The following is a 57671-nucleotide window of genomic DNA, read 5'->3' on the forward strand; positions in this document are numbered from 1 at the left end:
GATCTGCTCCCTCGCTGCCTACATCACCTGGCACCTGAGGAAACGGCTCGCCCCCCTCACCTTCACGGACGAGGAGCCGCCAGGCCGCACCGACCCGGTCGCGCCCGCTCTCCGTTCCGAGGCCGCCAACCGGAAATCCACACGCAAGGAACAGCCCGACGGAACGCCTCTTTACAGCTTCCAGGGCCTCCTCGCGCACCTGGCCACCCTGACCCGCGACGAGATCCGCATCAGCGGCGGCGGCAGCCTTCAGCTACTCACGAACGCCACCGAAACCCAGAGAAAGGTCTTCCAGCTAATCGGCGCGCCTATCTCCAAGACCGTTGGTAGTCAGTAAGACGATCAATGGCTGCCGCGAACCCGCAAGTCACGAGCCCGCAGTGCGTCCTAGATCAAGTAAGTTCGGCCTAGACTTGACGGTGTGGCCGCAGAGGTCTATCGGCAGTCGATGACATCAACGAGCACGGCGCCCGTCCATGCGGCGCCGGCTTCCAGCGCGCTGGCCTCCGATGCACCGGCCGAGGTCTCGGCCGCCGCCGAGGGGCGGGACGGCTGGCAGTCACGGCTGCGCGGTCGTGGGTACCGGCTGACACCGCAGCGCCAGCTCGTGCTGGAGGCGGTCGCGAGGCTCGGCCACGCGACGCCGGAGGCGATCGTCACCGAGGTGCGCCGCACCGCCACCGCCGTCAACATCTCGACCGTCTATCGCACGCTGGACCTGCTCGAGGAGCTCGGGCTGGTCTCCCACGCCCACCTCACCCACGGTGCGCCGACCTACCACGTCGCCGGGCGGGACCGGCACATCCACCTGGTGTGCGGCGGCTGCGGGACGATCAGCGAGCTGTCCCCCGACCGGCTCACCGGGCTGGTCGACGCGCTGCGCGAGGAGCTCGGGTTCACCGTGAACGTCGACCACGTCGCGCTGGCCGGCCGGTGTGCGGACTGTTCCGCGCGCGCCCACGGTTGACTACGGACATGAGCAGCTCCCAGGTCGATGCCACCGCCGACTCCGCCGCGGCGACAGCCGCCGGCTACCGCTCCCCGCTGCTGGGCCTGCCCGGGGCGGTCGCCGCGGACGGCCCGGACGCCGGAGTGGCGGCGCACTACGGTGACCCGCTGCGCGAGCAGCGCCGGGCGGCGGCCGGCGCCGCCCTGGTGGACCGCTCGCACCGGGGCGTGCTGCGCGTCGACGGTGCCGACCGGCTGACCTGGCTGCACAGCCTGACGTCGCAGCACCTGAGCGCGTTGCGCCCGATGCGCGGCACCGAGGCGCTGCTGCTCTCGCCACACGGCCACGTCGAGCACCATCTGGTTCTCGCGGATGACGGCGCCACCACCTGGATCGACGTGGAGCCCGGCTCCGGCGCCGCCGGCGTCTCCAGCGAGGCTGGCGCACTGCTGGCATTCCTGGAGTCGATGCGTTTCCTGCTGCGGGTGGAGCCCGCGGACGCGACGGCGACGACGGCCGTGCTCTCGGTCCTCGGCCCGCGCGCCGCGGCGGCGGTCGCGGGCGCGCTGGGTGCCGACGCACCGGGCGACAAGGCCGGCGACGGCGACGTACCGACGGACTGGGCCGCAGCGCCGGCCGGGGGCGCGGCCGGCCTCCCGACGGAGGCGGGTCCCTACCCGCTGGCCCGGTTCGGACCCGGCGTGCTGGCCCGGCGGATGCCGTACGGCGTGGACCTGCTGGTCGAAAGGACCCAGCTCGGGGACGTCGCGGCCCGGCTGCGCGCCGCCGGCGTGGAGCCGGCCGGCGTCGAGGCCTTCGAGGCCGAGCGCGTCGCCGCCCACCGGCCGCGGCTCGGCGTCGACACCGACCACCGCACGATCCCGAACGAGGTCGGCTGGCTCACCAGCGCGGTGCACCTGGACAAGGGCTGCTACCGCGGCCAGGAGACGGTCGCCCGCGTCCAGAACCTTGGCCGCCCGCCGCGCAGGCTGGTGCTGCTGCACCTCGACGGGGCGCTGGCCGCGCCCGGCTCTCCCGTGACGGCCGCCGGCCGCCAGGTCGGGTTCGCCGGCTCGTCCCGGATGCACGCCGAGCTCGGCCCCATCGCGCTGGCGATGCTCAAGCGCACGGTGCCGGACGACGCCGCCCTCGTCGTCGCCGACCCGGATGGCCACGAGGTCGCCGCCCAGATCGACCCGGGCTCCGGTCCCGTGCGCCCAGACCGTCCCGCCGGTCACGTTCTGCGCTAACGGCACAGACGGAACCGGCGACGGAACACCGCTGACTGGCGCGGCCCGGCTGGCCGCCGTCCGTGCCACGGGTCATTCCTTCCGCGGGCCTTCCGCGGGCCTTCCGCGGGCCTTCCGCGGGCCTTCCGCGGAACCCCTGCTTTGATCACGGATCGTGACACTGGTCCCGGCGGACATATCTGGCGACTGCCGGTGACCGCCCACCGAAACCGGAGGATCGCCTCGGCCGATCTCCAGCTAGTGACAAGTGGCCCGCGAGTGCCGCCGCGCCCGAGACCGCAGTCAAGCGGTCCTTCGGCCCCGTGCAGTGACCACTTGGGACTACACGGTCTCGCCACGCCACCGAGCACCCCTCGGCGAGGCCGATCGTGACACCGTCTGGCCCGGTCAGCGGCCTGGAGGCCGGCGCCGGCCTACTGGGCGCTCAGCACCCCTTGGCCGGGGGTGTGCAATACAGACCCCCGAGTGGGCTCCTTGCAACACCAATGCACGCATCGCACCACGCTCAGCGCTATCGATGACAGATGTCGCGACATAGCGTTGCCATGCGCCTACGAAACGTCCATCGGGCGACAGACAGCGACCGTCACGGAGCGCATGCGTTCCTGGCTTCGGACGGTCGCGGGAGCGGACAGGCCGACGGCGTCCTGCCTGCCCTTCAGCACAGCTGTCGCCAACGGATAACCGTGCACGCATATCCGAGGAGATCGTCGATGCTGACGGAGAACGCTCAGGCCTGCGCACACCCACTGGCCTTCGTCCGCGCCCAGCGAGGCTGGTCGTACCAGAAGCTCGCTCGCGTCGTCGCCAAGAGGGCTCGTGACCTGGGCGTGGCGAACATGGCCGCTGAGCGGCAGAAGGTATGGCGCTGGGAGCACCGCGGTGTCGTCCCCGACAGGGTGTCCCAGCTGGCGCTCGCCACCGAGCTCGGCGTGCCCACCGAGCGGCTGGAGTCCCACCCCTGGCCGTCCTGGCTTCCGACCGGTGACAACGTGCGCACCGACTACCCCTGGACACAGGCCGGCAGCCTGTCCGCGCTGACCGACGTCGTCCAGGACGCGCTGACCGACCGCCGCGGATTCCTCACCATCAGCGGATCCGGGGTCGCGAGCCTCGCCACCGAGTGGCTCGGCCTGGAGCCGGCCCGCCTCGTGGGCGCGCTGGACGGCGGTCTGGTCGACGAGCAGATCGTGCACCGGATCGCCCACAACATCCCCGGGCTCCGAGTGATGGACGATCGGCTCGGCGGCGAGAGCGTGCGCCGCCTGGTGGACGCGGAGCTGGGCGTCGTCGCCGAGCTCCTCGCCCGCGGCCGCTACCCGGAGAAGATCGGCCGCGAGCTGCACACCGTCGCCGCCGAGCTCGCCCGCTTCGCCGGCTGGGTGTCGTTCGACGCCGGCTACCAGACCGCCGCCCAGCGCTACTGGGTCACCGCCCTGCACGCGGCCCACGTCGGCGGCGACCGTCTGCTGGGTGCCAACGTGCTCAAGAACATGTCGCTGCAGTGCGTCGACTTCTCCCGGCCCGCTGAGGCCATCGAACTCGCCGAGGCCGCGGTCCGCACCGCCGGCGCCACCACCGGCCGGGTCGGCGCGATGCTGCACATGCGCAAGGCCCGGGCGCACGCCGCGCTCGGCGACCAGGTCGCCTGCACGCGCGAGCTCGCCGTCGCCGAGGCCGCGTTCAGCCGCGCCCGGCCGCAGGAACCGTCGTGGGCGGTCTACTTCGACGAGGCCGAGTTCCAGGCCCAGGTCGGCTGCTGCTACATCGACCTCGGCCATCTGCCCTCGGCCGACCGGTGGCTCGGCAACGCCCTGGCCAGCCACCCGGCCGAGAAGGTCCGCGACCACGCGACCTACCTGCTGCGCCGTGCGGGCGTCCAGATCGACCTGGGCAACCTCGACGCCGGCTGCGCGCTGGCCACCGAGGCCGTCCCGCTGCTGACCGTCACCCGGTCCCGGCGCAACGCCCGCCGCGCCGACGAGGTCCGCCGCCGCCTGCGCCGCCACGCCGCGGTCCCCGCCGCCCGCGACCTCGACGCGCAGCTCGCCGAAATGGTCTAGGGCAACCCCAAATAGCCGGGGTCGGCCTAAAAGGTTGTTGCTGGTTCCCTCCGTCCGGGCTGTGTCTCTGGTTCGCTCCGTGCGGGCGGCGCGCTCCGGCCCCGTACTCGCTTCGCTCCCAAGGGACCTCCGCGCGCCGTCCTCCTGCGCTCACGGGCGCTGCGGCGACCTCGCTGCGGCCCCCCTACGTCGCTTCGCTCGTAGGAGGGCCTCCGCGAGGCGCGCCTCCGCACCCAGCCCGGTTGCTTGCCGCTGTGACGTCGCGAGTCCGAAACTGCCGTCTCGGTGGGGCCACTTCGCTTCGCTCGTAGGCGCCTTCGCGCCTGATCGGTGGGAACTATTCCAGATCAGGTCCCACCTTGGATTGGCGCCGTTCAAGCGCATCGCAACCGAGCTGGCGCGAAGGCGCACCTCCGTGGAGGTCTCCCTACAAGCGAAGCGAGGTAGGGGGCTCCACAGGCTGGTCCCAGCTTGGTGACGTTCAAACGACACGCCACCGGGCTGGCGCGGAGGCGCACCTCCGCGGAGGCCCGGCCACGAGCGAAGCGACGTGGTTGGGCCGCAGCGGAGGTCGCCGCAGCGCACGTTCGCGGAGGAGGACACGGCGCGGAGGTCCCGTGGGAGCGAAGCGAGTACGGGGCCGGAGCGCCGTGCCCGCACGGAGCGAACCAGAGACACAGCCCGCACGGAGCGAACCAGAAACAACCTTCCACCCCGACCCGCTAAACCATTCGGCCACGGGAGCGAACCGGGTTAAGAAACGGCTACCTCGGTCAGGGCGTTGGCGGTGGCTTGGGGTTCGGTGATCATCAGGTCGTGGCCGGTGTCGATGTCCCAGAGGCGGCCGTCGGCGCGGGCCTTCGCCATCAACTCCGGATCCCTGGTGGCCAGCGTGGACGTGCAGACGATGTGGTACTGCGGGATCGCCCACACCGCGGCCTCGTTGGTGAGCGTCAGCGGCTGCTCGAAGCACCGCCAGGGGTGCGGGGTCAGCCGGTCGGCCATCCAGGCGATGTCGTCGGGGTTGGTCACCCCGTAGAAGGCGCCCGCCTCGGGGAACGGGATGAGCACGAGCTCGACGCCGTCGACCACCTTTCCCGTCGGGCGGGTCGCCTGGATGATCGGCCCGGCGACGTCGACCAGCGACTGGCCATTGACCGGGTTCGCCGCGTCCAGGTAGACGAGGCGCCCGACCCGGTCGGCGGCCCGGTCCGCGATACCGGTGATGACCATCCCGCCGTAGCTGTGCCCGACGAGGATCACCTCGCGCAGGTTCTCGTAGTGCAGCAGGGCGACGACGTCCTGGATGTGCAGGTCGAGGTCGACGTGCGGGCCGACCAGGTGCGCCCGTTCCCCTAACCCGGTCAGCGTGGGGGCGTACACCTCGTGTCCGGCCGCCCGAAGCAGCCGGGCGACGGGCTGGTAACACCAGCCACCGTGGCCACCCCCGTGTACCAGGACGTAAGTCGCCATGATCCAGTCTCCTCCGCGGCGAGGGAGCCGATCGGCGGCACCGGACGGATTCGCCGGAACCAGGACCAGGCACCCGAGTAACGTGGTTACCGAGGTAACCACGTTACTCTAAGTACGTCAAGCAGGGCCTTGCCGTCCTTTGCCGTTAGAGGGTTCAAGCGTGACGTCACCGAGCTGGCGCGGAGGCGCGCCTCCGCGGAGGCCTGCCTACGAGCGAAGCGATGTAGGCGGGCCGCAGCGGAGGTCGCCGCAGCGCACGTGAGCGCAGGAGGACACGGCGCGGAGGTCCCTTGGGAGCGAAGCGAGTAAGGGGCCGTAGCGCCGTGTCCGCACGGAGCGAACCAGTAACACGGAGGGAGGCTCGCCCGGTGGCGGAGTTACGGCAGACCGACGTCATCGTCGACGTCGTCCTCGCGCTCCTGGAATCCGAGGGCTACGACGCCGTTCAGCTGCGCGCGGTGGCCCGCCAGGCCCACGTCTCACTTGCCACGATCTACAAGCTGTTCCCCACCCGGGACGAGCTCATGGTCACCGCGGTCGAACGGTGGATGGCCAAAAACGGCTGCGCGCCGGTACCACCGCCACCACCCGACGAGACCCTCTACGACGGCCTCATGCGGGTGTTCCGGCACGTCTTCGAACCGTGGGAGCGCAGCCCGCGCATGCTCGAGGCCTATCACCGCGCCCGCATGACGCCGGGCGGGGAACGTCTCGAACGACAGACGGCGGCCATCATCGAGCCCGCGGGACAGGCCGTGCTGGCGGCGGGTGAGCCCGGCTATGTGGAGGACGTCGCCCTCATCCTGACCAACGTCGCCTACGCCGTCGTCGCCCGGTCCGCCGCCGGTGAACTCGACAACACCGCCATCCTCCCGGCGCTCGAGCGCGCCGCGTACCGGCTCACCGCGAACAACGAGCCCGCCGCGCGTGCGGCCGGTGAGCGCTCCACCACGGCCCGGCGGGCGGCGCGGGAGGCACAGCACGAGACCGAGAGCACCTGACTGAGGCACCTGACCGACTGGTCCAGCCGCCGGTCGACGGCCGTGGCCGCGCCGCCGGGTCGCATGGCGGCCGCTGCCGCATGGCGCGGTCTGCCCCCTGGCGGCTAGTCGACGCCTATCAGCGCTCCGTCGCCGGTGAAGAAGGCCAGAGCGGTGGCCGGGGCTGCCAGCGTGACCGGGGCCCCGGAACGCGTCGCGTCCGGGGTTCCTCCGGCGTCGGTCTGACGAGCGGGGACGCGGACGGCCACGGCACCGGCCGCGGTCTGCACGTAGACCACCCGTTCGGCGCCCAGGCGTTCGGAGACGACGACGTTGCCCGCGATCCGCAGCGAGCTGTCCGGCTGGGTGGCCGCTGGCGCGTCGGGCGCGGCCGTCGTGCCACCCGGGGAACCGGCCGTCGCGGGGGCGAGCTCGAGGCCCTCGGGGCGCACGCCCACAGCGGTGGAGCCCGCGGGGGCGGTGACGGCGAAACCAGGACCGCGCAGGACGCCCTCGGTGAGGGCACCGTCGAGGACGGTCATCGGTGGGCTGCCGACGAAGGTGGCGACGAAGCGGGTCGCGGGACGGTCGTAGATCTCGTCAGGGGTGCCCAGCTGTTCCAGGCAGCCGGCGTTGAGGACGGCGACCCGGTCGCCGACGGCCATCGCCTCCGACTGGTCGTGGGTCACGAACAGCGCGGTCGAGCCGAGCCGGCGCAGCAGCGCGACGATCTCGACGCGCAGCTCGACGCGCAGCTTCGCGTCCAGGCCGGACATCGGCTCGTCGAGCAGCACCACCCGGGCGCGCCGGGCCAGCGCCCGGCCGATCGCGACCCGCTGGCGCTGGCCGCCGGACATCTGCGCCGGCCTGCGGTCGGCGAGCGCTCCGATGCCCAGCATCTCCAGGGTCTCGTGGGCGCGCGCCACGGCCGCGGACTTGGACATCCTGCGGCCGTAGCGCAGCGCCAGCGTCAGATTGTCCAGCGCCGACAGGTGCGGGTAGAGCGCGTAGTGCTGGAACACCAGGGCGACGTCCCGCTGGTGCGGGGCGAGGCCGGCCTGGTCGGCGCCCGCGAACAGCAGCCGGCCGGAGGTGGGGGCCTCCAGGCCGGCGCAGATGCGCAGCAGGGTCGACTTGCCGGAGCCGGACGGGCCGAGCAGCGCGACGATCTCCCCCGGGCGCACCGACATGGTCATGTCGGCGAGCGCCCTGACCGGGCCGAAGTCCCGGCCGAGGCCCTCCATGTCGATCGGCACGCCCGCGGTGCCGGCGGCGGTCGCCGCCAGCGCGTCATCGCCGGGCCGCACGGCCAGCTCCGTCACTCCAGCTCCTCGTCGTTCCCAGCGGAAGGGTCTTCGGCGGCGCGCCGGCGGGGCGCGCCGCCGGCGACCGTCAAGCGGTCAGCTGCGTGGCCTTGGTCTGGGCGTCGCGCATCGCGGTTGTCGGGTCGGTGCCCGTCATCGCGCGGATCACCTGGTCGGTGATCGCCTGCGGGACCTCACCGCCGCGGGTGCCCGGCCACGCCGGCGCCTGGGTGAGCGAGCCGGCCAGGTTCTTGAACGGCACCAGCTCGGGGAACTCCTGGTAGAAGCTGGCGAGCTGGGTGGCGGCGGCGGTGTCCACCGGCAGGTAGCTGACCGACTCGACGCCGGCGGCGACGACGTCCGGCGCGAGCAGCGAGACGAGCAGCTCGGTGGCCATCTCCTGCTGGCACTTGTCGGTGGACAGCACGGTCAGCGCGTTACCGCCGGCGGTCAGGTGCTCGGTGCCGCCGGGCAGGGTCGGGAACGGCACGGCGCCGGCCTTGAAGCCGTTCGCCCCCTGGCCGCGGATGAAGCGCAGGCCGGCGGCGAGCGAGGCGACGGTGGCGCCGACCATCGCGGTCTGCTTCTGGATGCCGAAGCGCAGCAGGCCGTTCTGCGACGGGTCGTCGGACTGCGGGCCGTAGGAGCCGACCTTGGCGAGGAACTGGGCGGCCTCGGTGACGGCCGGGGCGGTCAGGTTCGGCGAGCCGTCCGGCTTCTGGATCGAGGTGTCCTTCGACTCGGCGAGCGAGCCGAGGTACCACTGGCCGAACTGCTGGCCGGTCGGCAGGTCGATCGGCTGGACGCCCCCGCCGGAGGCCTTGATCTTCTCGGCCGCGGCGAGAACGCCGTCGGTCGTGGTAAGTGTCTTCGGGTCGACGCCGGCCTTGGCCAGGATGTCGGCGTTGTAGACCAGCACCGGCATCGAGACCTGGGCGGGGATGCCGATCTGCTTTCCGTCGACCTGGCCCAGCTTCAGGAACTGCTGGTCGTACGTAGAGCGCAGCAGGTTGGGCGAGAGGGTCTGGGCGCCGAGCTGCTTGGCGAACACGGGAAGCAGGTCGAACCCGGCGACGGCGACGTCGGTCTGCTTGCCGGCGGCCCGGTCGGCGGAGATCTGCTGGACGAGCGCGACGTAGTTCGGCGCGGTCGAGTTGAGCTGCACGGTGAGGCCCGGGTGCGCCTTCTCCATGTACGCCTTGCCGGACTTGGCCACGTCGCTGAGCGCCGCGACACCGTAGAACGTCAGCGTCTTCACCTTGGACGCGCACTCGGGCGACGCGGTCGCGCCGTTGACGCCCGCGACGCCGGCGGCCGCCGTGCGCGCGGTCGGCCGCAGGTCGGGGGTGTCGGAACCGCCGCCACCGCCGCCGCAGGCAGCGGTGATGAGAGCGACGGTCGCCGTGAGCAGCACCGGCGCCTGCCTGAGGCCGCCCAGTCTGCCTCGGCCCGGGCGCGCCGGGGCCGCTCCGGCACGGCCGGACCTGTCGATGCGGATCACGGTCTATCCCTCCACTGCGCCAGCTGGCACGGTCTGCGCACGGTGTACCTGGTCGAGTACGAGACGTACAGGTCGATGCCGAGGTTGCGGACTGAGGACATGAGTCAGCCGCCGGCCCCGGTGCCGGTGAGGCCGGCGGTGAGGCGACGCTGGGCGATGAGGAACACGACGAGCGTCGGCAGGCTGATGATCAATGCTCCGGCCGACAGCTCGGCGAAGTCCGGTAGGCCCGAGGGGGGCGAGGCCACCAAGGTGGCCAGCGCCAGCGGCGGGGTGGCGATCTCCGGTGAGCGGGCCTCCAGCAGCGGCCAGAGGTACTCGTTGAACGACAGCAGGAAGCTGAACACCGACACCGTGGCGATCGCGGGCATCGACAGCGGGACCACGATGGTCCGCAGCGTACGAACCAAGCCAAGGCCGTCCATCCTGGCAGCTTCCAGGACGGAGACTGGAATGGTCGTCATGTACTGGCGCAGCAGGAAGATCGACGCCGCACTCGTCATGAACGGCAGCACCAGGCCGACGCGGGTGTTCGACAGGCCCAACGCGGAGATCGTCACGTAGTTCGGGATCGCGGTCACCTGGCTCGGGACCAGCAGCGTCGCCAACACCAGCCCGAACACCACGCCGCGCCCGCGGAAAGGCAGCCAGGCGAACACGTATGCCGCCGGGATGGCGGTCAACAGCTGCAGCAGCAGGATCGCCAGGCTCACGACGATCCCGGTGAGCAGCGCCCTTCCGAGATGGCCGTCCCGGAAGGCGCGCGTGAAGGCGTCGAAGCTGATGGACTCCGGAATCGGGTTCGACGAGAGCGCCAGCGCCGACTGGGACGGCCCGAACGCGGTGCGGACCATCCAGACGAAGGGCAGCAGGGCGAAGAACACACCGACGGTCAGGACGGCGGCTCGCCCAGCGAGCCCCGCGAACCGACCGCTGTTCGGTCCACCCGTCCGTGCGGCGCGATGCGCGTGTCTACCGGTCGGGGGCGCCGGCACAGGGCTGTCCGCCCGCGGCTCGCCCCTCACTGGCTCGGTCATCGCCGGCTCGGTCATCGCCGGCTCGGTCATCGCCGGCTCGCTCACGGCGGGTTCGTTCGTCGGCGGTTGACTGAGGGGCGGTTGGCTGAGGGGCGATTGGCTCATCGGGCCGCCTCCGTCGCCGGGGCGGCCGCGCCGGCGACACCGAGGCCCACCAGCGCGGCGCCCGCGGCGCCGTCCACCCCGGCGTCGGCCCCGTCGCTCTCGACGCGGGCGGCCCGTGCCCTGGCTCGCCTGCCGAGCACCGAACCGAGGACACCGATGAGGACGATCCCCAGGATCAGCAGCAGCGCGATCGCGGAGGCGTAGCCGATCCGGAACGAGCCGGTGAACCCGACCTCGTAGATGTAGTAAACGATCGTCGCGCTGGACCTGAACGGCCCGCCGTGCGTCAGCACCGCGACTGTCTCGAACGTCTGCAGCGTGAGGATCGTGGTGAACACCGCGAGGAAGATCGTGGTGGGCGCGAGCAGCGGCAGTGTGACGTGTCGCAGCCGGGCGAACCCGCGGATTCCGTCGACCTCGGCCGCCTCGTACACCGAGGCCGGGATGGTCGTGAGGCCCGCGAGGTAGACGACGAAGACGAAGCTGGTCAGCCGCCAGCCGCCGACCAGCGCGACCACCGGCAGTGAGGTCGCCTCGTCTCCCAGCCAGTTACGCGGCCCGGCGCCGAACCAGCCGATGACCGTGTTGGCGAGCCCGTGGCCACTCGGGTCGAACATGTACGCGAAGACCACCGCGATGGCCACCAGGTTCGCGCTGACCGGCAGGAACAGTGCCAGCCGCAGGGCACCCGAGCCGCGGGTGACCTTCTGCGCGGCCAGCGCCAGGGCGAGCCCGACGACCACCGCGGGGATGACCGTCAGCACGCAGTACAGCAGCGTGTTGCGGACGGACCTGCCAAAGTCCGGGTCGCCGAACGCCTCCCGGAGGTTCGCCGTGCCAACCCAGTGAAAACTCGGCCCTGTCAGGGTCTTGTCGGTCCCCGCCGCGAAGGCGGAGACCAGCGCGGGGCCGAGGATGAACACGGTCAGCCCCAGCAGAGCGGGGAACAGCAGCGCCCCGATCCGCCAACCGCCGGCTCCGGTTCGTGGTCCGGCGCCCGCCCTTCTCGTCACGCTTACGCATCTTGGCCTGCCACGCGTCACCTGCCTAGAAGCGTGGCTGACATGGAGGTGAACACGACCGGTCCGGGCCATGACGGTGATGGGGTTGAAGCGGGATCCCCGGCAGGGATCCCACTCTGGCCCGATGCCTGCAAGAATGGCAGGCAACCTAATGTCGATCTTGGGATTGCGATGAGTGACGGGACCGGCTCCGAGTGGGGACGAGTCGCCGACGACGGCACCGTCTATGTACGGACGTCCGAAGGCGAACGCGCTGTCGGCTCGTGGCGGGCCGGCAGCCCTGACGAGGGGCTCGCGCACTTCGTGCGCCGCTATGACGATCTTTCCGCCGAGGTGGAGCTGCTGGAACGGCGAGTGACGATCCCCGGGGTCGACCCGGTGGGGATCGCCGCCAGCGCGCAGAGGCTGCTCGACGGGTTGGCGACGGCCGCCGTCGTGGGCGACCTCGACGCGCTGCACAGCCGGCTGACGGCGCTGCTCGGCGTGACCGAGGACCGCAAGTCGCAGGCGCAGGCCGAGCGCGCCGTCCGCGTGGCACAGGCGGTCGCCGCGAAGGAGGAGCTGGTCGCCGAGGCCGAGCGGCTGGCGAAGAGCTCCGACTGGAAGGCGGTCAGCGAGCGATTCCGGACGATCGGCGACGAGTTCCGCGCGATCACCGGCGTCGACAAGCGGACCGACTCGGGTCTGTGGCGTCGGATCGCCGCCGCGCGCGAGGAGTTCGCCCGCCGCCGAACGGCGCACTTCGCCGCGCTGGACACCCAGCGCGCCAAGTCGAAGGAGCGCAAGGAGGCGTTGATCGCCGAGGCCGAGTCGCTCGCCAGCTCGACCGACTGGGGGCCGACAAGCACCAGGTTCCGCGAGCTGATGGCCGAGTGGAAGACGGCGGGCCGCGCGGCCAAGGACGTCGACGACGAGCTGTGGACGCGGTTCCGGGCGACACAGGACGCGTTCTTCAGCCGGCGCAACGCGGTGAACGCCGAGCGCGACGCCCAGGCGCGGGCGAACCAGGCCGCCAAGGAGGCGCTGCTGGCCGAGGCCGCCGAGCTCGACCCGGCCGACACGGACAGGTCGTCGCGCAGGCTGCGCGAGATCCAGGGGCGCTGGGACGCCATCGGCAAGGTGCCGCGCGAGGCGGTCGGTCAGCTGGAGCGCCAGCTGGCCACGATCAGTGACCGCATCCGCGAGGCCTCCGACGCCCGCTGGTCACGCCAGGACGGGGAGACCTCCCTGTTCGCCGCGAAGATGCGCGAGAACATCCGCCGGCTCGAGGAGAAGTTGCAGAAGGCCAGGGCCGCGGGCCGGGAGAAGGACGTCGCCCGGATCGAGGGCGAGCTCGCCAACCACCGGGCCCTGCTCCCGGGCAGCGACCGTTAGGCCAGCACTTCCAGGCCCCCGCACGACCGCGCCGAAAGCCCGCCGACCACCAGGTTGGCGGGCTTTCGGCGCGTTGAGGGTGGTCGCCGGCACGCGCGCGATGTGCTAACTGTCCGCTTGCCATAGTTAGCACCGTGGCGTAGCGTCGCCGTAGTAGGTGCGGTGTGCATCGTGCGACGACGCGCCGACTCGGCCGGTGAGCTGGCTGTTCCGCCTGCAGCCGCCGGCTGGCTCGACGCGACGGCGGTGTCGGCGGTCTGGCGAGGAGGTCGAGAAGCCCGTGGCGGCTCTGAACGTCCGTGAACTCGGCGATTTCATCCGGGACCAGCGGCGCACGGCGCAGATCTCGCTGCGACAGCTGGCAAAGCAGGCCGGGGTAAGCAACCCGTACCTGAGCCAGATCGAGCGCGGCCTGCGCAAGCCGTCGGCGGAGATCCTGCAGCAGATCGCCAAGGCGCTGCGCATCTCCGCCGAGGTCCTCTACGTACAGGCAGGGATCCTGGAGGAGCGGGAGGGTGGCGAGGACGTGCACGCCGCCGTGCTCGCCGACGAGTTCCTCACCGCCCGCCAGAAGCAGGTCATTCTCGACATCTACGAGGCGTTCCGCCGGGAGAACGCGGTCGCCGGCGCCGACGGCGCTGGCGACACGCCCGGCGCGGCTGTCAGGGAGCCCGGCACGGTGACCAGGCCGCCGGCCTCCCAGCCGTCCACCACGGGCGGTGCGGACGCGGCGAGCACCACCGCTCCGCCCTCGCGGGCGATCCCGAAGCCAGCGACGGCCGAGGCGGCCGCCGAGTCCGCCGGCCGGACGGCGACGGGGCGCCCACGACGCGCCGCGGCCTCGGCCACCGCGTCAGCCCCTGCTGCCCGGGCCACGGCCCGCCGGCCGCGCGCTGCGTCCGTCGACAGGACAGCCGCCGGCGAGACGGCCGCGGCCGAGCCCGTGCGGCGGGCCGCCACCCGGCGCGCGACGACCCGGCGTCCGGCGGCGGCGGACGCTCCCGCCGAGGGCACCGCGGGCGGGCCGGGCGCGGGCGCGGAGCCCTCGGGGAACGCCTCACCGGCGGCCCCCCAGCCGTAGCTCGGCGAGCCGCCGGCTCGCCGACGGCTGCTACAGATGACGGTGTGTCCCGACTGCCCCTGAAAGCGGTGCACCGCCCTTAGACGACAACAGCAGACACATGCGCGGTGGGACCGCTGGTCCTGATCGCGGAGGAGGTCAGATGGCTACCGAACGGACCACGACCACGACCACGGCCAAGGGCAGGCGCACCAGCACCGCGGCGTCCTCGAGGACCTCGGCCACCGGCGGCGCGAAGAGCGCGCACGCGACCGGTGGCACGACGCGCGGCACCGGCGCGAGCGCCTCCGCCGGGACGGGCACAGCCAGCTCGCGGACCACGCCGGACCAGCGGCGCGCCCAGCTGTCCGAGGTCCGCAAGCCGCTCTACGCCTACGTCGGCGCGGCGGACCTGGCCGTCGAGAAGCTGCGTGCCCTGCCGGCCACGGCCAGCACCGAGGTGCGTCGGCTGTCCGACCGGGTTGGCGAGCTGACGGTCGAGGCGGCGAAGGTCCCGACCCAGGTCGGCACCACGGTCCGCGGCCTGCCGGAGACCGTCGGCGCCCAGCTGTCGGGCCTGCAGGGCCGCGCGACCCAGCTCTACAACGCGTGGGCAAACCGCGGCGAGAAGCGGGTCACCGAGATCCGTCGCAGCCCCACGACCGAGGAGGCGGTGACGCGGACGAAGACCGCCGTCAGCCGGACCAAGGCGGCCAGCACGTCGGCACGCCGGGCCGCGGACGCCGTCGGCAAGGCCGCCGTCAGCCAGGCCACGCTTCCCCGCCGGACCCGATAGGGCGGCTTTGGGGCGAGGCGCGGGAACGCCTCGCCCCAAATCTCGCCGGCCTCGTGGGCGGGTGGTGGGTACGCTTCGTCGTCTCGAGGCGACGGACGATCGACCGGGATGGGAATCGCCGGACCGGGCGCCGGGCGATCGTGGTCCGGGTGTTGTATTGCGGTCATGCGCTACCGTCCCTTGGGCAACTCGGGCCTACTGGTCTCCGTCGTCGGTCTCGGCTGCAACAACCTCGGGTCGAGGGTCGACCTGGGCGGCACCCGCGCCGTCGTCGACGCGGCGATCGAGGCCGGCATCAACCTCTTCGACACGGCCGACACCTACGGCAACAAGGGCGGCTCGGAGACCCTGCTCGGGCACGTGCTGCGGTCCCGCCGGGACGAGGTCGTGCTCGCCACCAAGTTCGGCAACGACATGGGTGGCGTCTACGGCCCGGACTATGGGGCGCGCGCGTCACGCCGCTACATCCGCAAGGCCGTCGAGGGGTCGCTCAGCAGGCTGCAGACCGACTACATCGACCTTTACCAGCTGCACAACCTCGACGGCGTCACGCCGATCGAGGAGACGCTCGAAGCCCTCGACGAGCTGGTCAAGGAGGGCAAGGTCCGCTATGTCGGGTCCTGCAATCTCGACGGCTGGGAGGCCGCGGACGCCGAGTGGACGGCGCGGACCTCGGGCCACACCCGGTTCATCTCGGCGCAGAACCACTACAACCTGATGGAGCGTGGTGTCGAGGCCGAGCTGGTGCCGGCGGCGCTGAGGTACGGGATCGGCATTCTGCCCTACTTCCCGCTCGCCAACGGCGTCCTGACCGGCAAGTACGCCCGCGACGAGCCGCCGGCGCCCGGCACCCGGATGGCCGGCCGGCAGGACGAGCTGACCGACGAGGTCTTCGATCAGGTCGAAGCCCTGGAGACGTTCGCCAGGGAACGGGACCGTTCGCTGCTGGACGTCGCGATCGGCGGCCTCGCCGCGCAGCCCGCCGTCACCTCCGTCATCGCCGGCGCGACCAGCGCCGCCCAGGTTCACGCGAACGCGACGGCCGGCGCCTGGCAGCCCCGCGCGGACGACCTCGCCGTCCTCGACAAGATCGCCCCCACCTACCGGCAGTAACACTGGTTCGCTCCGTGCGGGCGGCGCGCCGCCCGCACGGAGCGAACCAGAAATACAGCGGGCGCCCGCCGGCTCGTCGGCGGAATGGGCATACCGGTGGGCGCCGCGCACATCCCAGCCTGCCCACGTCCGCCCGCCGCGAAGCCGCTCCCGCCGGATGAGGTGAGCGACGTCCTGGATGAGCGGAATCACCGCTCAGGTGGGCTCGGCGGGGGCCAGGTGACAGTCAGCTCGCCGAGGCGCCAGCGGCGCGGCGCTCGGTGGATGGCCCAGCCGTCGGCGCGGAGGGCGGACACGGCCTGGGACCAGCGGGTCCGGGGGCCGAACGGCGCATAGCTGGCGGCGCGGTCCCATGCGGCGTCGAGGGCGACGAACAGGGCATGAATGGGCTCGCCGGGAGTGTTGCGGGCGATCAGGGCCTTGGGAAGGCGCTCGGCCAGGTCGGAGGGGCGTTCGAGGCTGGGCAGGTGCGCGGAGAGCGTCAGCGTTCCTGGGCCATCGGCGGGCAGCGCGAACCAGCAGGCGCGGCGGCCGATCTCGTCGCAGGTGCCCTCGAGGAGCAGGCCGCCGGGCGCGAGACGGGACCGCATGGTTCGCCAGGCGGGCTCGACATCGTGCTCGGCGTACTGCCGCAGCACGTTCATCGCCCGGATGACGAGCGGGCGCCGGCCGGCGAGCTCGAACCCGCCGCGGGCGAAGGCCAGGCCGGGCGGACGGGCGGCGGCCGCAGCGGCGGCGACCCGCTCCGGGTCCAGCTCGAGGCCGAGCACCCTCGCCGACGGGCAGGCGGCACGCAGCCGGTCGTAGAGCTCGATCGCCGTGACCGGCGACGACCCGTACCCGAGGTCGACGACGAGCGGGTCATCCGCGGCGCGCAGCAGGGCCGCCTGGGTTCCCGTCAGCCACCGGTCGACCCGGCGCAGCCGGTTCGGCGCCGTCGTGCCCCGGGTCGGCAGGCCGAGCGCCCGGGCCCGCCCCGCCGCCAGCCGCGGGGGGCGCCCACCGGGCACCGTCGTCGTCACCTCTCCACCTTGACAGACGGCGCCCGCCCGCCTGGGCGGCGCGGTCCCGCTTCCGCCCGTCCGGGGCGGCCCGGGGATGACCACGGGCCGTCAGGGGGATACAGGTTGCTGCCGACGCCGCGGGCTTCTAGCGGGTCACGCGGCCCCGTCCGCCATGGTCGCCGCCCGTGACCGATGACGCGCCGCGACCAGGCGACGGATGCCCGCCAACGTGAGGAGGATCGCGCCCACCAAAACGGCCGGAGTGGTGTCATAACCCGCTTAAGGTGGGCAGTCGGCCTACCGGGACGGGCCGCCCGCGGCCGGTCGCCCTGGCCGCCGAGATGGGCCCGGGCATGCCCGGCCAGATGCGCATGTTGCACCTTCCCGGGTCAGCAATATCCGAGTAACAAACGCTGAAGCGGCCTGACAACGGGGCAGTGCCCGACGGCCGGTTCGCGGTAGGTGTGGAGGTGGTCGTGCAGCTGGTCGCAGGCGGAGGCGAACCGTCCCCGAGCCACCAACAGCACGCCCGGCCGCTCGTACCCCGTCGAGTCGCGATGCTGTCGATGCACACCTCGCCGCTCGAGCAGCCCGGCACCGGCGACGCCGGCGGCCTCAACGTCTACGTCGTCGAGCTCTCCCGCCAGCTCGCCGCGCTGGGCACCGAGGTGGAGGTGTTCACCAGGGCGACGAGCAGCAGCCTGCCTCCGACCGCGCAGCTCCATCCCGGAGTGACGGTCCGGCACGTGCCGGCCGGCCCCTTCGAGGAGATGCAGCGCGCCGAGCTGCCCGCCTGGATCTGTGCCTTCACCGCGGACGTGCTGCGGGCCGAGGCGGAGCGCGAGCCCGGCTGGTTCGACCTGGTCCACTCGCATTACTGGCTCTCCGGCCAGGTGGGGCTGACCGCGGCCCGCCGCTGGGGTGCTCCGCTCATCCACACCGCGCACACCCTGGCGAAGGTCAAGAACCGATCCCTGGCCGCGGGGGACCTTCCGGAGCCGACAGCGCGGGTGCTCGGCGAGCAGGAGGTGGTGGCCACCGCGACCCGGCTGGTTGCCTCGACCACGGAGGAGGCCCGCCACCTCGTCGAGCTCTACGGGGCGGACCCGCACGCGGTCGACGTGGTCGCGCCCGGCGTCGACCTGGAGGTGTTCCGGCCCGGCGAGCAGGCCGCGGCACGTCGACGGATCGGCATCCGGGCGGACGGTCACCTGCTGCTGTTCGTCGGGCGTATCCAGCCGCTGAAGGCGCCCGACCTGCTGTTGCACGCCACGGCCGAACTGCTGCGTCGCGACGGGCGGCTGCGCGAGTCGCTCACCGTCGCCGTGGTCGGCGGGCCGAGCGGCAGCGGGCTGGACCGACCGGACGCGCTGGTGAAGCTTGCCGCCGACCTCGGCATCTCCGATGTCATGCTGTTTCGCCCGCCGGTGCCGCGCGCCGAACTCGCCGACTGGTTCCGCGCGGCCACCGCCGTCATCGTCCCCAGCCACAGCGAGAGCTTCGGGCTGGTCGCGATCGAGGCGCAGGCCTGTGGCACGCCGGTGGTCGCCGCCGCCGTCGGTGGGCTGCGCACCGCCGTCGCCGACGGGCATTCGGGGGTGCTGGTCGGGGACCGCGACCCGTCCGCGTACGCGGACGTACTGGCCAGGCTGCTGGCCCAGCCCGGCTGGCGGCGCCGGCTGTCGGCCGGCGCCCGAGCCCACGCGTCCGGCTTCGGCTGGTCGGCGACCGCGGCGGGCGTGCTCACCGCCTACGACGCCGCTCTCTCCCCCGCGCCAGGCGTCTCGGTGCCGATGCCGATGCCGGTGACACGGTCGCGCGGACGGCGCAGGCTGACTGGCAGCGCACACTGAACAGCACGCCGAACGTCGAGTGGTCCACGTCCGGCCAAGCACGCCGCTGGCAACCAGGACCGGCAGTATGAGCGGTCAAAACCAGGGAAGGTTCTCGGTCATGACCGTGACATCTGTGGGCACAGTGGGGCGGATCGACGAGGCTGAGCGCGCCCGGCTGGACGGAGTGATCAAGGACGCGCTCGACGATCTGGGGCTGGCCTACGAGCACCCCGGGGTCGGAACGTTCCTGGTCACGCTCGAAGGCGAACACAAGCTGCGGACGATGACCTGGGTCGTCGTTCAGGACCACACGCTGCTCGTCGAGGCGTTCTTCATGCGCAAGCCGGCGGAGAACGTCGCCGGGACCTACGGGTTCCTGCTCAGCCGTAACGCGAAGACCTACGGCGTGCACTTCTCCATCGACCGGATCGGCGACATCTTCCTCACCGGCCAGGTACCGCTGACGGCGGTCAACGCCGACGAGATCGACCGGCTGCTCGGCTGCGCCCGCACCTACGCCGACGAGAACTTCGACCCGGCGATCGCGCTCGGCTTCGCCCAGGCGGTCGCCCGGGAGAAGGCCTGGCGGGCCAAGGTCGCCACCGAGGCCCGAGCCGCCCGCGCCCAAGACTAGACCCCTCGCGGATCCGAGGGGGATCCTGTCACGGATCCGGGAGGAACCCGGACCCCCTGGGGGTACAGCCCTTCCGATCAGCCAGGACTCGAGGCCAGCCCTAGGCCAAAGTCGCTCCCCCGGAAGATCGGCTGGCGCCGATCTTCCGGGGACCCCTGCGGCGATGATGGCGGAGCCTCGCGTGGCCGGAGGCCGTCAGACACGGCCTAGTCCTCGACCTTCCGGAGCCGGGCGGACAGGTGGGGCTGGAGCGGCTTGCCGCCGGATTCCATGTCGATCGCGTAGGCGAGGTCGCCGCCCTCGACGATGCCGTAGAGCCGGACCGAACGGGTGACGTCGCGGGCGGTCGCGGTCCGGATGACGACGTTCGAGTCCAGCTCGATCCTGGTGCCGTCCAGCGTGCCGACGTAGATCTCGGCGATGCCGAACGGGTGAGCGAGGGCAACCTCGACGATCCTGCCGCCAGGCTTGTCCGGGTCGTCCTGCACCCGCCAGAAGCCGGTCTCGGTGGCCAGCGGGCTCCCCGGCTCACGGCCGTCGCGCGGCTCGTCGGCCCACCAGGTCGTCGACGCGTAGGCGAGCGCCGGCCGGCCGGCCGACAGGAAGGTGATCTCCTGTTCGTAGCGGAAGTCCGGCAGGTCCTCGTAGCCGCCGACACCCTCGCCGTGCCAGGTGCCGACCAGAAAGGCCAACGGCGCGAGGCTGGGGTGCAGGTCTGGGACCGACGCCCCGCTCCGCGCTGGGCCGGTCGTGCTCGCCACCTGAATTCTCCTCGCGTCACGGCGCCTGTCGGCGGCATCCTTGGGGCATGCCCGAGAGGCAGGATCGCATCCTGTTCGGGCAGGTCGGCTTCGGGCAGGTCAGCGCTGGCCCTGGTAGAGCCTGTAGGCCACGTACACCGAGCACCACGCGATCAGCAGCGCGGCCGCCGCCAACAGTCCTGTGAAGACGTACTGCACGGCGCTCCCGCCAAATCTGCCGAACGGCGTAGTTGGACGACCTCACGACCTTAAGGGACCGGGATCCGGTTGGTGGCGACCGGCAGCTGTGTTGATGGTTCGCTCCGTCCGGGCACGGCGCTCCGGCCCCTTACTCGCTTCGCTCCCAAGGGACCTCCGCGCCGTGTCCTCCTCCGCTCACGTGCGCTACGGCGACCTCCGCTGCGGCCCAACCACGTTCGCTTCGCTCCGTGGCCGGGCCTCCGCGGAGGCGCGCCTCCGCGCCAGCTCGGGTGCGTCACGCTTGACCGTCGCGAGACCACAGCACGCACCTGCGGGGCCACGTCGCTTCGCTCGTGGGGTGGCCTTCGTGCCTGATCGGTACGGAAGGCGACCAGCCCCAGCCCAGAGTCCACGAGCGAAGCGACGTGATTCCCGCAAGGGTCTGGCCCCCGGATCGGGCCGGTCCTGGATTGGTTCCGTTCAAGCGAGAGGCGACCGAGCTGGCGCGGAGGCGCGCCTCCGCGGAGGCCCTCCTACGAGCGAAGCGACGTAGGGGGGCCGCAGCGGAGGTCGCCGCAGCGCACGTGAGCGGAGGAGGACGGCGCGCGGAGGTCCCGTGGGAGCGAAGCGAGTACGGGGCCGGAGCGCGCCGCCCGCACGGAGCGAACCAGAAACAACCTTCCACCCCGACCCCCGCCAAAACCATCTCGGCCGGGAGCGAGGCTCGTGCGGGCGTTGCTGGGAATTCCGGGGCGGCCGGCGGTCATTGTGGCTGTCGTGACAGGACTGTGGGCGCTGGTGGCGGCGGTCGTCGTCGCGACCGCGATCGGGGTGACCCTGCGTCGTCGGGACGGTCGCTTCCGGCCGGCGCGCGGCGCGCGGAACGGACGCCCCACGACCGCCCTCGGCGGCGCGGAGTACCAAGACGTGGCCTCGGACCCGGCCGGCTCGCCGGCTGAGGACCCGACGGCTGAGGACCCGCCGGTAACCGCCGCGACCATGACGCTTGCTGAGCCGCCGGTGGCGCCACCGACCGAGTCGCTCGCGGGCGAGCTCACGTCGCTCGGCCGGGAGGCCGGGGAGCGGGCCACGCTGTTGCAGTTCTCCACCGCGTTCTGCGCGCCTTGCCGAACGACCCGGACGGTACTTGCCGACGTGGCTCGGATCGTGCCGGGCGTGGCGCATGTCGAGGTCGACGCGGAGGACAACCTCGAGCTGGTGCGCCAGCTGGGGATCCGCCGGACGCCGACGGTGCTGGTGCTCGACGGTCATGCGCGGGAGATCAGCAGGGCGAGCGGCGCGCCGCCGAGCCGGGCGGCCGTGATCGCCGCGCTGGGCCCGGTCGCCACCGAGTCCGAACCCATGGAGCCGTAGTGGCGCGGCTGAGTCCAGCGCCTGCTCACCGGCCACTCGGCCCGTTCCGCCCCTGGACGCCGCGGGAGAACGGGCATCACCCCACCCCCGGGGGACAGCCACGGGACGGCCTCTGGAAAAATCACTCGATTCGGGCCACAACCGTTAACACCTGCGTGACGTTCGCTGCTAACGTGGCACCGTTATGTTCTCGACACACCTGATCAAGCGCCGCGCGGTGGACCTTTGCCGCGTGAGCAGCTGCTTGTGTCGACTTTCCTGATTGGGCACTAGCCCAGGCATGCCCGCGGCCCGCGGGTGCCCGCCAGACCGACGCCAAGGTTCCTGCTAGATCGGCGAAGCCGAACCGGCAGATCGGCGGTCTGGGGGCCAGCGGCCAGGCGGGCACCCGCCACAGCGACGGCAGACCCGGCCCTACCCGTCTCCGCCCCGCCTATCAGGAGAAGATCCCTGTGGTTGACCCCAGAGGTCTGCGGTTTGCCGCGACCATCACCACGGTCGTCCTGGCCGTCGCCCTGGTCACCGCCAATCCATGGGTGCTGCTGGCGCAGCTGGCTGTCTTCGCCGTCGGCGCACTGGGCGGCGTACGCCGCGCACCGTACGCGCTGGTCTTCCGGCGCCTGATCAGGCCGCGGCTGGGGCCTCCGGCCACCACCGAGGACCCTGCTCCGCCTCGGTTCGCCCAGGCCGTCGGGGCCGTCTTCGCCGCTGTCGGCGTCGTCGGGTTCCTGACCGGGCTCGACGTGCTGGGCTATGTGGCAACGGCCTTCGCCTTCGCCGCCGCCTTCCTGAACGCCGCCTTCGAGTTTTGCCTCGGTTGTCACCTTTATCTGTTCATCCGAACCACTACCGCGAGAGGAGCGCGCGCATGAGCCGCGAGCAGGCACTGGTCGACGCGACATGGGCCGAGGCGCACCTGACCGACCCGTCGGTCGTGTTCGTCGAGGTCGACGAGGACGTGTCCGCGTACGACAAGGGCCACATCCCGGGCGCCGTCCGGCTGGACTGGAAGTCCGAGCTGCAGGACCCGGTCATCCGTGACTTCGTCAACAAGGAGGCCTTCGAGGCCCTCCTGTCCGGCAAGGGCGTCTCGAACGACCAGACCGTCGTGCTCTACGGCGGGAACAACAACTGGTTCGCCGCGTACGCCTACTGGTACTTCAGCCTCTACGGGCACGCCGACGTCCGGCTGCTCAACGGCGGCCGCAAGAAGTGGGAGCTCGACAGCCGCGAGCTGACCACCGAGGTCGCGGGGCGGCCGGCGACCCAGTACAAGGCCAAGGAGGCGCGCACCGACATCCGCGCCTTCCGCGACGAGGTCATCGCCGCGATCGGCGAGAAGGCGCTCGTCGACGTGCGGTCGCCAGACGAGTTCTCCGGCAAGCTGCTCGCCCCGGCGCACCTGCCGCAGGAGCAGTCGCAGAAGGCCGGGCACATCCCGACCGCGAAGAACATCCCGTGGGCGAAGACCGCCAACGAGGACGGCACCTTCAAGAGCAACGACGAGCTCACCGCCCTCTACAACGAGGCGGGCGTCGACCTCTCCAAGGAGATCATCGCCTACTGCCGGATCGGTGAGCGTTCCGCGCACACCTGGTTCGCGCTGCACGAGCTGCTCGGCCTGCCGGGCGTGAAGAACTACGACGGCTCCTGGACCGAGTACGGGGCGCTGGTCGGCGTGCCGATCGAGAAGGGCGCCTGAGCATGTGCGGAGCCATCGCTGGCGGGCCGTCGACGGAAGGAATTGACGTGGCCAAGGAAACCGTGATCCAGGGGATCGTCGTCAAGGGCGGCGAGCCGGTGTCGTCCGGCTACGCGCGGCTGCTCGACGAGGGCGGCGACTTCACCGCCGAGGTTCCACTGTCCGCCACCGGCCAGTTCCGGTTCTTCGCCCGCCCGGGTACCTGGACCGTGCGCGCACTGGTGCCAGGCGGAAGCGGCGAGCAGAAAGTGTTCGCCCGTCAGGGCGAGCCGGTCGACGCCCAGGTCGAGATCTCGGCCTGAGGCGTGCGGCGTACGGGCGCTGAACGCGCCGCCCTGCCTCTCGGACGCTGAGCGTCCTCGTTGCGTGGTGCCCGGTACAGGTGTGTGGCGGTGGCCGGCCTGATTCCGGGCTGACGAGGTGGATCGGCTGGCGCTGCGCCAATGCGCCGTCGCCCCGGGTGGCCGGGTCTCACAGGCACGAAAGACGAAGGCGGTAGAGGGTGGACCCTCTACCGCCTTCGTCACGTTTCAGCTCTCCGCGGCCACCGGCGCGACGCGTCCGATCGAACAAAGATCCGCGAGAGCTCGCCTACGTGGGGCGGCGCGGAGTGGGGATCGAGGGCGGTCCGGGTGGGGCCGCGAGGACCATCGGGCGGACCGTGAAATGTCGCATCTCGTTGTCGACGGCGAACGTGGCGGCGGCCCCGCGGTCGGGAAAGGGCGCGACAACCTGCCGGACGTCCTGGCGTCCGGCGCCGTCGTACTGAATCACCGCGTACAGACTCTGCGCCTCGGACATCATATGATCATCTAACCTCATCCACGCAAAGTCACGGGATGGGCACCGAGTGTCCCCGTTGTGGTCCGTACCAGCATGACCAAGCCATCCATCAGCGGGTACGCCAACGCCCACCCGTTTGGTGGCAGCGTTTTGGCGCAGCACCAACGCAACCACCGCGGGAGGGCGCCCAGCGCCCGGCATGAGGCGAGCGCGCACAGCGCCCCGCCTCAACAGCGCTTTGGCGCAGCGCCAACGCAACCACCACACCGGCCCCCACGCCAGACCAGCCACCGCCATACACCTGTATCCGGAACCACGCGGGGAGGGCACCGAGTGTCCCCGTTGTGGTCCGTACCAGTGTGACCAAGCCATCCATCAGCGGCGGCGTACACCAACGCCCACCCGGTTGGTGCCAGCGCTTTGGCGCAGCGCCAACGCAACCACCACACCGGCCCCCACGCCAGACCAGCCACCGCCATACACCTGTATCCGGAACCACGCGGGGAGGGCGCCCTGGCGCCCGACATGAGGCAGGCGCGTATAGCGCCCTGCCTCAGTAGACGAGGGCCTGTACGCCGTCCTGCATGGCCTCGGCCACGAAGGTGGCGGCTCCCGCGATCCGGATCCCGTCGATCACGTCATCTGGGCCGATCGAACGGCGGGCCGCGCACTGCGTACACAGCGTTACCCGACCGGCCGTGAGCACCACCTCAAGGAGGTCGGGCAGCGGCGCCGCTTCCGGCAGGCTGAACTCGGCTGCCCGGCCCGGCAGCGCGAACCAGGCCGACTCACCGGTCAGCCACAGCGATACGTCCACGCCGCTGCTGGCCGCCACGGAGGCGACGGTGAACGCCTGTGAGCAGCGCTCCGGCGCATCCATCCCGGCGGTCACCTTGATGACGAGCGATCGACTCATGCGACCAGTTTCCACCGCCGTCGCCGCGGCCTAGGCCAAAGTCGCTCCCCCCGGAAGATCGGCTGGCGCCGATCTTCCGGGGACCCCTGCGGCGATGATGGCGGAGCCTCGCGTGGCCGGAGGCCGTCAGACAGGACCTACTAGCCCGCTGGCGACAGCGTCGTCGTGGTACCTGTCGGGATGGTCGTCGTGTCGAGGATGACGTGCTCGCCCGCGGCGCTGAAGCGCATGCGGTCGGGCAGAACATCGACGGCTGTCAGTTTCAGGTTGAAGGGCAGCCCCTCGACCGGGATCCTGACGGTCAGCAGCTTGATGATCTGGTCGTGCCACTCGGGTGGGAGCACCGACGTGACGCTCTGAGCCAGTTCCCTCGGGGTGATGGTGAAGGCGGCTGGCTCCACGCCGATGCTCGCCGTGCCCTCCACCGGGTAGTCCGTTCCGAACACGTTCGCCGTGCCGCCGATCCGGATCGCCGAACCTGCCGGGGCGACCGTCAGCTTCATGCCCTGAGCGGCCAGGTAGGCGTTGAGGTCGGTGTAGGTCACCTCCACGTCGGCGTCGAGGCTGTCGACCGGGATCTTTTTGACGTTGCCGCCGATGATGTCGGACAGCGGGATGTGCACGCCGTCCAGATGCGAACGCACCCGGTCGACCCGCAGGCCGTTCTGGACGCTGCCGCGCACGTCGATGTCGATGTCCCGGTAGTCGCCACGCACGACCTGGGGCAGGAAGAGCACGCCGCCGATGGACACCGACGGTTTGGTTGGCAGGTTCTGGCTGCGTTGCGCCTCGGTCGCTATCTGGCCGGAGACCACCCGGGCCGCGACCCTGTCCCCGATGAACAACAGCACCAGCAGAACGACAACGACGCCAACTGTGATCCGGATTGCCCGACTGCCCACCGGATTATCCTTACAGATGCCGTCCGACCAGATAGATGAGCGGTGCCGCGATGGTCAGCGGAGCTACCGCCGCGAGCAACGCCGTCGCAACCGGCCTGGCCGAGATCGGGCCGACGCGGACCCCGCCCGACAGCAGCGGCGCGACTGGTGAGCGCAGGTCGCCAAGTGCTCCGCGGCCGGCCCGCCACGCCCGCACGCCCACGCTCCCAGACGCCGCGCCCGCCCGCGCGGCCGGAACCGGTCGCGTCCCGTCCGCCGGCGGAACCGCCGCGCCCGCCGACGGACGGGACGCGGCTGCTGGCGAGGAGGCGCTGGCGCGCGCGATCAGTACGCCCATCACCGCCGCGGCGAGCGCACCGGCCGCCGCGAGCAGCGCGCCCGAGCCAGCCGACAGCTCATCCACGTATGCGCCGTAGACCGCGCCCATACCCGTACCAGCGGCAAGGCCAAGCCCGGCGGCCACCAGCGTCCCGGCACCCAGCAGGCCGGTCAGCCAGGCGACGAGCACGGCCCCGCCGGCTCCGGCCAGCCCGACGGCGACGAGAAGGTCACCCGGCGCGGCCGACTCCGGCTGAGCCCGCAACGCGAGCAGTCCGGCGAGAAACGCCACAAGGGTGCCGCCGCCGAGCGCGGCGGCGAGCTCACCCGTCACCCGAGCCGGCGTCGGCGTCGGCGTCGGCGTCGGCGTCGGCGTCGGCGTCGGCGTCGGCGGAGCAGACGTGCCCGACGCGGTCGATGCCGTCCGCGTCGTCGGCGCCAAGCCCTCCGGTGAGGCCGGTTGCGTCGCGGCGGGCACGGCACCGACGCGGTGGCGGCGGACCAGCTGGTAGACGATCACCACGGCGATCCCGGCGCCCACGACACCCGCGAGGCTGCCGAGGTCGTGCCGCGCCGCGCCGAGCACCGCGCCGTCAGCGGTCAGTGCCGCCGCGGTAAGCAGCAGCACCGTCGGCCGGGAGGCGCGCAGCACGACAACCCAGGCCCAGCCGAACGCCAGTTGTTCGGCGAGCAGCACGGCGGCCAGCGCCGGGGTACCGGCCATGGCGGCCGCGGCCGGGAGGGCAGCGGCCAGTGCCGCGCCGAGCAGCGCGGCCGTCACCCACCATCCGCCGGCGCGGGCGGCCCGGCCCCCGGCCGGCAAGGCCGACGACTCCGGGAACGATGGGTCTGGTGAAGGCTCGGCGCCCGCCGATCCGGCGGGCGCGCAGGTCCGTGGATCGCGGGCACGCACCCCCTCATGCTGTCACGTCACCAGCTGGCCGCCTGCTCGACATCCTCTATCGATCATCGATGGTCCGGGGCCGGCCCCGGACCGCCTGCCAGGACGCTTGTTTTGAGCCAGGTCTGGACGCGGACGCCACCAGGCAGCCCGGCAAGCCCGTTCACCGAGAACCAGTACCGAAAAGATCGGCCGGGCCGGTTCAGCCGCTGATCAGCCGCCGGCGAAGGGCGGGAGTGCCTCCACGACGCTGCCGGGGCGCAGCGCCAGCGTGGCCGGGTCTCGCCGGCCCGCGGGCTTCTCGTCGATGAGGAACGAGCACCGGGTCAGCACGTCGGCGAGCCGCTGGCCGTGCCGGCCGACGGCGGCCTCGATCACCGCGGCCAGCGTGTCGGCCGTCAGGCGCTCCTCGGTCACCCCGGCCGCATCACGCGCGGCGGCCCAATACCGGACAGTAACTTCCGTCACATCCGACAAGTAGCCCATCACCCTTCCGCAGCCGGAGCACTTCGGCACCACTCGACGTAACCCCGCCACAGGGTGGCGCACTTCCCATGCGGCGGCCTCACGGAGCGCGGAGGCCGGCGCCGCGCCTCGGCGCATCGCGTCTCGCCATCCGCGAGGTTCGTCTCGCTCAGGGCCCGCCTGGACCGTCCAGCACGACCCGGCGCGCGGCGGCAGGGCTGGGCGGCGACCCGGGCCCGTGGCCGATATATTTCACTGACGTTTCCCACACGTTATCCATGCTGAACATGGAGTCATGCCGGTGGCCGTCCAGGAGGTACGGGAGATACCTCCCGATCCGGTCGACGAGTCCCGGCACCACACCCGTCTCCGCGTGTCCGAAACCAGGGACGATCCAGAGCCTGGCCCGCGGACCGGCGGCCGCGGCGAGCGCCCGCGGATGATCCAGAGTGAAGTACCCGTCCAGGTCGCCATGCACGATCAGCAGCGGTGTCGGGGCCACCTGGCCGATCAGGTCGACTGGCGCCGGCGGACGCTCGGAGGGGAGCTCCGGCCAGGGCCGCGATGGGATACGCACCCCGAAAACGGTCCTCGCCATCAACCGCCCGGTCCGTGTCTCGGCCATCCAGAGGATGCGCCGAAGCGGAGCGGTGTCGCGCACGAACCACCGGCTGGTCGCGCTGACCGTGACCACCGCGTCCGGACGATTGCGCAGCCGGTGTCCGTGAACGGGAGTTTCCTCACTCGCGAGCGCCGCGTGCCGGACCACCGCGGCACCGCCCATCGACCAGCCGACGGTCACGACCCGCTCGTGCCCGAGCCGCCTGGCCTCACCGACGGCCGCGTCGACGTCGAGGACCTCACGGTCGCCGAACGTGCACGTACCCGTCGACCTTCCGTGGCCGCGCGTCTCGACCATGACCACGCTTGCGTGCCACCGCAGGCCCTCCGCCACGGACCGTACAGCCGGCCGGCGGATCGTCCCGGAGAAGCCCGGAACCAGCACGACCGCGGGCGGCGGGATGACGGACCCCACCAAAGAGCCGTGATCAAGAAAGGCAGTGGCCAGGATCTCAGCATCGGCCGTCGGAAGAAGCCGGTAGACGGTGGGAGCGCGGTGGAACACTCCGCTATCCTCCTCACGTACCGGTGTGCGTTTCATGCCCATGACGGTCGTGAGACGCCGGGGTTCGACTTGTGCCTTCTGAGGCCAAGTGCGGGCCACTCGGCACTACCTGGGTCGACGCTGCCCCACCACCATCCGCCTCGCATGGAGGAGTCGTCTTGAGCGTCGTCCTTTTGCTCACCAACGCGCCCGGTCCGTCCGCCGAGTCGTTCCCGTCACTCGGACTACTCACTCATACCGTGCGCGTCGCCCCGCTGGAGGCCAGCGCCCTGCTCGACGCCCCGCCGGTCGACGTCATCGCTGTCGACGGCCGTCGCGAGCTCGTCATCGCCCGTGGCCTGTGCCGCCTGCTGCGCACCACCGGCCTGACCACCCCGCTGCTCGCCCTGGTCACCGAGGGCGGCCTGGCCGCCGTGTCGGCGGACTGGGGAGTCGACGACGTGGTACTCGACACGGCGGGCCCGGCGGAGGTCGAGGCCCGGCTGCGGCTCGCGATCGGCCGGGTGGCCGCCGCCGGCGGTACCGCGGAGGCCGGTGTCATCCGCTCGGGCGACCTCTCCGTGGACGAGACGACCTACTCGGCGAAGCTGCGTGGCCGGCCCCTCGAGCTCACCTTCAAGGAGTTCGAGCTGCTCAAGTACCTCGCCCAGCACCCGGGCCGGGTCTTCACCCGGGCCCAGCTGCTGCAGGAGGTCTGGGGCTACGACTACTACGGCGGCACCCGCACGGTGGATGTCCACGTCCGCCGGCTGCGCGCCAAGCTGGGTGCCGAGCACGAGTCGATGATCGGTACCGTGCGCCACGTCGGTTACAAGTTCGTCGCCCCGCCGATCACCCCGCTGCCCGACTCGAACGGCGCCGGGCGCCTCGAGCGCGATGAGATCCGCACCCCCGAGCGCGTCTAGGCGCTAAGCCTGACCTCCCAGATCGCCGACCTCCCAGATCGGCTCCCAGACCTCCCCGATCGCTTACCTCCCAGATCTGCTTCGCAGATCCGGCAGGGACCCTGTCGCCAATCGGGCAGGGACCCTGGATCCGGCAGGACCCTGTCGCCGATCCGGCAGGGACCCTGCTCCCCACCGTGGTACCGGGCACAGGCTCATGGCGGTGGTTCACCTGGTTGCGGGTTGACGACATGGGTGCGCTGGCACCAGCGCAGAGGCGCGGTTCCCTACCATGGCCGGATTGCATGGACCGCTCACCAACAGACGTCACATGACGACCGCGCGGGCTCGACGCTTCGCGCCCGCGCGGTCGTCCTGGGGCGAGTGCTCGGCGGGTGCGTCTCGCCATTGGGGTGGCTACCGTCTGCCTGTGACGTCTTTGGGCTGGTCGGACAGTTTGACGGTGGCCGAATCCGACGGGGTGAAATCGGTCGTCGCGGCCGCGCATGCCGCCGACGGCGTCGGACCGGTCTCCGATGACGTCGCCCTGACGGTCAGGCCGGGGTCGAGCCCGGCGCCAGGCCGGTTCCACCTGCTCGCGGCCGACCCGGACCCGGCCTCGCCGGAGAGCGACGTGGCCGGGTATGCGCACCTCGCCCATGCGGGGGGTGGCGCGTGGGAGGCGGAGCTGGTCGTCCGCCCGGACCTGCGGCGCCGGGGAGTCGGGTCCGCCCTCGTCGACGCCCTCGTCCAACGGGTGGCCAGCGAGTCACCGGCCGAGGTTGCCGCCGCCGCGAGTCCGGCGACGCTGGACATCTGGGCACACGGCGACTCGGCGGCCGCGGCCGCGCTCGCCGCGCGCGGGGGGTTCGAGCGTGGCCGGGTGCTGCTGCAGCTACGCCGTCCGCTAGTCGCCGACGCGGGGTCCGCGGGCGAGGAGCTACCCGAGCCGACGTGGCCCGCGGACGTGACCGTGAGGTGTTTCGAACCAGGCCGCGACGAGCGGGCCTGGCTCGCGCTCAACGCCCGCGCGTTCGCCAGCCACCCAGAGCAGGGCCGCTGGACCGAGCAGGACCTGCTGCCGCGCGAAGCGGAGCCGTGGTTCGATCCGGCGGGCTTCTTCCTGGCCGAGCGGGACGGTGAGCTGGTCGGTTTCCACTGGACGAAGGTGCACGCCGAGGACCCGACACCGCCCGACGGCCGGGCCGGGCCGGGCCGGGCACTTCCGATCGGAGAGGTCTATGTCGTCGGAGTCGACCCCTCCCGCGCGGGTGGGGGACTGGGCCGCGCCCTGACCCTGGCTGGACTGCGCCACCTGCGCAACCGTGGCCTCACGACGGTGATGCTCTACACCGACGAGGACAACGCCCGCGCGGTGCGGATGTATGAGCGTCTCGGCTTCACCCGTCACGCCGTTGACGCGCAGTACCGCCGGCACGTCGCCGTCGGCCGGCCCGGTCACTGACACGGCCGGCTGACACGCCAGCCGCGCGTCGGCGGCGCCTGCCGCCACGTCGCGGGCCCTGTCGCTCGGAGCCCACCACCGGCCACGACGTTATGCCGATCAGGCATCTACCGGGATCGAGCTCCCGTACGGGCTCGGGCCCCCGTGCCGGTCACTCGCCACGGGTGGCGGTGCGCGGCGCGGCAGCGGCCGCCGACGCCGTCGGCGGCTCGCCCACCCCGCCCTCGACGTCGAGCACGGTGGTCAGGTTCGTCACGTGCAGCAGACGTCGAGCCGTGTCGTTGAGGTTGCGCAGGATCAGTCGACCACCGCTGGAACGCTGCCGTCGGTGGGCGTAAAGGATGACAGCAAGGCCCTGCGAGTCCAGGAACCCCACATCGGTGAAGTCGACGACGATCTCCCTGACACCCGCCATCCGGGCGTCCACGAGGGCTTCTCGCAGCGGATCTAGGCAGGAGTAATCGACGTCTCCCTCGGGCCAGATCACGATTGCATGCGGACCCGTAACTTCGACACGCAGTCTCATGATCATTGCTCCCGCCTCGGTTTCCGTCCGGGTCGTCCCCGGTCGGACATACGGCCTTGTCCAGGCGGCGCGGGGAGCGACCGGAACAGCCTCGCGTCGCGCACGCCCCGAGCGGGCGTGATCCAGCTCCCCACCGTCGTCAGCCCATCTCCAGGCAACAGCGCCGACTTAGCCGACGACGGAACGGCGAAACCACCGGCCCGGGTCACCGTAGTCGTGACGGTGATCGGGCTCAGACACTTCGATCGGGTGACGTAGCGGGACGCAAGGCCCGTCAACCATGCAGCGTCGTACCCGTCTCGACTGAGCTCACACCCCGTCAGCGGAGTTCACCCATCGTTTTGACGCTGGGTGCACGACAGCGGACCACCCGTCGATCCTCCGTGCCCCGCTGTTCGTCTGGCCAGACGCGGCCGGCCGCGCGAAAAGCTCCCCGCCGCACGGGGTGGGATCGGGCAGGCGGGGATGCGATCTTTGGGCCATGCGTGATGAACAGGCCCTTATCCCCCGGCCGGGCGCCCTCACGGAGCCGCTCACCCTCGTGAGCGAGCTCGACGGGAGCGTCGTCACGGTCGGCACCCAGCCAGGCATCGACGACGGCACCCACGTCATCGTCATGCGGCTGCAGTCGTCATTGCTGGACGTCCTGAACGCGGTGTACCTGATGCCGGTGGAGGCTCAACGGCTGGCGGACTCGTTGTCGTCCGCCGCCGCGATGGCCGTCGCCGGCACGGCCGCGCACGCGGACCGTGTCCTGGCCCGCCTCCCGGACGAGGATCCATGCCCGCACGACCTCGTCGACGCCGAGCCGGCAGGCATGGAAGTCGGCGCGGTGGACGGGGACGACGTCGCTCCCGACGGGAACATCAAGATGGACGGCATGGCCGCGATGCACACGGTCACGGCCAGCGAAGGGGCGAGCGCCGCCCAGCTGCGCGACGCGCTCGGCACCCTGCCGCCGTCCGCGGAGCTGGTCGACTTCGGTGCCGACGCCGACGTCGTCCTGGTCTTCGTGGCCACGCCGCGTTCGAGCCCATAGCGAACCCACGGGATCCCGGGGACCCGCGGACCCGCGGACCCGGAAAGAGATCGGCAGAAGAGTCTCTATGCGGGGGCGGCGGATCCGCTACCGGGCCCCGCCTGGCTCGAGGCGAGCCGGGCGTCGAGCTCCGCGCGGTCGTCGACCCAGTACGGCCCCTCGTCCTCCACGACATCCGCCATGATCACGTGGTGGCGGCCGGCGTGCCCGGTGGGGAGCAGGCAGGTCAGCCCGTCCGCCCGGCAGCTCGAGATCACGACGGTCTTCGGCATCGTCCAGAGCAGCCACACCTCGTCATCGCCCCAGCCCTGCAGCACGGCCGTATGGCTGCCCTCGTGACCGGCCTCCAGCGCGCAGGTCACCTCGTCAGGCACCTCGTAGGCGGCACCAGGCACGTCGCCCAGCCGCTGCACGATCTCCTCCGGCACCCGCTGCCACTCGCCGCAGGCACCGTCGTCCACGGTCTCACCCATGTCCCGGCTCCCTTGCCCTTCCCGGAGACCTCCGTCGGCCCGGCCGCGCGGTCCCCGCAACCCCGATACCCAGCACCGCCGACCCACTCGACGCACAGATATAAGCACGCGGGGTCGGGAGACCTGGACACCGGGTCGAAACACTCCGTATGGATAAAGTCACCCATTGAACACAAGAGGGAGTTTTCGACCGCCAGCGCGCCAGATTCCGGGTCTCCCAGATCGGCGACGGGGTTCCTGCCGGATCCGGGGTCCCTGCCCGATTGGCGACAGGGTCCCTGCCGGATCTGCGAAGCAGATCTGGGAGGTAAGCGATCGGGCAGGTCTGGGAACCGATCTGGGAGGTCGGCCGGGAGGTCAGCAAGCCTGGACGTCCGCGATCCGCCCGTCACGTCATGAGGCGGCCGATGGGCATCCGACTGGCCTAGCCCCGGTCCGTCGGCTGGGTGGCAACGATGGTGATGCCGAGGGCGGCGGCAAGCGACGGTGCCAGGCCCATGAGGTCGCCAACGCCGATCTCGGCACCGGCGAGGCCACTCGCGCCCGCCACCCGGTCGAACCGGCAGTCGGCGAAGCGGGCCGCGGCGACGGTCGCGCCGGTGAAGTCGACGCCGGTCAGGTCGCAGCGGACGAACTCGACATGGTCGAGCCGGGCTCGGGTCAGGTCCAGGCCGGACAGGTCACAGCCCTCGAACCGAGAGCGGTGCAGCCGGCAGAACCGCAGGGTCAGGCCGTCCGCGCGTACGTCGGTCAGCCGCGCGTCGCGGATCTCGCCGTCCACCCAGACGGCTCCCGAGAGCCGGCCGCCGTCGACCGTCACTCTGGTCGCCGCGCCGCCGTCGACGATGGTTCCGGCGAGCGCGACATCCCGTAGCGCGACGTCCCGCAGGGTCACGCCGGCAAGCTGGCCGCCGACCACCCGCAGCGTGGCCAGCCGGACGCCGACCAGCCGGACGTCGCGTCCGGCACCGGCGCCCGCCTCGGCGAGCAGCTCCGCCAGTTCGACGAGTTCCGCCGGCCCCCGGCCGCCGTCGATCGGCCGGGCTGGCTCAGCCGGCAGGTCGGGTGCCACCGGACTCCAGGGGTCGCTACGTCGCCGCGTGGTCGCCATGGCCTCAGCATCCAGGACGCTTCCGACGCTTTTCGGCCTGGCCTCCGCCGCGCGGCTCAGCCGCGGATCACGTCGATGAGGCTCAGGATCGCCAGGATCACGAAGGCAGCCGCCGCGATCCTGGTGATGACCTTGACCGGAACGATCCGCAGCAGGCCGCGCCCACCGGCGATCGCGATCGCCGCCACCGACCACAACGCGAGCAACGCTCCGAGCCAGACTGTCACCGGTGAGTCGAACCGGGCGGCCAGGTTCGCCGTGGAAATCTGGGTCAGGTCACCCATCTCGGCCACGAAGATGACGGTGAACGAGGTCGCGGCCACCCGCCAGAACCCGCGGGATACGGCGCTTTCCCGCTCCTCGGGCGCGACCTCGAGGTCACTGGGCGCTGGTTCGCTGGCCGACGGGCGAGTCGCGCCCGCGCCAGCCGCCGCGGTCGGCCCACCCGCGGCGCCGGACGCGCGGACGCCCGCCGGCATCGCCGTGGGCGCGCCCGGCGCGACGGTGCCAGCCGCGACGCTCTCACGGATCTCGTCGCGTTCGTGGGTCTCGCGGGTCGTATCGGTCTCGCCCGTCTCGTCGCGGCCCTCGCGGTAGACGAGCACGGCGCCGATGGCGAACAGGACCAGCGCGATCGCGTCGACGACGCGGTGTGGCAGCAGCGTGAGCACGCTGCCGGCGGCGACGGCCAGCGTGACATGCACGAGGAAGGCGGCGGCCACCCCTGCCCAGACGTAGAGAGGCCGGTAGCGGCTGCCCATCACGAGGCTCGCGACCATGGTCTTGTCGGGCAGCTCGGCGAGAAAAATGATGCCGAAGGTAACGAACGCGGCGGTAAGGCTCACGACCTGGCCCCTCTTCTCGGGCCGGGCCGGGGGCGCGAGTCCCTTCGACCCGGCATGCAAACCGGATCGAAGGTCTCGTCCACCCGGTCGACCGCAAGATCGACCAGGCCCGGCCGCCGGGCCTGCGCCGCTGGGTTTCGACCGATCAAGATCGGCCTGACGCGCGACGCCGCCAGTATGTCGACGGCCGGGCTGTCCAGCACATCAGCGCCAGACAGCAGGGCTACTCCCCTTCAATGACTAGTTTACCGGAGAACGGAACCAACGCTCCGCATCCGCGCTTCCGTGGCTCCGCCGCCGCCGAGTACGGGCCCGCCGCGATCGCCCGGCAGCCTCACTCGCCGCACTCGGAACCGGTGGTCTCAGCGGTCGCGGGTGAGGGTTCACGCCAACGCCGGCCACACCACAAGAGCGACACCACAAGCTCGACGTGAGCCACTCTCGCTGACACCCCGAAGTCATGTGGTCACACATTTGCCATCGGAGGTGTGGATTCTGGCCGCCACGTTGCGTCACCGGACGGCACGGCAGTCCGCCCAGGGCGTGGTGGCCTGCGACAGAGCCACCGGTCCGGCTGGAGATCTTGCTCTGGCATCCTGTGCCGGTTCGACCAGAACCGGCTGTCAGGGACCACAGGCCGCTGTGACATCATCGCCCGGCCGAGTCTGCGCGAATGCCGCACCGCTGCGCAGCGAGAGGCGTACAGCTCGTTGTCGAGGAGGGGCGCATGGCTTCCAAGAAACAAGTCAAGGCATACGCCGACCAGGCGAGGTCGACCCTGCGCAAGGCAGTACAGCAGACCGGCTTCGACGTCGTCCGTCGCCGTCCCGGGATCGACTCCGCCGGCATGGATGCCCTGGCGATCGCGACCATCCGCGAGACCTCGCCCTACACGATGACCGACCCGACGAAGGTGTTCGGCCTCATCCAGGCCGTCCGTTACCTGGTGACGAACAAGATCCCCGGTAACATCGTCGAGTGCGGCGTGTGGGCCGGCGGCTCGTCGATGGCGGCTGCGCGCACGCTGCTGCAGCTCGGCGACACCTCGCGTCACCTCTACCTGTTCGACACCTTCGAAGGCATGACGCCACCGACCGGCGCCGACATCGCCCCGGATGGGCAGACCGCCGAGCACCTGCTCGCGAACTCCGACCCGGACGACCCGGCGTCGGCCTGGTCGATCGTGCCGCTGGAGAAGGTCAAGGAGAACGTCGCGCGGATCGGCTACCCCGCCGACAAGATCCACTTTGTCAAGGGCATGGTCGAGGAGACGGTGCCGGGCGGGGCCCCGGAGCAGATCGCGCTGCTGCGCCTGGACACCGACTGGTTCGAGTCGACCCGGCACGAGATGGAGCACCTGTTCCCGCGGATCAGCCCGAGCGGGGTTCTGATCATCGACGACTACGGCTGGTGGAAGGGCTCCCAGCAGGCCGTCGACGCCTACATCGCGAACCACCAGATCCCGCTGCTGCTCACCCGCCTCGGCCCGGAGGGCGGCGCGATCGGCGTGGTCCCAGCCACTGGCGCGCTCCCCACGCTGACGAAGCCGGCCCCGTCGTCCGTCGGCGCCCGGGCCTCCTGACGCCGCGCACCGGCCCTGTCCTCGCCGCGGAGACAAGAACAGGGCCGGTCTGGCGACGCCGTAGCGACGCAGCGCAAACCAGCCACAGCTGGTGACGGCGCCTCAGCGCTGGAGCCAACCAGCCACGTCGTCAGCCGGAATATAGGTCAGCCACCGTCATATGCCGCGAGCCGGAACCAGGTTGCGAGGGCGCCCAGCGCCCGAGGGCCGCGCCCGGTGCCGGGCGCGGAGCGTCCGGCACGGGACGGCCTCAGGTGAACAGGCTGCGGCCCCAGTAGTCGCCGCCGGTGGCGGCAACGCCGGGCGGGACGGCGAAGATCGCGCTGCCCGTGTGCTCGATGTACTCGTTGAGCGCATCCGAGCTCGCCAGCCGGGTCTGGATCGGGATGAACTGCTTGCGCGGGTCCCTTTGGAAGGCGATGAAGAACAGGCCGGCGTCCAGGTGGCCGAGGCCATCGCTGCCATCGGTGAACGAGTAGCCGCGGCGCAGGATCGCATGGCCGCCGTTGGTGTCCGGCGAGGCCAGGCGGATGTGCGCGTCCGCCGGGATGACCAGCTCGCCGTCCGCCGTGCGGCCCTTGAGGTCCACGGCGTCGAACTCGCCGGTGTGGCCGAACGGCGCGCCGACGACCTTGGTGCGACCGAAGGTGGTCTCCTGCTCGGCGAGTGAGGTGCGGTCCCAGCGCTCGATGAGCATCTGGATCCGACGGGTCACCATGTACGACCCGCCGGCCATCCATGCGCCGGCGCTCTTCTCGTCGCTGGGGGCGACCCAGACGTGCTCGTCGACTTTGGCCGGCTGCTCGACGTGGATGTTGTTCGTGCCGTCCTTGAACCCCATCAGGTTGCGCGGCGTCGCCTGGCTGGAGCTGGTCGACGCCGTGCGGCCGAACCCGAGCTGGGACCAGCGGACCGCGACGACGCCCCGGCCGATCCGGGCCAGGTTGCGCACGGCGTGCACGGCGATCTGCGGGTCGTCGGCGCAGGCCTGGACGGCGAGGTCCCCGCCGCAGCGCGCCGGGTCGAGCGCGTCGAATGAGAAGGCGGGCAGGTCGACCAGCGCGGCCGGCCGGCGGCTCGCGAGCCCGAACCGGTCGACGCCGTCGGCCGTGGTGAACAGGGTCGGCCCGACGCCGAAGGTCAGGGTGAGGTGGCCGGAGGCTAGCCCTTCGGCCTCGCCGGTGTCGTCGGGCGGCGCGTCCTGGGCGCCAGCGACGCCGTCGCCGACCGCCTTACCCGCGGCCATGGCGGCCGCGGCCGCCGTCCATTCCTTGAGTACCTCGACCAGATCGGCGCGGCTGTCGGTGACCACGTCGAACGCGGCGAAGTGCAGCCGGTCCTGCGCCGGGGTGACGATCCCTGCCTGGTGGGCGCCGTGGAACTCGACAAGCTGCTTCCCCGAGGCGGGGACGGCCTCGGTCCCTCCGTTCTTGTCGTCCGAGCAGGCGGCCAGGCCACCGGCGGTGGCGGCGCCTGCGGCCGCCACTCCAGCCAGCCCGAACAGCCCTCGCCGCGACACCCGTGTCCCAGCCACGTTCTTTACCTCTGCTTCCTGTTCCTGCGTCCTCCCGGACGGTGGCACCGCCCGATTTCCGATTAGTGATCCTGGGGACAACGGCCGCCGGGTGTGCGAAGGAAGATCATTTTCGCACACCCTTTGGCCCTCTAGGCCGCCAGACGGCGCCTTTGTTACGACTGGCCAGGAAACGCGGTTGGCCGGACCGGCCGGGTGCCCACTGGCGGGGCCGGCCCGGCCGCCCCCGCTAGGCCGCGACCGCCCCGGTCAGCTTGGACAGCGGCTCGGCCAAGCCGTCGACCTTGTCGGACAGTGCTCGGACCTGGGTGTCGCTCAGCGAGGTGTAGTCCACGTAGCCGTCGCCCGACTTGTACGGCTCCAGCGCCTTCTCGACATCGGTCAGGCGGGCGTCGATGGTCTTGGCCAGCTCCGGGTCGGTGTCCTTCAGAACCGGCAGCAGCGGCTCGTACGCGGCCCGGGCACCCTCGACGTTGGCGGCGAAGTCGATCAGGTCGGTGTGCGAGTACCGCTCCTCCTCGCCGGTGACCTTGCTGGTGGCGACTTCGTTGAGCAGCTCGGCCGCGCCGTTGCCGAGCTGGCTCGGGGTGAGCTTCACGTCGGTGACCAACGTCTGCAGCTTCTTCACGTCGGCGAGCAGCTTGTCGGCGACGACCGGGTCGGACGTCTTGCCGTTGACCCAGAGGTCCCTCTCGATCACGTGGAAGCCGGTCCACTCGTCGTCCGGGACATCGCCCTCCCGGGCATCGATCGCCGGGTCGAGGTCGCCGAAGCTCTCCGCGACCGGCTCGATCCGCTCGTAGAAGACCCGGGCCGGTGCGTAGAGACGCTTGGCCGCCTCGACGTCGCCGCTCTTGACCGCCGCGGCGAACGTCTCAGTGGCGGTGACCAGCTGACCGGTCTGGCCCTCCACGTAGACGCGGTACTCGCCGACGGCCTCGTACAGCCGCGGGTCGTAGGCGGCGCCCGGGGCGGACGCACCGGGCGCGGCGATGGTGAGCTTCGAGGTCACGCCGTCACCAGTGGTACTGGTCGGCCGACAGCGCAGGGTGTAGTCGCCCTCGGCCAGGTCGACGGTCAGGTTGCGCGACGTCCCCGGGCCGACGTTCTCCACCTCGCCGACGGCTTGGCCGTTCGCGCCGATGAAGTAGAGCTCGATCGCCTTGCCGGTGGTGTTCGAGACCTTGAAGGTGTGGGTGCCCGCGGACAGGGCCGGCCCGGAGTAGGCGCATGTGTCGTCGCCGGCGGTGACCACCGAGGCGCCGGCCGCGGTGCCGGCCGCGGTGCCGTCCGAGCCGCCGTTCAGCGCGAAACCGATCGCGCCGCCAGCCAAGAGCAGGCCCACGACCGAGACGCTCAGGACCGGGACCGCCGTGAGCGTCCTGCGCCAACCCATGACCTCGTCCTCCTTGGGAGCTGCTTCCTCGCCGCTGTCGGCGGGCTTGCTGGTGTCGTTGTTGCCGGCGGGCGCCGGGATGTCGCGGTGCTGGCCGCTGGGCGAGTCGGTGCTCTGGGTCGGGATGGCGGCCTCGGCGGTCGGGATGGCGGCGTCGGCGGCCGGGGCGGCGTCTATCCGGGTCGTGTCCGGCCCGGCCGGAACCGCGCCTGCCCCGGCTCCCGCCGCGGCCGTGGCGGGAGCCGGGGCGGCCGCCGGCTCGGGGGACCTGAACAGGTAGCGGTAGCAGACGTAGATCGCCATGACCGGGACGAGGTAGCCGAGCCAGACGCCCAGCTGCGCCCACGACCACACCGGGCTGATGTTGAAGATGCCCTTGAGCAGCGCGCCGTACCAGCTGCTTTCCGAGATGTGGTCGGAGAGGTCGAACGCGAGCGCCTCGTGGCCCGGCAGCAGGTCGGCCTCCTGCAGGTCACCGACGCCGTAGGCGGCGACACCGGCGGCGACGACGATCAGCGCACCACCCGTCCAGGTGAAGAACCTGCCGAGGTTGAACGTGAGCACGCGGTTGTAGAGCAGGTAGCCGAGCAGGATGGCGATCAGGATGCCGACGAGCGCGCCCAGCATCGGGCCGACGGTCGAGCCGTTCGTCGAGTCGATCGTCGCCCACAGGAACAGCGCCGTCTCCAGGCCCTCGCGGGCGACCGCGAGAAACGCGGTGAAGACGACGGCGCCCGCACCGACAGACAGTGCGGCGTCCATCTTGCCGCGCAGTTCGCCGGACAGGTTGCGCGCCGTCTTACGCATCCAGAAGACCATCCAGGTCACCAGCACGACGGCGACCAGCGACAGGATCCCGCCCAGTCCCTCCTGCGCCTTGGTCGACAGGTTCGCGGAGGTGAACGTGAGCGCGGCACCGAAAGCCAGGCTGAGCGCGACCGCCGCCCCAACCCCGAAGGAGAGGTGCGCCATCCGGTCACGTCGATCAATCTTGACCAGGTAGGCGGCAAGGATGCTGACGATCAGCGTTGCCTCAAGCCCTTCACGCAACCCGATCAGTAGGTTCGGAACGAAGTTGTCCACGCACTCTCCACTGGGCCCAGGTCCCATCCAGTTAGGACCACCTAACTTAAGGCAGGCCGACCTAACTTAGGACCGCCTAAGGCTCAGACGCAAGGGTCCTCCGAACGAGTGCCCACGAACACCTCGGCCAAGGCTCACAACAGCTCGACCAGCGCAGGAACGAAAGGCGCGCGGGCGTCCCGCACCCCCACCTCCAGGCGAAGATCACCCCTGCCGGCAGTTCGCGGTCGCGCCCCGCCAGGACAGTCGGAACTCACCGCCGACACGCGACCCGAACAGGGCGCCCACAGCGTTGCCCTCATCGAACACATGTGCGACTGTTGGGCTCGTGGAAGTGCGGATCGTGATCGACGGCCAGACCTTCGAGCTGCCGGCCGACACCGACCCGGATGAACTTCGCACGCGCGTCGCCCAAGCGGTCTTCCGCTGCGAGGTCGAGCAGTTATACCTGGCCGACGGCTACACGATGCTCGTCAACTGGCGCTCCGTCCGCACCATCCAGATCCGCACCGGCCCGGCCTCGCCCAATCACCCCGACACCGGCACCGCGACCGCACCGACCGGCGAGCCGCCGGTCCCCTAAGACGGACCACGGTCGTGTGGTGGCCGGGGCGGGACCTACGGCCACCTTCCCCCGCACGGCCGTGGTCCCCACCCGCACGCCGACGCCGCGGGCGGCAAGGCCGAGACCCGTCCCGCGCCTGATCGACTGCTACGCACAACCCAGCCACCGATGGTGACGGCGCATCGGCGCATCACCAACGCACCCACCACCCCGGCCCCAGTCCACGCCAGCCCCGGCTACACACGCCAACCCCGAGATCAGGCTGGGAGGGCGCCCTGCGCCCGACAGGCGGCGCCCGGCGCCGGGCGCGAAGCGTCCGGCGCGGGACCGCCCCAGCCGCCGCCGCCCGGGGTGTGGACCGTGACCACGGCCCCGGCGGGCAGGGGCCGGCTGGCCTTGGGCGGGAGCGGGTCGCCGTCGACGTCGGCGCGGCCGACGCCGCCGGGGCCGCCGCCGGCCGCGCCCTGCGGGGCATGGCGACGCCGATCGGCCAGCACCGACAGGGTCGCCGGCTCCAGCACCCGGATCGAACGGACCAGACCGGCGCCACCGGGGTGCAGCCCGGCGCCGGCCGTCGCCTCGTCGAGCTCGTAGCGCTCCACCCGCATCGGGTACTCGAGCTCGAGCGCCTCGATCGGGGTATTGAGCGTGTTCGTCATCCCGACGTGCACCCCGGACGCGCCCGGCCCGCGCGCGGAGCCCCCAGCCCCGCCCGCCAGCGTCTCGTAGTACGTCCAGCCGTCGCCGCCGATCACCAGGTTGTTCATCGTCCCCTGGCCCTGCGCGGGCAGGACCGGCAGCGTCGCCGGTTCCTCTCCCGTCTCGGTCGCCGCCGCCGCGACCGCAGCGGCGCCCGCGGCGGCGGCGACCGCCTGGCCCAGGGCGGCGAGCACGGTGTCGGCGATCCGCTGTGACGTCTCGACGTTGCCGGCGACGACGGCCGACGGGCGACGGGCGTCGACCAGCGAGCCGGGCTCGGTGACGACGGTGAGCGGCGCGTACGTGCCGTCGTTCGCCGGCACGTCGTCGGGCAGCAGCACCCGCAATGCGAAGCAGCAGGCCGAGCGGGTCACCGCGCGCGGGCAGTTGACGTTGCCCCGCACGGCCGGCGAGGTACCGGTGAAGTCCACCGTGAGACCGTCCCCGGCGATCGTCACCGCGACCCGCAACGGGATGTCGACGTCGTCCGCGCCGTCGCCCTCCAACTCGCTGGCCGCCTCGTACCGGCCGTCCGGCAGCAGCGCGACCAGCGACCGGCTGCGCCGCTCGCCATAGCGCAGCACCTCGGCGAAGGCGGTGAGCACGGTCGCCACCCCATGGCGCGCCGCGAGCTCGGTCAGGCGGATGCCGGCGAGCCGGTTCGCGGCCGCCTGTGCGCGCAGATCGCCGCGGCGCAGGTCGGGGGTGCGCGAGTTCGCGCAGATCAGGTCGAGGATGTCGTCCTGCCACCGGCCCGCCCGGACCAGGCGGACCGGCGGGATGATCAGCCCCTCGGCGAAGATCTCGCGCGAGTCGGCCGGCATCGAGCCAGGTCGCATGCCGCCCATGTCGGAGTGGTGCGCCCTCGTGGCCGCGTAGCCGACGATCTCGCCGCCCGGTTCCTCCGCGGCGGTGCCCGGCGGGCCGCCGAAGGAGGCGCGATCATCGTCCTCGCGTGCGCCTCCGGAGGCACCTGGCGGGATGGTCAGGGGGCTGACGAGCGTGACGTCCGGCAGGTGGTTGCCACCGGTGAACGGGTCGTTGAGCACCCACACGTCGCCGGGTGCCGCGCCGCGCTCGGCGACCACCCGCACCGACTCGTAGAGCGCCCCCAGGTGCACCGGCACGTGCGCCGCCTGCGCGACCATCCGGCCGTCCGCGTCGAACAGCGCGGCCGAGCAGTCCCGCCGCTCCTTGATGTTCGACGAGTACGCGCTGCGGACCAGCAGCGTCCCCATCTCCTCGGCGATCCCGGCGAGCCCGCTCGCGAGCACCGACAAGGTCACCGGGTCCAGCCCGGCCGGCACCGCCTCCATGTCTCCCAGCGTGGCACCTCCCCGTCCGGCGGAGGCTGTGGGGGCCGTGGTCAGATGAGGCCATGCCAGCCGCCACCCCCGGCGTGCCCGCCGGCCCGTCCACCGGTCCGTCCTCCGGGCTTTCCCCCCAGGAGCCTCTTGGCGGCGTCTCGGCCGAGCTCGCCACCGACGTCGCCGGACGGGTACGGGCGCTGATGCCGCGCGCCCGTGACGAGCTCGCCGAGCTCGTCGCCATCCCGACCGTCTTCGATCCCCGGCTGGGGCCGTCGGCCGACTGCGTGCGCGGCGCGGGCCTCGTCGCGGACGCGCTGCGCGACGCCGGGCTGCCGGACGTGCGGCTGGTGGAGACGCCGGACGGCTCCACGGCGGCGATCGGCCACCGGCCGGCGCCCCCCGGCGCGCCGACCGTGCTGTTCTACGCCCACTACGACGTCCAGCCTCCGGGCGACGAGGCGAGCTGGGACAGCCCGCCCTTCACGCTGACCGAGCGGGACGGCCGCTGGTATGGCCGGGGCGCCGCCGACTGCAAGGGCAACCTGATGGCCCACCTCACCGCGCTGCGGGCGGTCGGAAACTCGACTTCCCCCACATCCAGCCTTCGGCAGGATGTGGGGACCCCTGTCCCAGTCGGGATCAAGGTCGTCGTCGAAGGCTCCGAGGAACAGGGCACCGGGGGACTCGAGCGGTTCGTCGAGCAGAACCCGGACCTGCTGGCCGCGGACACGATCGTGATCTGCGACTCGGGCAACGTCGCCGTGGGCGTGCCGACGTTGACGACGGTGCTGCGCGGCCTGGTCAGCGCTGTCGTCCGCGTGACGACCGGCACCAGCGGCATGCACAGCGGCATGTTCGGCGGCCCGACGCCGGACGCCCTGCTGGCGCTGGTCGCGATGCTCGCGACGCTGCACAACGAGGCGGGCGACGTCACCATCCCCGGGCTCGCCAACGGCGGGGTGTGGAACGGCGAGCCCTACCCTGAGGAGCGGCTACGCGCCGACGCGCACGTGCTCCCCGAGGTGGGCCTGCTCGGAAGCGGCACCGTCGCCGACCAGCTCTGGGCCCGGCCGGCGTTGACGGTCATCGGCATGGAGGTACCGCCGCTGACCGGCGCGCCGTCGGCGGTGCAGCCGGCTGCCGCGGCCCGGCTGAACCTGCGGGTCCCGCCGGGCGTCGACCCGGAGGCCGCCTACGGGCTGCTCGCCGACCACCTGCGCGCGGTCGCGCCGTGGCATGTCCGGGTGGAGATCGAGCTGGAGGGCATCGGCGCGTCGTTTCGCGCCGAGACCGACGGGCCCGGCTACCGCGCGATAACGGCGGCGCTGGCGACGGCCTATGGGCGGCCGGTCACCACAGCGGGGCAGGGGGGCGGGATCCCGCTGTGCGACACGTTCGCGCGGACCTACCCGGATTCGGAGATCATGCTGATCGGCGTCTCCGAGCCGGCCTGCCTCATCCACGCCCCCAACGAGAGCGTCGCCCCCAGCGAGATCGAACAGATCGCGCTGGCCGAGGCGCTCTTCCTGCTCGGCCATCCCACAACGGGCTGACCAGCGGGAGAGACACATCATGATCGACGTGAGGCGGGTACCACAATCACCTCGCAAGACCGGCAACCCAGCTCCGCGCCTGGCATCGCGCGGTGCCATTCTTGGGGGTCATGGGACCACGGGGGGATGAGGCCACGTCGGCCATGCCCCCGGAGCCCCCGCCGGTGAAGGCGCTGCCCGCGGAACCCCAGTCCGCGGAACCCCAGTCCGCCCAGCCCGCGTCGCCCGCGGCCCTGTCGTCCACGGCCCTGTCGTCCACGGCCCCGTCGCCCACGACCCCGTCGCCCGCGTCCGTTACCTCCCCCGAACCCGCGGTGGCCCAGGCCCCGACGACGGGGACCCTGCCGGACTCGCCGGCCCCGGCGGCTGAGACCGAGGCCGTACCCGCGGCGCCAGCCCGCACGCGGGCTCCTCGGCGCGCGCCAGCCAGGACGGCGGCGGCGAAGGGCACGGCCGTCACGACCGTGGCGCCGACTGAGCAGGCCACGGCCGAAGGCACACCGGCCGCGCGGCAGCCTGCTCCCTCGGCCAGGGCGACCCGCGCCCGGCCGACCCACGCCAAGGCCACGCCAGCCGGCGCGGGGACCGACGAGGCGACGACCGGCCCGACGCCATTCGCCGACGCCACGACCTCGGACGCCACGACCTCGGACGCCACAGCCTCGGACGCCACAGCCTCGGACGCCACAACCGCCACCGCCACGCCCACGGAACCACCGAGACCGAAGACGACCCGAACCCGGTCCACCCGTGCCAAGGCGCCCTCCGCCGAGGCGACGGCCGGCGCGCCGGCCGTCGAGGCCGCGCCGGTCAAGGCCAGCCGCGCCCAGTCGACGCGGAGCCGGGCCAAGGCCGCGCCCGCCACGGCGACGGAGCAGTCACCGCTGCCGGGAGCGACGGCCGGTCCCGCGCCGGGCAGGGCCGCCCAGCGGGCCGGCGCTGGATTGGCCGGGCTCGCCGACGCAACGCCGGAGCCGGTCGAGACCCGGGTCTCCTCACCGCTCAGTCCAACAGGCACGGGGGATCTCGGTGAGCTGATCCGCCTGTTGATACCGGATGACCCGACGACCGGCCCGGTCCCGATCCCGGCGCCGCCCCCGGACACCGGTCCCCTGATCCTCCCCCCGATCGACGGCCCGTTCCTGACGCCGATGGCCGACGAGACGGGGCCGCTTACCGTTCCACTCGCCTACCGCGGGTGGGACAGCCCGACCGCTCCTGGCGGCGCGCCGGACGACGCCACCGCGCCGACGAGCCCTGGGGGTGCTGGCCTGGCCGGCCAGGCCACGGCGCCAGTCGGTGGGAGCACCACCGGTGAGAGCGCCGTCGGTGAGCCCACCACCGTGGCCGCCGCGGAATGGCCCGTCGCGGCAGCCGCCGCGACGCGGCCGGGTGGGGCCGAGCCCGACGCGGAGGGATTCGCGGTCGTCGGAGTGTTGGAGCAGCGGCGGCGCCGGTGGCCCTGGACCCGTTGGCGGTGGACACGCCTCCCGCTGCCCGCGTCCTGGCCACCGCCGGGGCGGGAGCCGTCCTCGCGGCGCTGGCCGCGGGCGCTGCGCTGGTCGCTGGACATGAGCTGGGAGCGGACGCTGCGTCAGCCGCGGTTTCGGCGCTGGCTCCCCGCCGTGGACTGGGAGGAGACCCTGGGCCGGCCGCGGGGCCGATACCTGCTGCCCGCCCTGATCTGGCCGTCGGCTCCACGCCGACCGTCCGAACGGCGCTGGCAGTCGGCCGGGCGCTCGCTGTCCCGGCCGGTCTGGGCCAGGGGCAACGTCGACCGACGGTTCGCGCCGGTCTACGCGGTGGCCTTCTCGCCAGACGGGCGGCGGCTCGCGACGGCGAGCGGCGATGGCCTCGTCCGGCTATGGAATGTCGCTGACCCGGGCGTGCCCGCGCGAATGTGGGAGGTCTCGACGAGGTTCGCGGCCGGGCCGGTCGTGGCGTTCTCACCCGACGGCACATGGCTGGCCACGGGCCACGACAACACCCACGCGGTGCTCTGGAAGATCGACGAGCTCGCCGGACCCGTTCCGCGCGCGTTGCTCGCTCATCCCGGAGGGCTGACCGGGCTGCACTTCTCGGCGGACGGGCGGCGGCTTGCCGCCGGCTTCGCCGCGGAGGCCGCCCGGATCTGGGACGTCACGGACCCCACCCACCCCCGCCCGCTGGGCCGCGCGGGTGACTCGCGCCTGATCCGCGCCGCCGCGATCTTCCCGAACGGCCGCTGGCTCGCGACCGCGGGCGAGCGGGTCGAGTTCTGGGAGGTCTCGGCCACGCCGGTGCGCCGAATGCACCTGACGGCCGGCGAGGGCCCGCTGTTGGACGTGGCGGTCGCGCCGGACGGCCGGACGATGGCGGTGGGACGCCTCGACGGCACCGTCGACCTCTGGCACACGATCGACCCGTCGGCGCCCGCGCCGCGGGCCTCGATCAACGCGCACGCCGGCTGGGTCACGTCGGTCACCTTCAGCGCGGACAGCCGGTGGCTGGCCACTGTGAGCGCGGAGCACGTCGCGCTGTGGGACCTGCTGGACCCGACCGCCGCGGTCGGGCGGATACGTACCCGACTGCCGGTGACTGCCGTCGCGTTCGCCCCCAAGCGTGGGTTGCTCGCCGTCGCGAGCCTCGACGGGTCGGTGACCCTGCTGCGCCCGACGACGGAGGCTCATGAGCCGGCCGGCGCGGATGGCCACGCGGCGACGGACGCCGACGAGGCGCGGGTCCGCGAGGCGCGAGCTGACGACGAGACCGACGCCGAGAAGACCGCGGTCGATGTCGAACCGCTCAGGACCCTCCGCCCGATGGGGGACACGCCGGCCGCCGGCGGCATCGACCTGCCGGGCAGGCGCCGCCGCGAGCGCCGGACGAACGGTCGGGCAGCGGTCGTCGGGGGCCTCGCGATCGGCCTGAGCTGCCTGCTTGTCTTCGGTCACCAGCTGGGGCTGCCCCCGGCGCTGCTGCTGGCCGCGGGGATGATCGTCGTGCTGGCACTGGTCGTGGCGACGGGGCTGGCACTGGCTGCGGCCGTCTGGGCGCCGCCGGCCGCCGGGCCACGCCAGGCGGCTGGCGCGGGTACGCCCGCCGCCCGGTCCGCCGGCCGGCGGACGCGCGGTGCGCACACGCGCTCGGCGAGCCGGCCACCCCGGCCGGGGCCGCGGACGGCGACCGACCCGACGACGGCGCGGACGAACGCGGCGGAGCCGGACGAGGAGCAGCCGCGGGATGCGGGCGCGAGCCCGCTGAGCGCCACGCTCCCGCTTGGCCTCGTCGGCGCCGATGCCGTCGGGACCGAGGACGACGGCATGGGCGGCCACGCGAATGCCGGGGCCGAAGCCGTCGTGACCAGCCCCTGGAACGTGTCCGAATCAACGCGCCCGATGCCATAAGAAACGTGTACGTCACCTAAAGCGCCCGTGTTGGCCGCCTGGGTCATCTAGGCTGCGCGGCTGGTACGCCATGGCGCATAAGGGCAACTGACGCTGTCCGTGGTCGTTGTGTGGCCTGACTACCACCGAACCCGACATCGACAGGAGACTCCGATGCCAGCGCTGGCTCCGGTACCCGACGCCTCGGCCGGGCGCTGAGATGGCGACGCCCACTGTGGGCCAGCAGGCCCCCGACTTCACCCTTTCCGGCCTGGTCGTCCACGACGGCGAGACCGCCCGTTCCGACTACACCCTCTCGGCCGCCAAGGGCACCCCGGTCGTGCTCGCGTTCTACCCCGGCGACGAGACGCCCGTCTGCACGAAGCAGCTGTGCTCGTACGCGGACAGCATGGAGGTGTTCTCGGGCGTCGGTGCCCAGGTCTGGGGCATCAGCCCGCAGGACCTCGACAGCCACGAGCGGTTCGCCAGGCATCGTGCCCTGTCCTTCCCGCTGCTGGCCGACCCGGACCGTGCCGTGATCCGCCAGTACGGGATCGCGATGCCCGGTCTTGGGCTGCGCCGCTCGGTGTTCCTCGTGGACGCTGACGGCGTGCTGCGCTGGAAGGACGTCGGCCTGATCGGCGTCACCTATGCCACCGCCGACAAGATCGGCAAGGAGCTCGCCCGGCTGGGGTGACCAGCGGCCGGCCGTCGTCCCGGCCGCGAGGTTCCGCCGTCGTCTCCACCACCGCCCCGGCGGAGCTCCGGCCAGCGGGGCCGTCGGGGAACCGTTTCGGCCTGACGCGGTCGATGTGCCGGGCTCGGGCCAACTGTCGTAAAGTCACCGGCGAGGCCATCGGTATTCGGAACTCGACAGTGAGGTGGGGGCAGCCTTGTTCACCGCCCGACGGGATCCGGACGCGTCCACGAACGATGCGGCCACGGCTGCCCCGAGCACCGTTCTCCAGATCGGGGATGTGGCCCGACAGGTAGGTCTGTCGTTGCGCACGGTCCGCTTCTACGAGGAAGCCGGGCTGCTCACCCCGGTCGGGCGGACTCAGGGCGGCTTCCGTCTCTACGACGAGGACGCCCTGGACCGGCTGCTTCTGATCAAGCGGATGAAGCCCCTCGGCTTCACGCTGGAGGAGATGCGGTCCCTGCTCGCGGTGCGTGACGAGCTTCGCCTGCCGGACCTGACGGCGGACCGCCAGCATGAGCTGCGGGAGCGGCTGAAGACCTGGGCGACGCTGGCGGAGGAGAAGCTCGCCGACCTGCGGGCGCGGGCCGGGATCGCGGCGGACTTCGTCGCCGGCCTGCACGACGACGCGTCCCGCCTGCCCGACAGCCCGGACGACCTCACGGATGTCGTCGCCCACTCCGGCGCCACCGACACCGCTCCCATCGCCGGTGACAGCGCCACGACCTGCGACGATGGTGACAGTGACGGCGTCGCGCGCGCCATCACCGCTCACAGCCCAGACGGCCCCGAGCACGACGCGCCTTCGACCGAGACGAGCCCCGACCGGACCTGACCGTCCGCGCCGCCGGCGCCGCCACGAGCGGTCACCGATCGGCGCGCAACGGACGCCGGGTGCCTCCGCGCCCGGCAGCGGCACCCGCCGAGCCCACCCGTCCCGCCTCCAGCATCGAGTAAGGGTTCAGTTGTCCAGCACGCATAGCATCCCGTCCCCTGCCAGCGCCGGACGCGAGGTTTACCCGATCGGCGACGTAGCGGACAAGGTCACCCTGTCGTTGCGCACGACGCGCTTCTACGCCGAGGCCGGCCTGCTCGCCGCCGTCGCCGAGGACGGAGCCGGGGCGCCGCTGTACGACGAGGACGCCGTCGACCGTCTCCTCCTGGTCAAGAAGATGAAGCCGCTCGGCTTCGCCCTCGACGAGATGCGCGCTCTCATTGCCCTGCGCGACGAGGCGACGAGCGCCGGCACTCCTCCCGAGCGGCGTGAGGAGCTGCTAGAGCGGCTGCATACCTGGGTCGCTCTCGGCGAGGAGAAGCTGCGCTCCCTCGAAGAGCAGGTCCGCATCGCCGAGTCGTTCCTGCACGGCCTGCACGACGACGCACACCGCGCCGGCCGCGCGGCCGGCGACTAGGCCTCGCGGCTCTCCGCCTGCGCCGCCGCCTGGCCGTGCGCCGGCCGGCTCCCGGCGGAGTCGGACGACGAAGTCGGGGCGATGATGGTCCGTATGCCGACTTTTATTCAGAAGCCGACCGTCGTCGAAGCGGCGGGCAGCCTGCCGAAGATCATCCGCGAGTACGTGGGCATGGTGAACACCGGTTCGTCCGGTGTGAGCATCGCGCACATGACCAGCCCGTCTGGCTGGGAGGAGCCGGGCCAGCGGCCCGAGTTCGACGAGTACACGCTGGTACTGCGCGGCGTCCTCACCGTTGAGCACTCCGGTGGGGTGATCGAGGTCGGTGCCGGCGAGGCCGTCCACACGGCGGCCGGCGAGTGGGTGCGGTACAGCACTCGCGGCGCCGACGGTGCCGACTACATCTCGGTCTGCCTGCCCGCCTTCGCCCCCGACACCGTCCACCGCGACGCCTAGGCTCCATCCGCCCGCCGGAGCACCGGGATGGACCCGGAGTTCCGCATCGGGGCCGCGGCGGGCGGGCCTCCGACTACGATCAGGGGAAACCGTCGCGGCGCCCTCCGGCTGACTGGCTGGCTCCGGAGGGCGGACGCGGCGAGGCCGGTGGCGGTGGGAGGCGACGGATGACGACATCGAGCGAGTCACCGCCGCTGTTGCGCCGGCTGGTCGGCGATGCGCTACGCGACTATCGGATGGGCCAGGGCCGGACGCTGCGTGATGTCGCGGCCGCGGCGCGGGTTTCCGTCCCCTATCTGTCCGAGGTGGAGCGGGGCCGCAAGGAGGCCTCCTCCGAGGTGCTCGCCGCGGTATGCCGCGGGCTGGGCATCCGGCTGAGCGACCTGCTCGAGCAGGTACGCCGCGAGCTGGTGGAGCGGGAGCCCCGCCAGGAGCCTTCGCGGGCACCGGTTCGGCCGGTGGCCGGCTCGGCGCCCACCCGCCCGGTGGCGGGCGCGAAGGCGCCGGCCGCCAGGCCGGCCGCCGCGGCCCGGCCGCTGTCTCCCGCGGCCCCGGTTCGTCTCGTGCGCGCCGCCGAGCAGGCCATCCCGACTTCGCCCATCCAGCCGGGCCCGACCTGCCAGGTCGGCGCCGCGCACACGCCACCGGCTCGGCCCCTCCGCGCACTTCGACGCCGGGGGCGCTACGGGCGACCGGGCGGCCTCGGTCCGCGCCAGGCCCTGGCACCGATCGTCCCCACGGCGCCGGGCCGGCCTCCTGCCCGAGCGACCCAGCCCGGATGCGCGGCGGCCCGGCGCGTTTCGGGGCACCACCGCGCGGTCGGGCACGCCCCTCGTCGTGTCGGCGGCCCCGCGGTCCGGGCGACAGTCATGCTCTGACGGACTCGCGGTCGCTGTCGGGCCGCGGCCACCGTCGGGCTTGGGTGACCTCTGCCGGGCCAGTGGACTAGATGGTGCCGTCCCCGTCCCCGTCCTCGTCCTCACCCGCGGGCCCGGCCCGGTCGTGTGGCGCCGCGGCCGGCCGTGACTCCGGCGGTGTCTGCGCGTCCGCCTGCTTCCGGACGATCGCGGGGATGACGGCCCAGAGCAGGACAAGGACCAGCAGGGTCAGCGCACCGGCGATGATCCCCGCGGTGGGGCCGACGACCACGTCGAAGATGAGGGTGACGACGCCGGCGACGGCGAGCGCGAGCAGCGCGAGCCCCGCCTGCGCCAACGCGTTCGCCGCCTGGATGAGCAGTTCCTTCTGGTGACGGCGAAACACCGCCCGATGCAGGCTGACCGGCATCAGCAGAAGGCCCGTCGCCGCGACCGCGAGCAGCACGACGACCAGATAGAGCCCCCGCTGGGCCGAGCTGAGGTCCGAGAACTTCGCCTGGAACGGGAGCGCCAGCAGGAAGGCCGTCAGCAGCTGCACACCCGTCTGCGCGACGCGGAGCTCCTGTAGCAGCTCGGTCCAGTTCCGGTCACGCCGGTGGTCCGGCGTCTCTCCGGAGTGGCCGGCGGCGCTGTCGGCGCTGTCGGCCGACGGGACGCGCTGGCCGCTGGCCGCCGGTCCGCCGGATTGGCCGGGTCGACCGGCGGCCTCTGGAGACTGGCCGGCTGACCGCTCGCTCACCACCTCATCCTGCCCTCTCCGAGCAGAGGCGTCATCATCCACGCAATCCGCCAGGCCGGGCCGCCTCGGACCGCCGTGGCGTGCGGTCCACGTCCCACGACGCGAGATTCTCTGCGCCTAACCGTCCCGTCTGTCCGGCTTGCGAGCATAGGAACGTGACGCACACACCGGACGCCGAGGACACGAGCTCGCCACCACACAACGGCAGGCACCACCCGAAGGTCGTCAACGAGCGAATGCTGCTCGCGCAGCGGCGGACCGGCCAGGAGCGGTTCGCCGACGCCGTCACCGGCTTCGCCGGCTCGATGTCATTCGTCTACCTGCACGTCGTCTGGTTCACCGTCTGGATCCTGCTCAACCAGGGCGCCTTTGGCGACAGGATAATCTTCGACCCGTTTCCCTACGGCCTGTTGACGATGATCGTCAGCCTGGAGGCGATCTTCCTGTCGACGTTCGTGATGATCAGTCAGAACCGGGACACCCGCCGCCAGAACGTGCGCGCCGACCTGGACTACGAGACCACCGTCCGGTCCGAGGTCTGGTCGTCGCACATCGGCCGGCAGCTGGGCATCGACCCAGCCACGATCGAGGTCCGCGTCCAGGAGATCCTCCGCCGAACCGGCGCGCCATCGCCCTGACGCCGGCCGCGGACGCCCGAGCACCCGGCGGCGTCCGCGTCCCGGCACGGCCCGCCATACCGGGCAGAGGCGCGCGCCATGGACTGCCAGGGACGGCTGGAGCCGCTTGCTTCGGGCATTTCGGGCTGGCAGGCTGTCGTTTTGATCATTGGATTGTGACGCGGGCCATGGCAGGAAGCGAGGAGACGACGCGATGGGCGGTCAGACCGAGGGGAACGGGCGAGTCGCGGGCAAGGTGGCCGTGGTGACCGGCGCCGCGTCCGGGATCGGCCGGGCGGTGACCCGGCGGCTCGCCGCCGAAGGCGCGCGGATCGTCGCGGCGGACATCGACGAGACGGGGTTAGGCAAGCTCACGGCGGAACTCGGCGAGGAGGTCGCCGCCGCCGCCCGGTGCGACGTCACCGTCGAGGAGGACGTCGCCGCGGTCGTCCAGCTCGCGGCCAGCCGCTTCGGCGGGCTCGACATCGTGGTCGCCAACGCGGGCGGGGGCTTTCTCGGGGAGATCGCCGACCACGACTACGCCGAATGGCGCCGGATCGTCGACCTCTGCCTGAACAGCGCCTTCCTCACCGTCAAGCACGCGGGCGCCGCGCTGCGCGCGGGCGGGCACGGCGGCTCGATCGTCGCGATGGCCAGCCTCAACGCGGTCCAGCCCGGCCGGGGTATGGGTGCCTACTGCGCGGCGAAGGCCGGCGTCGTCGCGCTCACCGAGGTCGCGGCGCTGGAGCTGGGCCGTCACGGCATCCGGGTGAACGCGGTCGCTCCGGGCCTCGTGCGCACCTCGCTCACGACGCCGCTCTGGGACGTCCCGGGGGTCGTCGAGGACTACGTCGAGAACGCCCCGCTCGGCCGGTTCGCCGAACCCGAGGAGATCGCGAACGTCGTGCTCTTCCTCGCATCGGACGAGGCCGCCTACGTCTCCGGCAGCCTCTACAGCGTCGACGGCGGCGCCCGCACCCGCCGCTACCCCGACGTCATCACCGCCCTCGAACGACTGCGACCGCCCTCGCCGGCCGACTGACCGCCAGCCGGCCTCAGGCCGCGGGCGGCTCTTCGGAAGCCAGGGCGGCCAGGACGGCGTCGGTGACCTCGCGGCGCCGGGCCTCGCCGACGACCTCGGCGCCGTCGGGCTCCTGGATGTAGAACGCGTCCACGACGTCGAGGCCGATGGTCGCGACGATCGCCGTACGCACGTCGACGCCGGCCCCGGCGAGCGCCCCCACGATCCGGAACAGCACCCCGGCCCGGTCGGGGGCGCGCACCTCCAGCACCGTCCTCGACCCGGAGTCGTCGAACGTCGCTCGCGGCGGGCCCGGGGTACGCCACGGGCGGCGGGTCGCGTACGCCTCCTCACGGGCGGTGAGCTGGCCCCCGACGTCGAGCCGGCCCTCGAGCCCGCGGCGCACGTCGGCGAGCAGCCGGCTCGCGTCCGGCTCGCGTCCGTGCCGCCCGGCGACGGCGGCCTGCAACAGCGCCCGGCCGTTCGCGCCGCGGGCCGAGGCACGCCGGACGTCGAGGCGGTTGAGCGCGAGCACCCCGGTCGTGACGGCGAGCAGGCCCACGTGGTCCGGCGCGAGCACCACGATCTCGTACATGCCCTCGTCGGGCAGCCCGTTGACCTGGACGAGGTGCTCATCGGGCAGCTCGAGCAGGGCGCGCTGGCGGTCGGTCAGCTCGCCGGGGTACGGCACCGGGCCACCGCCGAGGACGGCCAGCGCGCGGGTGACCAGGTCGTTGATGAGACGGGCCTTCCAGGCGCTCCACGCCGTCGCGCCGGTCGCCTGGGAGTCGGCCTGGGTCAGCTTGTGCAGCAGGGTGAGCACCTGCGTGCTGCCGGCGGCGGCCGCGACCGCCTCGATCGTGGCCGGGTCGTCGATGTCGCGGTGGGTCGCGGCGTCCGGCAGCAGCAGGTGGTGGCGGACCATCGCGATCAGCACGTCCACGTCGGCGGGCGGCAGGCCGAGGCGGGGCCCGAGCTTCTCGACGATGACGATGCCGGCGTCGGTGTGGTCGCCGGGATAGCCCTTACCGATGTCGTGCAGCAGCGCGCCCAGCAGCAGCAGGTCGGGCCGGTCGACCTCGCGGGTGTGATCGGCCGCCCGCGCCGCCGTCTCCATCAGGTGCCGGTCGACGGTGTAGCGGTGGTACGGGTTGCGCTGGGGCCGGCTGCGCACCGCCGCCCACTCCGGCAGGATCCGGGTGAGCAGGCCGACCTGGTCGAGCGACTCCAGCACCGGCACGGCGTTGTCGCCGGCGGCGAGCAGCGCGACGAAGGCGTCCCTGGCCGCGCCCGGCCACGGGTCCGGCAGCGGGGGTGTCTCGCGGGCGAATCGGTCGACCGCGAACCTGCCGAGCGGGATGCCGGCGCGGGCGGCGGCGGCCGCGGCCCGCAGCACCAGCGCCGGGTCGGCCGCGGGGTCCGCGTCCCTGGCGAGCAGGACCTCGCCGTCCTGCTCGACGACCCCGGCGGCGAGCGGGCGGCGTACCGGTCTGCGCGAGCGCCAGCGCGACTGGGAGCGCAGCGCCGCGGACACCCGGTGCCACGTGGTGTCCCAGGTCCACGAGATCGTCCGGCCGGCATCGGCGATGGCGTGCGCGAGGGCGAACGAGTCCGGCTCGCCGAGCGCGCCTGGCCTGCCCAGTTCGGCCGGCTCGCCGGGCTGGGCGGGTTCGCGGGTCCCGCCGGACCCGGTGGGCTCGGCCGGCTCGGCCCGATAGCCGAGCGCCGCGGCGACCGAGGTGCCGTCCTGGAGCAGCAACCGGTCCTGGTCACGGCCAGCGGCGAGCCGGCGGACCTCGCCGCGGACGTCGAGCAGCATCCGCTGGGCGGCGAGCACCCGCTCGCCCGGAGCCTCGGCGACCCAGGCGGCGGCGAGCGCGTGCAACGCCTGCACGTCGCGCAGCCCACCCCGGGACTCCTTGAGGTCGGGTTCCAGCAGGAACGCGACCTCGCCGGCCCGGCGGGCGCGTTCGGCGTGCAGCTCGGCGAGTTCGGGCAGCCGGCGGCTGGCCCGGGCACGCCAGCGGGCCCGCACGGCCTCGGCAAGCCTGGTCGCGAGTGCCTCGTCACCGGCGACCAGGCGGGCGTCGAGCAGGCCGAGGGCCGCCTTCATGTCGCCGTCGGCGACCGAGACGGCCTGCTCGACCGTGCGGACGCTGTGGTCGAGGCCGACGCCCGCGTCCCAGACCGGGTACCAGATGCCGTCGGCGACCGCGGCGACGGCACGCGCACCGCGCCGGCCGTCGTGCAGCAGCACCAAGTCGAGGTCGGTGCCGAAGGCCGGCTCGCCGCGGCCATAGCCACCCACGGCGAGCAGGGCGACGCCGGGGCCCGGATCGCCGAACAGGGCCCGCAGCGCGACGTCGGCACGCTCGGTGAGCGCGACCCGCAGCGGGGCTCCGATCAGATCGGGAAACGCGCCGTCCCGTCCACGCAACGCCGCGAGCTCGGCTGCCACGTCCACCCCGTGCTCCACCGCGCGCCCACCTCCAGATCCGTCATACAAGTCAGATCCTTACGCGACGGACACCTGTGCCGCTCGCCAATGGGGACGGCGGTAGGCGCCGGCGCATCGCGACGAGCGGACAAGGCGGGGGCAGGCCGGTCTCGGCCTGCCCCCGCCCATCACGGTCGCACTACCGAAGCAGAGGAGGAGCGATCAGAACTTCTCGCGGTGTCGCGTCCGGAGGCTCCGGCGCTCCCCGGTGCTACAGGGCGTCGGAGCCGCGCTCACCAGTCCGCACACGGATGACCGTTTCGACCGGGACCACCCAGACCTTACCGTCGCCGATCTTGCCGGTCTGCGCCGCACTGGTGATCGCGGTAACGAGGTCCTCGACGGCCTCATCGTCGACAACAACCTCGATCTTGATCTTCGGGACGAAGTCGACCTTGTACTCTGCGCCTCGGTAGACCTCGGTGTGCCCCTTCTGCCGACCGTAACCCTGAACCTCGGAGATAGTCAGTCCGTGCACACCCAGGGCCTCCAGCGCCGCCTTGACGTCGTCGACCTTGAACGGCTTGATCACCGCGGTGACAAGCTTGGTCATTACTTTTCCTCCTCTTTTTGACAGACCTGCGGCCCCTCGCTCAGGCCTGCGTCCTCTCGGGCATCTTGACCGAGTTGACGGCGGCGACGCTACCGTCATCGCCGGACAAAGTGAACCAGTCCGCATCTTCTTTTCGCCACGACCGGCCAGCCCTGATCGGCTCCCCCTCCCCGCCGTTTCGCGAGAGCCGAAGGATTGGCTTGAAGCGCGCGGCGGGTGAACGTTCCGGCAGCCACGTCCGAACAGCGGCGACCGCTAGGCCGGCATGCCCGACAGGATTCTTACGACGCTCCCCTGGGCCGGCCAACGTCTTCCGGATCGCCAGCGCGAGAACCAGCGTGACGGCGGCTGAGTAACCGACCGTGGACACGACCGCGAGCGTCTGCCTGCCGAGCAGCCCCCACGACCCCCCGTAGATGAGGCCCTCGTTGATCGAGCCGCCG

Annotated in this window: 53 protein-coding genes and 1 pseudogene (1 of these 54 running past the window's edge); 30 read left to right on the forward strand and 24 right to left on the reverse strand. The window is 72.2% G+C overall.

The features are described from left to right. The 4 genes and pseudogenes from BCD48_RS51355 to BCD48_RS17945 form a co-directional block, all read left to right on the forward strand. Positions 1-337, forward strand: a pseudogene (locus BCD48_RS51355) (hypothetical protein); the annotation flags it as partial. Positions 338-448: 111 nt separating this feature from the next. Continuing rightward, positions 449-967 carry a Fur family transcriptional regulator gene (locus tag BCD48_RS17935; protein ID WP_083418816.1) on the forward strand — a complete coding sequence of 173 codons (519 nt, stop codon included), beginning with the start codon at positions 449-451 and terminating at the stop codon, positions 965-967. A gap of 8 nt (positions 968-975) precedes the next feature. Continuing rightward, positions 976-2199, forward strand: coding sequence for a CAF17-like 4Fe-4S cluster assembly/insertion protein YgfZ (gene ygfZ / locus BCD48_RS17940; RefSeq protein WP_071049590.1), 1224 nt, complete (start codon positions 976-978; stop codon positions 2197-2199). 713 nt (positions 2200-2912) lie between these two features. Continuing rightward, a complete protein-coding gene (locus BCD48_RS17945) occupies positions 2913-4262 on the forward strand; it encodes an NsdA family TPR-like regulatory protein (protein ID WP_071049591.1) in 1350 nt (449 codons plus the stop codon). Positions 4263-5015: 753 nt separating this feature from the next. Here BCD48_RS17945 and BCD48_RS17950 read toward each other — a convergent pair. Then, entirely contained in the window at positions 5016-5735 is a 720-nt protein-coding gene (locus tag BCD48_RS17950; RefSeq protein WP_071049592.1) for an alpha/beta hydrolase, read from the reverse strand. Between the two features lie 368 nt (positions 5736-6103). On the opposite strand from BCD48_RS17950, the gene BCD48_RS17955 reads away from it, so the two are divergent. Continuing rightward, positions 6104-6736 carry a TetR/AcrR family transcriptional regulator gene (locus tag BCD48_RS17955; RefSeq protein WP_071049593.1) on the forward strand — a complete coding sequence of 211 codons (633 nt, stop codon included), beginning with the start codon at positions 6104-6106 and terminating at the stop codon, positions 6734-6736. A 104-nt stretch (positions 6737-6840) separates the two neighbouring features. Here BCD48_RS17955 and BCD48_RS17960 read toward each other — a convergent pair whose 3' ends face one another. The 4 genes from BCD48_RS17960 to BCD48_RS17975 form a co-directional block, all read right to left on the reverse strand. Then, entirely contained in the window at positions 6841-8037 is a 1197-nt protein-coding gene (locus BCD48_RS17960) for an ABC transporter ATP-binding protein (protein ID WP_083418819.1), read from the reverse strand. A 70-nt stretch (positions 8038-8107) separates the two neighbouring features. Continuing rightward, the gene (locus tag BCD48_RS17965; protein ID WP_397428668.1) at positions 8108-9520 is read right to left on the reverse strand and encodes an extracellular solute-binding protein; all 1413 of its coding nucleotides are present in this window, start codon (positions 9518-9520) and stop codon (positions 8108-8110) included. Between the two features lie 104 nt (positions 9521-9624). Next, complete coding sequence (locus tag BCD48_RS17970; protein ID WP_083418820.1) at positions 9625-10662, reverse strand: carbohydrate ABC transporter permease; 1038 nt, start codon at positions 10660-10662, stop codon at positions 9625-9627. Beyond that, complete coding sequence (locus BCD48_RS17975) at positions 10659-11675, reverse strand: carbohydrate ABC transporter permease (RefSeq protein WP_083418821.1); 1017 nt, start codon at positions 11673-11675, stop codon at positions 10659-10661. The genes BCD48_RS17970 and BCD48_RS17975 overlap by 4 nt, the downstream gene beginning before the upstream one ends. A 180-nt stretch (positions 11676-11855) precedes the next feature. Between BCD48_RS17975 and BCD48_RS17980 the strand changes: the two genes are divergently transcribed. The 4 genes from BCD48_RS17980 to BCD48_RS17995 all read left to right on the forward strand — a co-directional run bounded on the left by BCD48_RS17980 (position 11856) and on the right by BCD48_RS17995 (position 16027). Continuing rightward, positions 11856-13058, forward strand: coding sequence for a DUF349 domain-containing protein (locus BCD48_RS17980; RefSeq protein ID WP_071049594.1), 1203 nt, complete (start codon positions 11856-11858; stop codon positions 13056-13058). A 280-nt stretch (positions 13059-13338) separates the two neighbouring features. Further along, positions 13339-14139: a helix-turn-helix domain-containing protein gene (locus BCD48_RS17985; protein WP_071049756.1), complete on the forward strand. Its 801-nt coding sequence runs from the start codon at positions 13339-13341 to the stop codon at positions 14137-14139. Positions 14140-14281: 142 nt separating this feature from the next. Then, positions 14282-14914 (forward strand): hypothetical protein, encoded by a 633-nt coding sequence (locus BCD48_RS17990; protein WP_083418822.1) that lies wholly within the window; start codon positions 14282-14284, stop codon positions 14912-14914. 165 nt (positions 14915-15079) lie between these two features. Further along, positions 15080-16027, forward strand: a complete 948-nt coding sequence (locus BCD48_RS17995) for an aldo/keto reductase (protein ID WP_071049595.1) — start codon at positions 15080-15082, stop codon at positions 16025-16027. A gap of 188 nt (positions 16028-16215) precedes the next feature. Here the strand turns inward: BCD48_RS17995 and BCD48_RS18000 are convergent, their stop codons facing one another. Further along, positions 16216-17049: a class I SAM-dependent methyltransferase gene (locus tag BCD48_RS18000; protein WP_083418823.1), complete on the reverse strand. Its 834-nt coding sequence runs from the start codon at positions 17047-17049 to the stop codon at positions 16216-16218. A gap of 458 nt (positions 17050-17507) precedes the next feature. Between BCD48_RS18000 and mshA the strand changes: the two genes are divergently transcribed. Together mshA and BCD48_RS18010 are read left to right on the forward strand one after the other, a co-directional pair. Then, positions 17508-18884: a D-inositol-3-phosphate glycosyltransferase gene (gene mshA, locus BCD48_RS18005; protein WP_083418865.1), complete on the forward strand. Its 1377-nt coding sequence runs from the start codon at positions 17508-17510 to the stop codon at positions 18882-18884. A gap of 100 nt (positions 18885-18984) precedes the next feature. Then, the gene (locus tag BCD48_RS18010) at positions 18985-19500 is read left to right on the forward strand and encodes a type III secretion system chaperone family protein (RefSeq protein WP_071049596.1); all 516 of its coding nucleotides are present in this window, start codon (positions 18985-18987) and stop codon (positions 19498-19500) included. A 206-nt stretch (positions 19501-19706) separates the two neighbouring features. Here BCD48_RS18010 and BCD48_RS18015 read toward each other — a convergent pair whose 3' ends face one another. Further along, complete coding sequence (locus BCD48_RS18015; protein WP_083418824.1) at positions 19707-20261, reverse strand: nitrobindin family protein; 555 nt, start codon at positions 20259-20261, stop codon at positions 19707-19709. A 957-nt stretch (positions 20262-21218) separates the two neighbouring features. Here BCD48_RS18015 and BCD48_RS53800 point away from each other — a divergent pair. The 5 genes from BCD48_RS53800 to BCD48_RS18035 all read left to right on the forward strand — a co-directional run bounded on the left by BCD48_RS53800 (position 21219) and on the right by BCD48_RS18035 (position 23819). Beyond that, complete coding sequence (locus BCD48_RS53800; RefSeq protein WP_083418825.1) at positions 21219-21815, forward strand: thioredoxin family protein; 597 nt, start codon at positions 21219-21221, stop codon at positions 21813-21815. A gap of 184 nt (positions 21816-21999) precedes the next feature. Then, complete coding sequence (locus BCD48_RS56700; RefSeq protein WP_397428671.1) at positions 22000-22077, forward strand: Ms5788A family Cys-rich leader peptide; 78 nt, start codon at positions 22000-22002, stop codon at positions 22075-22077. Between the two features lie 190 nt (positions 22078-22267). Continuing rightward, the gene (locus BCD48_RS18025; protein WP_071049597.1) at positions 22268-22687 is read left to right on the forward strand and encodes a DUF4395 domain-containing protein; all 420 of its coding nucleotides are present in this window, start codon (positions 22268-22270) and stop codon (positions 22685-22687) included. After that, on the forward strand, positions 22684-23517 hold the full coding sequence (locus tag BCD48_RS18030) for a sulfurtransferase (protein ID WP_071049598.1): 834 nt from the start codon (positions 22684-22686) through the stop codon (positions 23515-23517). The genes BCD48_RS18025 and BCD48_RS18030 overlap by 4 nt, the downstream gene beginning before the upstream one ends. Positions 23518-23519: 2 nt before the next feature. Next, complete coding sequence (locus BCD48_RS18035; RefSeq protein WP_071049599.1) at positions 23520-23819, forward strand: DUF1416 domain-containing protein; 300 nt, start codon at positions 23520-23522, stop codon at positions 23817-23819. Positions 23820-24108: 289 nt separating this feature from the next. Here the strand turns inward: BCD48_RS18035 and BCD48_RS18040 are convergent, their stop codons facing one another. From BCD48_RS18040 to BCD48_RS18065, 6 genes are all read right to left on the reverse strand, one after another. After that, the gene (locus BCD48_RS18040) at positions 24109-24321 is read right to left on the reverse strand and encodes a hypothetical protein (RefSeq protein ID WP_071049600.1); all 213 of its coding nucleotides are present in this window, start codon (positions 24319-24321) and stop codon (positions 24109-24111) included. Between the two features lie 532 nt (positions 24322-24853). After that, positions 24854-25216: a DsrE family protein gene (locus tag BCD48_RS18045; protein WP_071049601.1), complete on the reverse strand. Its 363-nt coding sequence runs from the start codon at positions 25214-25216 to the stop codon at positions 24854-24856. Positions 25217-25356: 140 nt separating this feature from the next. Next, positions 25357-26118: an LmeA family phospholipid-binding protein gene (locus BCD48_RS18050; RefSeq protein WP_083418826.1), complete on the reverse strand. Its 762-nt coding sequence runs from the start codon at positions 26116-26118 to the stop codon at positions 25357-25359. 10 nt (positions 26119-26128) lie between these two features. Continuing rightward, a complete protein-coding gene (locus tag BCD48_RS18055; RefSeq protein WP_071049603.1) occupies positions 26129-27217 on the reverse strand; it encodes a hypothetical protein in 1089 nt (362 codons plus the stop codon). Between the two features lie 333 nt (positions 27218-27550). Then, positions 27551-27940 (reverse strand): MoaD/ThiS family protein, encoded by a 390-nt coding sequence (locus tag BCD48_RS18060; protein WP_491677144.1) that lies wholly within the window; start codon positions 27938-27940, stop codon positions 27551-27553. Positions 27941-27971: 31 nt separating this feature from the next. Further along, entirely contained in the window at positions 27972-28928 is a 957-nt protein-coding gene (locus tag BCD48_RS18065; protein WP_083418827.1) for an alpha/beta hydrolase, read from the reverse strand. A gap of 158 nt (positions 28929-29086) precedes the next feature. Between BCD48_RS18065 and BCD48_RS18070 the strand changes: the two genes are divergently transcribed. Together BCD48_RS18070 and mshD are read left to right on the forward strand one after the other, a co-directional pair. Then, positions 29087-29833 (forward strand): winged helix-turn-helix transcriptional regulator, encoded by a 747-nt coding sequence (locus tag BCD48_RS18070; RefSeq protein WP_071049605.1) that lies wholly within the window; start codon positions 29087-29089, stop codon positions 29831-29833. Positions 29834-30242: 409 nt separating this feature from the next. Next, complete coding sequence (gene mshD, locus BCD48_RS18075) at positions 30243-31277, forward strand: mycothiol synthase (protein WP_071049606.1); 1035 nt, start codon at positions 30243-30245, stop codon at positions 31275-31277. A 151-nt stretch (positions 31278-31428) separates the two neighbouring features. On the opposite strand, the gene BCD48_RS18080 is transcribed toward mshD, so the two are convergent. Next, a complete protein-coding gene (locus BCD48_RS18080; protein ID WP_071049607.1) occupies positions 31429-31809 on the reverse strand; it encodes an STAS domain-containing protein in 381 nt (126 codons plus the stop codon). Between the two features lie 475 nt (positions 31810-32284). Between BCD48_RS18080 and BCD48_RS18085 the strand changes: the two genes are divergently transcribed. Continuing rightward, positions 32285-32842: a hypothetical protein gene (locus BCD48_RS18085; RefSeq protein WP_071049608.1), complete on the forward strand. Its 558-nt coding sequence runs from the start codon at positions 32285-32287 to the stop codon at positions 32840-32842. 65 nt (positions 32843-32907) lie between these two features. Here the strand turns inward: BCD48_RS18085 and BCD48_RS18090 are convergent, their stop codons facing one another. The 3 genes from BCD48_RS18090 to BCD48_RS18100 form a co-directional block, all read right to left on the reverse strand. After that, the gene (locus BCD48_RS18090) at positions 32908-33315 is read right to left on the reverse strand and encodes a hypothetical protein (protein ID WP_071049609.1); all 408 of its coding nucleotides are present in this window, start codon (positions 33313-33315) and stop codon (positions 32908-32910) included. 424 nt (positions 33316-33739) lie between these two features. Beyond that, on the reverse strand, positions 33740-34387 hold the full coding sequence (locus tag BCD48_RS18095) for a pentapeptide repeat-containing protein (protein ID WP_241841823.1): 648 nt from the start codon (positions 34385-34387) through the stop codon (positions 33740-33742). Positions 34388-34482: 95 nt separating this feature from the next. Next, the gene (locus tag BCD48_RS18100; RefSeq protein WP_071049611.1) at positions 34483-35271 is read right to left on the reverse strand and encodes a TMEM165/GDT1 family protein; all 789 of its coding nucleotides are present in this window, start codon (positions 35269-35271) and stop codon (positions 34483-34485) included. 727 nt (positions 35272-35998) lie between these two features. On the opposite strand from BCD48_RS18100, the gene BCD48_RS18105 reads away from it, so the two are divergent. Next, on the forward strand, positions 35999-36853 hold the full coding sequence (locus BCD48_RS18105) for a TylF/MycF/NovP-related O-methyltransferase (RefSeq protein ID WP_071049612.1): 855 nt from the start codon (positions 35999-36001) through the stop codon (positions 36851-36853). 250 nt (positions 36854-37103) lie between these two features. Here BCD48_RS18105 and efeB read toward each other — a convergent pair whose 3' ends face one another. Then, positions 37104-38387, reverse strand: a complete 1284-nt coding sequence (efeB, locus tag BCD48_RS18110; protein ID WP_071049613.1) for an iron uptake transporter deferrochelatase/peroxidase subunit — start codon at positions 38385-38387, stop codon at positions 37104-37106. A gap of 229 nt (positions 38388-38616) precedes the next feature. Further along, the gene (gene efeO, locus BCD48_RS49260) at positions 38617-40866 is read right to left on the reverse strand and encodes an iron uptake system protein EfeO (protein ID WP_241841824.1); all 2250 of its coding nucleotides are present in this window, start codon (positions 40864-40866) and stop codon (positions 38617-38619) included. 328 nt (positions 40867-41194) lie between these two features. Here efeO and BCD48_RS18120 point away from each other — a divergent pair, with 328 nt between their 5' ends. After that, positions 41195-41449, forward strand: coding sequence for a hypothetical protein (locus tag BCD48_RS18120; RefSeq protein WP_071049614.1), 255 nt, complete (start codon positions 41195-41197; stop codon positions 41447-41449). 239 nt (positions 41450-41688) lie between these two features. Here BCD48_RS18120 and BCD48_RS18125 read toward each other — a convergent pair whose 3' ends face one another. Further along, complete coding sequence (locus BCD48_RS18125; protein ID WP_241841825.1) at positions 41689-43446, reverse strand: hydantoinase B/oxoprolinase family protein; 1758 nt, start codon at positions 43444-43446, stop codon at positions 41689-41691. Positions 43447-43508: 62 nt separating this feature from the next. Between BCD48_RS18125 and BCD48_RS18130 the strand changes: the two genes are divergently transcribed. The 7 genes from BCD48_RS18130 to BCD48_RS54930 all read left to right on the forward strand — a co-directional run bounded on the left by BCD48_RS18130 (position 43509) and on the right by BCD48_RS54930 (position 51801). After that, on the forward strand, positions 43509-44993 hold the full coding sequence (locus BCD48_RS18130) for a dipeptidase (RefSeq protein ID WP_083418829.1): 1485 nt from the start codon (positions 43509-43511) through the stop codon (positions 44991-44993). 143 nt (positions 44994-45136) lie between these two features. Further along, the gene (locus BCD48_RS18140) at positions 45137-48379 is read left to right on the forward strand and encodes a WD40 repeat domain-containing protein (protein WP_131804036.1); all 3243 of its coding nucleotides are present in this window, start codon (positions 45137-45139) and stop codon (positions 48377-48379) included. Positions 48380-48578: 199 nt separating this feature from the next. Continuing rightward, positions 48579-49055 (forward strand): peroxiredoxin, encoded by a 477-nt coding sequence (locus tag BCD48_RS18145; RefSeq protein ID WP_071049617.1) that lies wholly within the window; start codon positions 48579-48581, stop codon positions 49053-49055. A gap of 196 nt (positions 49056-49251) precedes the next feature. Continuing rightward, positions 49252-49890 (forward strand): MerR family transcriptional regulator, encoded by a 639-nt coding sequence (locus tag BCD48_RS55720; protein WP_312622947.1) that lies wholly within the window; start codon positions 49252-49254, stop codon positions 49888-49890. A 130-nt stretch (positions 49891-50020) separates the two neighbouring features. Next, a complete protein-coding gene (locus BCD48_RS18155; RefSeq protein ID WP_071049618.1) occupies positions 50021-50467 on the forward strand; it encodes a MerR family transcriptional regulator in 447 nt (148 codons plus the stop codon). 93 nt (positions 50468-50560) lie between these two features. Beyond that, on the forward strand, positions 50561-50923 hold the full coding sequence (locus BCD48_RS18160) for a cupin domain-containing protein (RefSeq protein WP_071049765.1): 363 nt from the start codon (positions 50561-50563) through the stop codon (positions 50921-50923). 167 nt (positions 50924-51090) lie between these two features. Beyond that, positions 51091-51801 carry a helix-turn-helix domain-containing protein gene (locus BCD48_RS54930; protein ID WP_083418830.1) on the forward strand — a complete coding sequence of 237 codons (711 nt, stop codon included), beginning with the start codon at positions 51091-51093 and terminating at the stop codon, positions 51799-51801. 67 nt (positions 51802-51868) lie between these two features. On the opposite strand, the gene BCD48_RS46655 is transcribed toward BCD48_RS54930, so the two are convergent. Further along, entirely contained in the window at positions 51869-52540 is a 672-nt protein-coding gene (locus BCD48_RS46655) for a DUF6328 family protein (RefSeq protein WP_083418831.1), read from the reverse strand. 155 nt (positions 52541-52695) lie between these two features. On the opposite strand from BCD48_RS46655, the gene BCD48_RS18175 reads away from it, so the two are divergent. Both BCD48_RS18175 and BCD48_RS18180 read left to right on the forward strand, forming a co-directional pair. Further along, a complete protein-coding gene (locus BCD48_RS18175; protein ID WP_071049619.1) occupies positions 52696-53178 on the forward strand; it encodes a DUF1003 domain-containing protein in 483 nt (160 codons plus the stop codon). 193 nt (positions 53179-53371) lie between these two features. Next, positions 53372-54199, forward strand: coding sequence for an SDR family NAD(P)-dependent oxidoreductase (locus tag BCD48_RS18180; RefSeq protein WP_071049620.1), 828 nt, complete (start codon positions 53372-53374; stop codon positions 54197-54199). A gap of 13 nt (positions 54200-54212) precedes the next feature. Here the strand turns inward: BCD48_RS18180 and BCD48_RS18185 are convergent, their stop codons facing one another. From BCD48_RS18185 to BCD48_RS18195, 3 genes are all read right to left on the reverse strand, one after another. Then, positions 54213-56636: a [protein-PII] uridylyltransferase gene (locus BCD48_RS18185; protein ID WP_071049766.1), complete on the reverse strand. Its 2424-nt coding sequence runs from the start codon at positions 56634-56636 to the stop codon at positions 54213-54215. A gap of 250 nt (positions 56637-56886) precedes the next feature. After that, positions 56887-57228 (reverse strand): P-II family nitrogen regulator, encoded by a 342-nt coding sequence (locus BCD48_RS18190; protein ID WP_071049621.1) that lies wholly within the window; start codon positions 57226-57228, stop codon positions 56887-56889. A 40-nt stretch (positions 57229-57268) separates the two neighbouring features. Continuing rightward, positions 57269-57671 carry the final stretch of an ammonium transporter gene (locus BCD48_RS18195; protein ID WP_071049622.1) on the reverse strand. It continues 1163 nt past the right edge of the window, so the window shows 403 of its 1566 coding nt (coding positions 1164-1566); the start codon falls outside the window, past its right edge — the gene reads right to left on this strand; its stop codon occupies positions 57269-57271.

The organism is Pseudofrankia coriaricola (assembly GCF_001854805.1).
Taxonomy (GTDB): Bacteria; Actinomycetota; Actinomycetes; order Frankiales; family Frankiaceae; genus Pseudofrankia.

What these genes read in the sequence shown, in the direction of transcription:
- BCD48_RS17935 (WP_083418816.1), top strand. Translation starts at nt 449, where the DNA reads ATGACATCAACGAGCACGGCGCCCGTCCATGCGGCGCCGGCTTCCAGC.
- ygfZ (WP_071049590.1), top strand. Translation starts at nt 976, where the DNA reads ATGAGCAGCTCCCAGGTCGATGCCACCGCCGACTCCGCCGCGGCGACA.
- BCD48_RS17945 (WP_071049591.1), top strand. Translation starts at nt 2,913, where the DNA reads ATGCTGACGGAGAACGCTCAGGCCTGCGCACACCCACTGGCCTTCGTC.
- BCD48_RS17950 (WP_071049592.1), bottom strand. Translation starts at nt 5,735, where the DNA reads ATGGCGACTTACGTCCTGGTACACGGGGGTGGCCACGGTGGCTGGTGT.
- BCD48_RS17970 (WP_083418820.1), bottom strand. Translation starts at nt 10,662, where the DNA reads ATGAGCCAATCGCCCCTCAGCCAACCGCCCCTCAGTCAACCGCCGACG.
- BCD48_RS17980 (WP_071049594.1), top strand. Translation starts at nt 11,856, where the DNA reads ATGAGTGACGGGACCGGCTCCGAGTGGGGACGAGTCGCCGACGACGGC.
- BCD48_RS17990 (WP_083418822.1), top strand. Translation starts at nt 14,282, where the DNA reads ATGGCTACCGAACGGACCACGACCACGACCACGGCCAAGGGCAGGCGC.
- BCD48_RS17995 (WP_071049595.1), top strand. Translation starts at nt 15,080, where the DNA reads ATGCGCTACCGTCCCTTGGGCAACTCGGGCCTACTGGTCTCCGTCGTC.
- BCD48_RS18010 (WP_071049596.1), top strand. Translation starts at nt 18,985, where the DNA reads ATGACCGTGACATCTGTGGGCACAGTGGGGCGGATCGACGAGGCTGAG.
- BCD48_RS56700 (WP_397428671.1), top strand. Translation starts at nt 22,000, where the DNA reads ATGTTCTCGACACACCTGATCAAGCGCCGCGCGGTGGACCTTTGCCGC.
- BCD48_RS18030 (WP_071049598.1), top strand. Translation starts at nt 22,684, where the DNA reads ATGAGCCGCGAGCAGGCACTGGTCGACGCGACATGGGCCGAGGCGCAC.
- BCD48_RS18035 (WP_071049599.1), top strand. Translation starts at nt 23,520, where the DNA reads ATGTGCGGAGCCATCGCTGGCGGGCCGTCGACGGAAGGAATTGACGTG.
- BCD48_RS18040 (WP_071049600.1), bottom strand. Translation starts at nt 24,321, where the DNA reads ATGATGTCCGAGGCGCAGAGTCTGTACGCGGTGATTCAGTACGACGGC.
- BCD48_RS18045 (WP_071049601.1), bottom strand. Translation starts at nt 25,216, where the DNA reads ATGAGTCGATCGCTCGTCATCAAGGTGACCGCCGGGATGGATGCGCCG.
- BCD48_RS18060 (WP_491677144.1), bottom strand. Translation starts at nt 27,940, where the DNA reads ATGCGCCGAGGCGCGGCGCCGGCCTCCGCGCTCCGTGAGGCCGCCGCA.
- BCD48_RS18080 (WP_071049607.1), bottom strand. Translation starts at nt 31,809, where the DNA reads ATGATCATGAGACTGCGTGTCGAAGTTACGGGTCCGCATGCAATCGTG.
- BCD48_RS18085 (WP_071049608.1), top strand. Translation starts at nt 32,285, where the DNA reads ATGCGTGATGAACAGGCCCTTATCCCCCGGCCGGGCGCCCTCACGGAG.
- BCD48_RS18090 (WP_071049609.1), bottom strand. Translation starts at nt 33,315, where the DNA reads ATGGGTGAGACCGTGGACGACGGTGCCTGCGGCGAGTGGCAGCGGGTG.
- BCD48_RS18105 (WP_071049612.1), top strand. Translation starts at nt 35,999, where the DNA reads ATGGCTTCCAAGAAACAAGTCAAGGCATACGCCGACCAGGCGAGGTCG.
- BCD48_RS18125 (WP_241841825.1), bottom strand. Translation starts at nt 43,446, where the DNA reads ATGGAGGCGGTGCCGGCCGGGCTGGACCCGGTGACCTTGTCGGTGCTC.
- BCD48_RS18130 (WP_083418829.1), top strand. Translation starts at nt 43,509, where the DNA reads ATGCCAGCCGCCACCCCCGGCGTGCCCGCCGGCCCGTCCACCGGTCCG.
- BCD48_RS18140 (WP_131804036.1), top strand. Translation starts at nt 45,137, where the DNA reads ATGCCCCCGGAGCCCCCGCCGGTGAAGGCGCTGCCCGCGGAACCCCAG.
- BCD48_RS18145 (WP_071049617.1), top strand. Translation starts at nt 48,579, where the DNA reads ATGGCGACGCCCACTGTGGGCCAGCAGGCCCCCGACTTCACCCTTTCC.
- BCD48_RS18160 (WP_071049765.1), top strand. Translation starts at nt 50,561, where the DNA reads ATGCCGACTTTTATTCAGAAGCCGACCGTCGTCGAAGCGGCGGGCAGC.
- BCD48_RS54930 (WP_083418830.1), top strand. Translation starts at nt 51,091, where the DNA reads ATGACGACATCGAGCGAGTCACCGCCGCTGTTGCGCCGGCTGGTCGGC.
- BCD48_RS18180 (WP_071049620.1), top strand. Translation starts at nt 53,372, where the DNA reads ATGGGCGGTCAGACCGAGGGGAACGGGCGAGTCGCGGGCAAGGTGGCC.
- BCD48_RS18190 (WP_071049621.1), bottom strand. Translation starts at nt 57,228, where the DNA reads ATGACCAAGCTTGTCACCGCGGTGATCAAGCCGTTCAAGGTCGACGAC.